The organism is Streptomyces sp. NPDC029014 (assembly GCF_055564695.1).
On the sequence record NZ_JBVHVT010000075.1, the window covers coordinates 1 to 44,173 of the forward strand.

The window sequence follows — 44,173 nt, forward strand, 5'->3', positions numbered from 1 at the left end:
CGCTCCCTCAGCCCCGCAAGATCAACCCGCTCAACGCCCACGGTCCTCGCAACTCCCACAGATCGCGGGTGTTGCGAGGACCGTTAGAACCCAAGCCCGGCACCCGCCGGAGGGGGCCGTACGCATGAGGCGGGCGGGCGGGCCCGAGCCCGGGCGGGGCCGGGGTCGGGCGGGGCGCGGCTCAGCGGCGGCGGGCGGTGACCGTCATCTCCACGGCGAAGAGCTCCGCCTCCACCTGGTCCAGCGCCAGCCGCAGCGCCCCGGTGGCCACCGCCGCCTCGCCGAGCAGGGACTGGGCCACCCGTGGGGGACGCAGGCAGTAGCGCTCCAGCTCCCGGCGCAGCGGGTCCAGGACCCCGTCCAGGCCGGCCGCCCAGCCGCCGACCACCACCAGTTCCGGGTCCATCGCCAGGACCAGGGCCGCCACGTCGTGCACCAGGCGCTGGATGAACCGTTCCACTGCGGCCACGGCCTGCTCGTCGCCCCGCCCGGCCATCGCGAAGACCTCCGCCACGGCCTGCTCGTCCAGCGGGTGCAACGGTTCGCCCGTGGTGGACAGCAGCCGCTCGGGCGTGGCCTCGCGGCCCAGCAGGTGGAGCGCACCGATCTCGCCGGCGGCCCCGCCGAAGCCGCGGTGCAGCCGGCCGCCGATCAGCGAGCCGGCCCCCGGGCTGAGGCCGGCCATCACGAACACCATGTCGTCGGCGTCCTGCGCGGCCCCCTTCCAGTGCTCGGCGAGGGCCGCCGCGTTGGCGTCGTTCTCCACCTGGACCGGGCAGCGGAAGGAGCGCCGCAGCCGGTCCCCGAGCGGCAGTCCGGTCCAGCCGGGCAGGGCCGTGCCCAGGCGGACCGTGCCGTCCGCCTCGACGATGCCGGGGCTGCCGACCCCGACGGCCCGCAGGGAGTCCCGGGGTACGCCGGCCCGGCGCAGCAGATCGGCCACCGCCGCCCGGACGCGCTCCAGCCGCTCGTCGGCGGACGCCGTCTCGGCGACGTCCTTGGTCCCGGCACCGATCACCCGCCCGTCCAGCCCGGACAGCAGCACCGCGATCCGGTGGGAGCCGATCTCGATGCCGAGCAGGTGCCCGGCCTCGGCCCGGAACCTGAAGCGGCGGGCCGGCCGCCCCTGGCGACGGGCACCCCCGTCCGCGTCGGCCTCGACGACCAGTCCGGTACCGATCAGACCCTCCACGACGCCCTCGACGGTCGGCCGGGACAGCCCGGTCACCCGAGTGAGGTCGGTGAGGGTCGGCGACTGGGCGGCGCGCAGTGCGCGCAGCACCACGGCCGAATTGATCCGCCGGAGCAGAGAGGGGTCTCCGCCGGTCAGCTGCCCCAACGTCTGTCCTCCCAGCTGGCGAGCCTGTCAGCCGGATCGTACTGCGCACCCGCCGCGGCAGCGAGATGCGCCCCCGCCGGTCCGGGGCGCTCCGGGGCGGTGCGGGGTGGTCCTTGGCGGCCCTTGGCGTCGGCGGTGGTCGGCGGTGGTCGGTCAGGTCGGGACGACGAAGCCCGACTCGTACGCCGCGATCACCGCCTGGGTCCGGTCCCGCGCGCCGAGCTTCGACAGCACCGCGCTCACATGGGACTTCACGGTCTCGGTCCCCACGAACATCTCGGCCGCGATCTCCGCGTTGGTCAGCCCCCGCGCCATCAGCCGCAGCACCGCCTCCTCCCGCTCGGTCAGCGCGGCCCGCTCCAGCCGGGCCCGCGCCCCGGTGCTCCCGTACTCCGCGGCCAGCGACCGCACCGCGGTCGGGAAGAGCAGCGTCTCCCCCTCCGCGATCAGCCGCACCGCGTGCACGATCTCCGACGGGCGGGCCCGCTTCAGCAGGAAGCCGTCCGCGCCCGCCCGCAGCGCCCGGTACACGTACTCGTCGTTCTCGAAGGTGGTGACCACCAGGATCTTCGGCGGCTCGTCGACGCTCTTCAGCACCGCCTTGGTCGCCTCGATCCCGTCCAGCAGCGGCATCCGCACGTCCATGGCCACCACGTCCGGCCGCAGTTGGCGGACCAGCGGGACCACGGCCGCCCCGTCGGCGGCCTCGCCGACCACCTCGATGTCGGGCTGGGCATCGAGAACGGCGCGCAGACCCGCGCGCACCAGGGGTTCGTCGTCGACGAGCAGTACGGTAACCGGCATCCGTTCAGCTTATGTGCTGAGAGGAAGCCGGGCGCGCACCCGCCATCTCCCCTCGTACGGACCGGACTCGGCCGCGCCGCCGAGCAGCGCGGCCCGCTCCTGCATGCCGCGCAGACCGCTGCCGCTGCCTCCGCCGGGGGAACCCTGCCCCTCGGGCAACGGATTCGACACCTCCAATTCCAGCTTTCCTCCGGTCACTTCCACCCGCACCTCGACCGGGACCGGACCGCAGTGCCGCAACACGTTCGTGAGCGCCTCCTGCAGGATCCGGTACGCCTCCCGGGTGACGGGCCCGGGCAACGACTCCAGCGGACCACTCAGCCGGGCGTCCACCTCGGCCCCGGAGGCCCGGGTCGAATCCAGCAGCCGGTCCGCGTCCGCGAGCGTCGGCCGCTGCGAGGGCCGCGGGCCGGAGTCCCGAAGTACCGCCAGGACCCGGTCCAGGTCCTCGAGAGCCGTCCGGCCGGTCTCCTCGATCGCGGTCAACGCCCGCTCGGTGAAAGCCGGATCGCCGGCCGCCCGCGCCGCCCCGGCCTGGACCACGGCCACGGTCAGCGCGTGCCCGATCGTGTCGTGCAGCTCGCGCGCGATCCGGGTCCGCTCCAGCAGCCGCTCGGTCCGCTCCTCCAGCACGGACAGCCGCTCTGCAGACGAAGGCCCCAACAGCCGGGTCGCGATGGCCGTGATCAGCTCGCCCATCAGGAACACGGTCACGAACAGCACGACCAGCGGCAGCGGAGTGAGCACGGCGGCCAGCCACGGCGGCGGCACCACCGGCAGCATGATGTCCCCGCGTATCGGATAGCCGAACGCAGTGGTGAGCAACTCGACGGTGAACGCCGGCAACCACACCGTGGCGAACATGGCCACGAACCCCAGCGCCAGCCGTATCTCCAGCCACAACACGGTCCGCCAGCGGTCGCCCCAGCGCTTCGAGGCAACCGTGGATATGGCGCTCTCCTCGGACCCGCGGTCGTACGGGGTGAGCAGGAACTGCGCCTGGAGTCCCTCCGCCGTCCGCATCCAGGGGACGAGACCGAACGGGGCGATGATCAGAGCGGGAGCCCACGGGATCTGGTCCTCTATGAACATCCACACCGCCACCAGCAGCACGGGCACGCACAGGTGCAGCCAACGCTTGTACGTCAGTGGTCGCAGGGGCGCTGTGATCAATCGGTGCATGCCCCCATCGTGACAGCAGGACGATCACGACCGTCTCCCCCGCACGGGGGAGACGATCCCCCCGCGCGGGGGAAGAGAGGGAGCGGGGCCGACGGCGAACCTTGAGCCATGAACCGCATCGAGATCCGTCAACTGACCAAGGAATACGGCAGGACCAGGGCCGTGGACCACCTCACCTTCGACGTCCTGCCCGGCCGGGTCACCGGCTTCCTGGGCCCCAACGGTGCCGGCAAGTCCACCACGTTGCGGCTCCTGCTCGGACTGGACCGGGCCACCTCCGGAACCGCCACCATCGGCGGCCGCCGCTTCACCGACCTCCAGCAGCCACTGCTCCACGTCGGCGCACTGCTGGACGCCCAAGCCGCCCACGGCGGCCGCACCGCCCGGGACCACCTGCTCTCCCTGGCCGTGAGCAACGGCATCCCGGTGCGCCGGGTGGACGAGGTCATGGAGCAGGCCGGCATCGCGTCCGCCGCGAAGCGGCGGATCAAGACCTACTCCCTGGGGATGCGGCAGCGCCTGGGCATAGCCGCCGCCCTGCTCGGCGACCCCGGCGTCCTGCTGCTGGACGAGCCCACCAACGGCCTGGACCCCGAGGGCATCATCTGGATCCGCGAGCTGATGCGCGGCCTCGCCCGCGAAGGGCGGACGGTCCTGGTGTCCAGCCACCTGATGTCGGAGACCGCCTCCTTCGTCGACCACCTGGTCGTCCTGGGCCGCGGCAGGCTCCTCGCCGACACGTCGATGGAGGATTTCATCGACGCGCGGAGCACCCCCCGGGTGCGGCTGCGCACCTCCGACCCGATCCGTCTGCGCGCCACCCTCGCCCGGGACGGCTTCCAGCTGACCGAGGCCGCCGACGGCCGCTGGACCGTCGACGGGATGCAGGCCGAGCGGCTCGGCGCCCTCGCCGCCCGCGAGGGCATCCCGATGCTCGAACTCTCCGACGAGCGGGCCTCGCTGGAGCAGGCCTACCTCGACCTCACCGCCGACCACGGCGAGTTCGCCGCCACCCACTGACCACGACCGGAGGAATACGCGCCATGTCCACCACCGCCCTGCCCACCCGAGCCGCCCTGCACGCCGAATGGATCAAGATACGTTCGCTGCGCAGCACCTTCGGGCCGCTCGTCGCGACCTTCGTGGCCGTCACCGGCGTCCAGATGCTGACCGCTGCCGCCATCGGGACCGCCGAGGAAGGCAGCATGGGATCCGACCCGATGTTCGCCGCCTTCTACGGCCTCCTCTTCGGACAGACGGCGGCCATCGCGTTCGGCGCGAACGCCTTCTCGAGCGAGTTCCACAACAACGCCCTGCGGATCACCCTGACCTCGGTGCCGAACCGCGCCCGCTTCTACCTCACGAAGCTGCTCACGGTGGGCGGGCTCTCCTTCCTGGTCGGTGAGGCGACTGCTTTCGCGACCTTCCTCGGCGGCCAGGCCTTCATGGGCCAGTACGCCATCGGCCTGGGGGACGAGGGCGCGCTCCGCGCCGTCATCGGCTGCGGGCTCTACCTGACCCTGATGTCCCTGTTCGCCGCCGGCCTCACGGCCGTGTTCCGCAGCGCTGCCGCGACCCTCAGCGTGCTCATACCCTTCATCCTGGTCATCTCCTTCGTCGTGGGCGACGTCGCGGGCGGGGCCGCCCAGTACCTGCCGGACCGCGCGGGTCAGATGGTGATGCGCGTCGAGCCGTGGGGCGAGCTGGGCCCGTGGACCGGCCTGGGCGTGATGGCGCTGTGGACGGGCGCTGCCCTGACCGGCGGCTGGCTGGCGGTTCGGCGACGCGACGCCTGACGTTCGTGACGGAAGGCCAGTTGTCAGTGGTCGCCGGAATACTGACGACATGACCACGGCACAGCATCTCGAGACGATCGACCGGCTGCGGGCCAGGGATTTCCCCGCCGAGCGCGGCCGGTCGGACGTGGGGACGAGCGGACCGGGGTACCACCTCGCCGAGCTGGGCGGGAGCCGGTGGTACGGGGACGAGGACGCGGCCGACCGCGCGGCGCACGAGGACCAGGTGGTCGCCGAGTACGAGGCCCTGACCCAGCGGCTGGAGGAGCGGTGGGGGAGACCCGACACCTTCAGCCTTGCCGGACTGGTCCTGCGCGACGGGCACGAGGAGGTGCCGGAGCCCTGGCAGGAGATCGGGCACACCAGCGACCACCTGCACCTGTGGCGGGCCGGGGACCGCTGGGTCGCCCTGTACACGGCCCGGTGGGGGGCCGACCACTCGCCGCAGCTGATGGCCGCGGTCACCGTGATCGACCCGCCCTAGACGTCCGGCTCGGACTCGGCGGCCTCGCGGAGGCGGGCGTACTCCCGGGCCATGGTCCCCGCGGTCCAGTGGGCGTTGAGACCGCTGGGGTTGGGGAGGGCCCAGATGCGGGTGTCGCCGATGGTCCGGTCCTGCGGGCCTATGGCGGCCCGCTTCTCCCCGAAGGCTGTCCGGTAGGCGGTCACGCCTGCTACGGCCAGCCAGCGGGGGCGCAGGCGCTCCACCTTGGCCCGGAGGATGCGGCCGCCCTCGATCAGCTCCTCGGTGCTCAGCTCGTCGGCGCGGGCCGAGGCGCGGGCGACGACGTTGGTGATGCCGAGGCGGTAGGTCAGCAGCTCCTCCTGCTCGGCCGGGGCCAGACGGCGCGGGGTGAAACCGGCCAGGTGCAGGACGGGCCAGAAGCGGTTGCCGGGACGGGCGAAGTGGTGCCCGGTCGCGGCGGAGAGGAGGCTCGGGTTGATCCCGCAGAACAACACGCGCAGACCGCCCGCGACCACGTCGGGGACGAGGCGGTCGCGGGCGGCTTCGAGATCGGCGCGGGTCAGAGGATCGACCCCGGCGCGTACCCGGCGGCCTCCGGGTACTGCTTGGCGATGGCCTCGATGCGGGAGACCACCGTCGAGACCTGGCTGCCGGCTGCGCCCGTGAAGGACAGCTTGTCGGCCATCAGGGCGTCCAGCTGGGCCCGGTCCAGCGGCATCCGCTCGTCGGCGGCCAGCTTGTCCAGCAGCTCGTTGCGCTCGGCACCCTGCTCGCGCATCGCGAGCGCGGAGGCCACCGCGTGCTCCTTGATGATCTCGTGGGCGACCTCGCGGCCCACGCCGGCCCGCACCGCGCCCATCAGGACCTTGGTGGTGGCCAGGAACGGCAGGTAGCGGTCGAGCTCGCGGGCCACGACGGCCGGGAAGGCGCCGAACTCGTCGAGGACCGTCAGGAAGGTCTCCAGCAGGCCGTCGAAGGCGAAGAACGCGTCCGGCAGCGCCACCCGGCGGACCACGGAGCAGGAGACGTCGCCCTCGTTCCACTGGTCGCCGGCCAGCTCGCCCGTCATCGAGGCGTAGCCGCGGAGGATGACCATGAGGCCGTTCACGCGCTCGCAGGAGCGGGTGTTCATCTTGTGCGGCATCGCGGAAGAGCCGACCTGGCCCGGCTTGAAGCCCTCGGTGACGAGCTCGTGGCCGGCCATCAGGCGGATCGTCTTCGCGATGGACGACGGGGCGGCGGCCAGCTGCACGAGGGCGGTGACCACGTCGTAGTCGAGCGAGCGCGGGTAGACCTGGCCGACGGAGGTGAAGGCCTGGGCGAAGCCGAGGTGGTCGGCGATCCGCTGCTCCAGGTCGGCGAGCTTGGCAGCGTCGCCGCCGAGCAGGTCGAGCATGTCCTGGGCGGTGCCGACCGGGCCCTTGATCCCGCGCAGCGGGTAGCGGCCGATCAGGTCCTCCAGCCGGTCGAAGGCGACCAGCAGCTCGTCGGCCGCGGTGGCGAACCGCTTGCCGAGGGTGGTCGCCTGCGCGGCCACGTTGTGGGAGCGGCCGGCCATGACCAGCTCGGCGTGCTCGCCCGCCAGCTTGCCGAGGCGGGCGAGAACGGCGACCGCGCGGTCGCGGGCCAGCTCCAGGGAGAGCCGGATCTGCAGCTGCTCGACGTTCTCGGTGAGGTCGCGGGAGGTCATGCCCTTGTGGACGTGCTCGTGGCCGGCGAGGGCGTTGAACTCCTCGATGCGGGCCTTCACGTCGTGCCGGGTGACCTTCTCGCGCTCGGCGATCGAGGCGAGGTCGACGGTCTCCAGGACGCGCTCGTAGTCGGCGAGGGCGGCGTCGGGAACCTCGATGCCGAGGTCCTTCTGGGCGCGCAGCACGGCGAGCCACAGCCGCCGCTCCAGCGTCACCTTGTACTCGGGGGACCACAGGACGGCGAGCTCCGGGGAAGCGTAGCGGCCGGCCAGGACATTGGGGATGCGGGGCTTGGCTGTCACGTGTAGGGATTCTACTGGGGTCGCTGCTGTGCGATTGCGCAGGTCGGACCCCCGCCCCGGATTGTGCCTTGCTACGAGAGCCGCTCTCCCGCGCAGGCCCCGTACGGCAGCAGCTCCGGGCGCTTGGCCGGGCGGCCGTCCCCGGAGGAGCGGCCCGTCAGCCGGCGCCCGATCCACGGCAGCAGGTGCTGCCGGGCGAAGCTCAGGTCCTGGGAGCGGCGCTCGCCCCAGCCCGGCCGCTCGGCGGGAGGCAGGGCGGCGCGCCAGTCCTCCTCCGGCGGCAGTCCCAGAGTCTGCCAGACCGCCTCGGCCACCCGCCGGTGGCCCTCGGGCGTCAGGTGCAGCCGGTCCACGTCCCACAGCCGCGGGTCGCCGAGCACCGGGGCCCCGTACAGGTCGACCACGAGGGCGCCGTGCCGGGAGGCGAGCTCCTCGACGAAGCCGAAGAGCTCTTCCATCCGGGGCCGGAAGCGTTCCATCACCGGGCCGTTCCGCCCGGGCGAGCGCATCAGCACCAGCGTCGTGCAGGAGGGTGCCAGCAGGCCGACGGCCTCCTCCAGGTGCCCGCGGACCCGGCCCATGTCGACCTTGGGCCGCAGGGCGTCGTTCAGCCCGCCCACCAGGGTCACCACGTCGGCGCGCATCGCAGCCGCCAGGGGGGCCTGGTCCGTGGCGATCTGCCCGATCAGCTTCCCGCGGACCGCGAGGTTGGCGTAGCGGAAGCCCGGCTCGCGCGCGGCGAGCCGGGCCGCCAGCAGGTCGGCCCAGCCCCGGTAGGAGCCGTCCGGCTGCAGGTCGGACATGCCCTCGGTGAAGGAGTCGCCGACCGCGACAAAACTGGTGTAAGACGCATTGATCCCCATGGCGCAGCGATGCTACCGCGCGGTACGGATCAGGTGGAGGCCGGGCGCCCGAACAGCTCGCGCAGCACGTCCTCCATCGTCACCAGCCCCGCCATCGTCCCGTCCGGTCCGAGGACCGCCGCCAGGTGCGTCCGGCTGCGCCGCATCGCGGTGAGCACGTCGTCCAGCGGGGTCTCCGCCCGGATCTGTGCGATCGGCCGCAGCGCCGAGACCGGGAAGGGCTCCTCCCGCTCCGGCCCGTCCGCGTCCAGGGCGTCCTTGACGTGCAGGTACCCCAGGATCTTCGACTGCTCGTCGAGCACCGGGAAGCGGGAGTAGCCGGACGAGGCCGAGAGCCGCTCCAGCCCGGCCGGCGTGAGGCCCGTCCGGGCCGCGACGACCCGCTCGGAGGGAAGCACCACGTCGGTGACGGGCCGCCGGCCCAGCTCCAGGGCGTCGTGCAGCCGCTCGCTGGCCCGGTCGTCGATGAGCCCCGCCTCGCTGGAGTCCTTCACGATCCGCGCGAGCTCGTCGTCGGAGAACGTCGCGGAGATCTCGTTCTTCGCGTCGACCCGCAGCAGCTTCAGCAGCGTGTTGGCGAAGGCGTTCACCGCGAAGATCACCGGGCGCAGTGCCCGGGTGGCCGCGACCAGCGGCGGGCCCAGCAGCAGCGCGGTGCGCACCGGCTCGGACAGGGCCACGTTCTTCGGCACCATCTCGCCGAAGAGCATGTGCAGGTACGTCGCGAGCGTCAGCGCCACCGTGAACGAGATGACGTGCGTCAGCCCGTGCGGTACGCCCACGAGGTCGAACAGCGGGGTCAGCAGGTGGGCGATGGCCGGCTCGGCCACCACGCCCAGCACCAGGGTGCACAGGGTGATGCCCAGCTGCGCCGCCGCCATCAGGGCGGAGACGTGCTCCAGGCCCCACAGCACGGAGCGGGCCCGCCGGTCGCCCTGCTCGGCGTACGGTTCGATCTGGCTGCGCCGGACCGAGATCAGCGCGAACTCCGCGCCGACGAAGAAGGCGTTGACGACCAGGGTCGCCAGGCCGATCAGCAGTTGCAGCGCCGTCATCGGTGGGCCTCCCCGCCCTGGTCCTGCCGGGGTCCGGCCGGAGCGTGCAGCAGCACGCGGGCGGCCCGGCGACCGCTGGCGTCGACCACGTCGAGCTGCCAGCCCTCCAGGTCCACCCGGTCGCCGACGACCGGGATCCGGCCGAGCGCGGTCGCCATCAGCCCGGCCAGGGTCTCGTACGGGCCGTCCGGGACGCGCAGCCCGATCTGCCGGAGCTGGTCGGTGCGCGCGGCACCGTCGGCGGAGTAGAGCGCCCGCCCGGAGGTGTCGGTGCCGGCCGGGGCCAGGTCGGGGGTCTCGAGCGGGTCGTGCTCGTCGTGCACCTCGCCGACGACCTCCTCCATGATGTCCTCCAGCGTGGCCACGCCGGCGGTGCCGCCGTACTCGTCTATGACGACGGCCATGGTCTGCTTGCCGGACAGCCGGTCGAGCAGCCGGTCCACGGTCAGCGACTCCGGTACGAACAGCGGCGGGCGCAGCAGCTGTGCCACCGGGTGGCGGTGGCGTGCCTCGGCCGGCAGGGCCAGGACGTCCTTGATGTGGACGGTGCCGACGACGGTGTCGAGGCTGCCGCGGTAGACCGGGAAGCGCGACAGGCCGGTCGCCATGGTCGCGTTGGCCACGTCCTCCGCGGTGGTCTGCACGTCGAGCGCGGTGACCTGGACGCGGGGGGTCATGACGTTCTCCGCGGTCAGGTCCGCGAGGTTCAGGGTCCGTACGAAGCGTTCGGCGGTGTCCCGCTCCAGGGCGCCGGCCTTGGCGGAGTGCCGGGCCAGGGCCACCAGTTCCTGCGGGGAGCGCGCGGAGGCGAGCTCCTCGGCCGGCTCCAGGCCGAGCCGGCGGACCAGGTGGTTCGCGGTGCTGTTGAGATGGCTGATGAACGGGCGGAACGCCCGGCTGAAGACCCGCTGCATGGTCGCGACCCGCTTGGCGATGGCCAGGGGGGAGGAGATCGCCCAGTTCTTGGGCACCAGCTCGCCGACGACCATCAGGACCACCGTCGACAGGACGGTGCCGAGGACCAGAGCGGTCGAGGAGGCGGCGGAGGCCGACAGGCCCATGGCCTCGAACGGGCCCTGGAGCAAGGCGGCGATCGACGGCTTGGCGATCATGCCGATGATCAGGCCGGTCACGGTGATGCCGAGCTGGGCGCCGGAGAGCTGGAAGGTCAGGCTGCGGACGGCGGCCAGGGCGCTCTCCGCGCCCCGCTCGCCGCGCTCGACGGCCCGTTCCAGCTCGCTGCGCTCGACGGTGGTCAGGGAGAACTCGGCCGCGACGAACACCCCGCAGGCAAGGCAGAGCAGCAGCGCCACGACGAGCAGGAGCACTTCGGTCATCGGTCCGTCACCTCCGTCCCAGGATCGGCCAGGAGGAGGGGCAGCGCGCGGTGTCGGGTACGGCGGTGTCGGTCACTGGGGGGCTCGTCCATCGGTGGACGCTCACACCTTTCGCGGGGTCTCGTCGGGAGTTCGGCCGGATGCCCACCATGGTAAAGGAAAGGCAAAGTGAGGGCGTCATCCTTTTGGTGGAGTGACCGCCGGTGATGGGATCCCGAACATGAGTGATCTTCATATCGGCCCGGCCTCGACCGTCGACCTCGCGGCCGTGCTCGACTTCTGGAAGACCGCCGCCGAGGGGACCAGCATCAGCGACGACCTCGCCGGCATCGGCCGGCTCCACGCCCGCGACCCGCACGCGCTGCTCCTCGCCCGCCGCGACGGGGAGCTGGTCGGCACCGTGGTCGCCGGGTTCGACGGTTGGCGCTGCCACCTCTACCGGCTCGCCGTGCACCCGGACCACCGCCGCCGGGGCATCGCCTCGGCCCTGCTGGCGGCCGCCGAGGAGCGGTTCGCGGCGCTCGGGGGACGACGTGCCGACGCGATGGTGCTCGACCGCAACGAGCGGGCGCACGCGGCGTGGGACGCGGCCGGGTACCACCCCCAGGACCCCTGGACCCGCTGGGTCAAGCCGCTCGCCGGCTGAAACGCGGAGCGCCCCGTCCGGGGAACCCGGGGACGGGGCGCTCGGAGCCGCGGTGCGCGGCGCGACGGGAACCGCGGGCGGGGACCGGGGACCGGTCCTACCCGGCCGGCCAGGCCGCCAGGAAGGACTCCGCCGACCACGTGCCCGACAGCGACGGGTGCAGCCAGGCCGGGGCCGCGGCCCGGAACTCCTCCGGGGCCAGCGCTCCGGAGCCCTCCGGGACCGCGCCGAGCAGCGGCAGTCCGGACGAGGCCGGCAGGTCCGCCAGGTTGCAGCGGCAGGCCAGGTCGGGGGCGGCGGGCCAGCTGCCGATGACCACGCCGGGCGAGGCCAGCCCGCGGGCCCGCAGCGCCTCGGCGGTCAGGGTCGTGGAGTTCAGCGTCCCGAGGGCCGGTGGAGCGACCACCAGCACCGGGGCGTCGAGCAGCCGCGCCGCGTCGGCGAGGGTGTGCCCCGCCTCGTCGAAGCGGACCAGGAGGCCGCCCGCTCCCTCGACCAGGACCAAGTCGTGGGAGGCGGCGAGCCCGTCCGCGGCCTCCGCGATCTCGGCCGGGGAGAGCGTCGGCAGACCCGCCCGGCGCGCCGCCGTGTCCGGGGCCAACGGCTCCGGATAGCGGGCCAGTTCCACGGCGGTGACGGACGGCCCGGCCAGCCGGACCGCATCGGCCGCGTCGCCCGGCACCCCGGGCGGCAGGCCGGTCTGCGCGGGCTTGAGCACCGCCACCGACCGGCCGGCGGCCGCAGCGGCCGCGGCGATCGCCGAGGTGACGACGGTCTTGCCGATCTCGGTGCCCGTTCCGGACACCATGATCACGGACATCTCAGCCCACCTCCGCGGCCGCGCACACCGCGCGGCAGATCCGGGCCATGTCGGCGTCGTCCGTCACGAACGGCGGCATCGTGTAGACCAGGTCGCGGAACGGGCGCAGCCACACGCCCTCGCGGACCGCGGCCGCCGTCGCCGCCGCCATGTCCACCTCGTGGTCCAGCTGGACCACGCCGATCGCGCCCAGCACGCGCACGTCCCGGACACCGGGCAGCTCCCGCGCCGGCGCGAGGCCCTCCAGCAGCCCCGCCTCGATGCGCTTGACCTCGCGCGGCCAGTCCTGGCCGAGCAGCAGCTCGACCGAGGCCAGTGCCACGGCGGTGGCGAGCGGGTTCCCCATGAACGTCGGCCCGTGGGCCAGCACCGGCACCTCGCCCCGCGAGATGCCGGCCGCCACCCGTTGCGTGCACAGCGTGGCCGCCAGCGTCAGGTACCCGCCGGTCAGGGCCTTGCCGAGGCACATCACGTCCGGGGTGATCCCGGCGTGGTCGGCCGCGAACAGGGCGCCGGTGCGGCCGAAGCCCGTCGCGATCTCGTCCAGGACGAGAAGGACGTCGTACTCGTCGCACAGCTCGCGCAGGACCCGCAGGTAGCCCGGGTTGTGGAAGCGCATGCCGCCCGCGCCCTGGACCACCGGCTCCACGATCACCGCGGCCAGCTCGTCGGCGTGCGCGGCGATCAGGGAGCGCAGGTGGTCGACGTACGCGGGGTCCACCGGTGCGGTGAAGCCGCCGGGCGGGACGTCCGCGAAGACCTGGCTCGGCAGGACGCCCGACCACAGCTCGTGCATGCCGCCTTCGGGGTCGCAGACGGCCATCGGCGTCCAGGTGTCCCCGTGGTAGCCGCCCCGCCAGGTCATCAGCCGGGTCTTGGACCGCCGGCCGGTGGAGCGCCAGTACTGCAGGCACATCTTCGCCGCGACCTCGACCGAGACGGAGCCCGAGTCGGCGAGGAAGACGTGCTCCAGGCCGGCCGGGGTGATCTCGACCAGCTTCGCCGCCAGCCGGACGGCGGGCTCGTGGGTGAGCCCGCCGAACATCACGTGGGACATGCGGCCGAGCTGGTCGGCCGCGGCCCCGTTGAGCGCCGGGTGGTTGTAGCCGTGGATCGCCGACCACCAGGAGGACATGCCGTCGACCAGCTCGTCCCGTCCCTGTGCGGGTTCGGCGAGCCGCAGCCGCACCCCCGAGGCGGAGGAGACGACCAGCGGCTCCTGCCGCCCGGGCATCGGGCCGTACGGGTGCCAGACGTGCTGCCGGTCCAGCGCGAGGAGTTCGGCGGCCGGCAGCGGAACGTACGGGTCAGGCATTGGGGGCGAGGTCCGTCCCCGCGCCGCGGCGGCGCACCGCCACCAGGTCGGAGCGCACCTCGCCGGCCGGCGCCTGGGCCAGGACCGGATCGGCCCCGCCCTCGACGGAGGCCTCGACGACGCTCTCGGCTTCGGCTTCGGCCTCGGCCGCGGGCTCCTGCGCGTGGCCGGAGCAGCCGCCGCACGCCGAGCCGCAGCCGGCCTCCGCGGCCACGGAACCGCACGGCCCGTGGGCGGCGGCCGCCGCGGCGGCGTCCGCGCGGTGCGCGGGGAGGGTCTGCGTACCGGCGCCCTCCACCTCGAAGCCGGCGTCGGCGATCATGTCGAGGTCGGCCTGGCCGGCCTGGCCCTCACTGGTGAGGTAGTCGCCGAGGAAGATCGAGTTCGCCAGGTTCAGCGCCAGCGGCTGCATGGCCCGCAGGTGCACCTCGCGCCCGCCCGCGATCCGGACCTCGATGTCGGGGCAGACGAACCGCACCATCGCGAGGATGCGCAGGCAGCGCTGCGGGGTGAGGTTCCACTCCTTGGCCAGCGGGGTGCCCTCGAACGGGATCAGGAAGTTGACCGGCACCGAGTCCGGGTCCAGCTCGCGCAGCGAGTAGACGACGTCGACCAGGTCCTCGTCCGTCTCGCCCATGCCCGCGATCAGGCCGGAGCAGGCGGACAGGCCGGCGGCGTGCGCCTTCTGCACGGTGTCGACGCGGTCCGCGTAGGTGTGGGTCTTGGTGATCTGCCCGTACGTCGACTCGGACGTGTTGAGGTTGTGGTTGTAGGCGTCGGCACCCGCCGCCTTCAGGCGCTCGGCCTGTCCGTCCGACAGCAGGCCCAGGCAGGCGCAGACCTCGACGCCCTCGTTCTGCTCCTTGATGGCCTCGATGGTCTTGCCGACGCGCTCCACGTCCCGGTCCGTCGGGCCGCGGCCGCTCGCCACCAGGCACACGCGCTTGGCGCCGCCCGCGACACCGGCGGCGGCGGCGTTAGAGGCCTCGTCCGGCTTCAGCCAGGTGTACTTGAGGATGTCCGCCTTCGATCCCAGGCGCTGGGAGCAGTACGAGCAGTCCTCCGGGCAGAGCCCGGACTTCAGGTTGACCAGGTAGTTCAGCTTGACCCGACGCCCGAACCACCGGCGGCGCACCTTGCCGGCCGCGGCCACCACGTCGAGCAGGTCGTCGTCGGAGGTCGCCAGTACGGCGAGCGCCTCCTCGCGGGTCGGCAGCTCGCGCCGCAGTCCCTTGTCCACCAGGGTGTTCAGCAGATCCATGAGGGCGATCCTGGACCACGCGACCACTCCCGGCCAAGGAGAGATCGCACAACATGGCCGGAACGGAGTGTGTGTATCGCCACACAAGACACTCGGGTATCGGCCGTTAGGGTCGGGCGACGCCTGTGGACTGCCGACAAATCGCGAGGACCAGATGCCCCAGCACAACCGCGAGCACGACGACGTGTTCGCGTGGATCGACTCCGCGGAGCGGGTCCGCGAGCAGGCCGGACTCGTGCGGACCCTGCGCCCGCGCCCCGCCGACTCGCCGCTGCTCGACCTCGCGAGCAACGACTACCTGGGCCTGTCGCGGCACCCGGAGACGGTCGCCGGAGCCTGTGCGGCGGCGACCCGGTGGGGCGCCGGGGCCACCGGATCGCGCCTGGTCACCGGCACGACGGAGCTGCACGGGGAGCTCGAACGGGAGCTCGCGGAGTTCTGCGGTTTCGAGGCCGCGCTCGTGCTGTCCTCCGGCTACGCGGCCAACCTCGCGGCCGTCACCGCGCTCAGCGACCGCGGCACCCTCGTCGTCTCCGACGCCGGGAACCACGCCTCCATCGTCGACGGGTGCCGGCTCTCCCGCGCCGCGACCGCGGTCGTCCCGCACGCGGACCCGGAGGCCGCGCTCAAGACGCTCGCCGCCCACGAGGGCCGGGCACTGCTGGTCAGCGACTCGGTGTTCTCCGTCGACGGGGACGCGGCGCCGCTCGCCGGCTATGCCGCCGCCTGCCGCGAGGAGGGCGCGGCGCTGGTCGTGGACGACGCCCACGGCCTGGGCGTGCTGGGCGAGGGCGGCCGCGGCGCGCTGCACGCCGCCGGGCTCGCGGGCGCGCCCGATGTGGTCGCCACGCTGACGCTCTCGAAGTCCCTGGGCAGCCAGGGCGGCGCCGTACTCGGCCCCGCCAAGGTGATCCGGCACCTGGTCAACACGGCCCGGACCTTCATCTTCGACACCGGTCTGGCCCCGGCGGCCGCGGGCGCGGCGCTGGCGAGCCTGCGGCTGCTGCGGCGCGAACCGGAGCGCGCCGGGCAGGCCCGCGAGGTGGCCCGCCTGCTGCACGGGCGGCTCACCGCGTCCGGCCTGACCGCGGCCCGGCCGGACGCGGCCGTGGTGTCGGTGCGGGCCCCGTCGGCCGCGGCGGCACTGCGCTGGGCCGCCGACTGCCGCGAGGCGGGTCTGTCCGTGGGCTGCTTCCGGCCGCCGTCGGTGCCGGACGGCATCTCCCGACTGCGGCTGACCGCCCGGGCCGATCTCACGGGGGACGAGATCGATCGGGCCGTCGAGACGATCCTGCGGACCGCCCCGGCCGGGGCCACGGACGCGCCCTAGGAGCGTCCTGAAGATCTTGAAATCGCGCCCGACTTGCGCCGCTTTAGGACGATCGACATTTGCTGGCAATCCAGGGTGAGCCGGGCGGTCAGAGCAAGATCTTCAGCGGACTCCTAGGCCGTCATGCGGGCACGTCCGGCCGTACCGAGGCGAGGAATTCCGCCCAGGCCGGCCCGGTGAAGAGCACGGCCGGGCCGGCCGCCCGCTTGGAGTCGCGGACGGCCAGCAGGCCGCCGGCCAGGGCGGCCGTTTCCACGCAGTTGTTCATTCCGGTGCTGCGGCTGCTGCGCCGCCACCGCGCTCTGTTCAGAAGTCCGCCGGGGGAGAGGGGGGTTGCGGACACGGGATGCCTCCTTGCGCGTCGTCAGCCAGGGAGCTGATGAGATCCGACGAGTCCTGGGGCGGGAGGGCGTGCGCCTGGATGGTGCGGAACGCGGCGCTGTACGCCTCGAGGTCTTCCTTCCGCTCCAGATAGAGGCTACTCGTCAAATGGTCGAGTACCACCACATCCAGATCGGCAATGTTCGGAAATGAGAAGATGACGAACGGTCCGGTCAGGCCGAGATGACCCCCCACGCTGAACGGCAGCACCTGCAGTCGCACTTGGGGCAACCGCGCCACCTCCACCAGGTGTCGCAGCTGCGCCGCCATCACCCCGGGCCCCCCGATCTGCCGCCGCAGCACCGCCTCGTCCAGTACGGCGCTCAGCTCCAGCGGGGGCTCGGCCCGCAGCACCGCCTGCCGGGCCAGCCGTACGTCGACCAGCGCGTCCACCTTCGGCTCCGGTAGCCCGCCCAGCGCGGCGCGGGTGACGGCCCGCGCGTACTCGGCGGTCTGCAGCAGGCCGGGCACCACGGAGAGCTCCACGGTGCGGGCCGCCCGGGCCCCCGCCTCCAGGCTGATGAAGTCCCGGTACTCCTGCGGGAGCAGGCCCCGGTAGTCGTGCCACCACTGGCGGCCGCGGCCGTTGCCGCCGCCGGGCCCGGGGCCGGCCGCCGAGACCGCCAGGGCCTCCAGCAGGGCCCGCTGCTCGGGGCTGACGACCTCTCCGTAGGCGTCGAGGAGGCGGCCGATGTCCTCCGGTTTCACGCCGCTCCGGCCGGTTTCGATGCGGCTGATTTTCGACTGGTGCCAGCCCATGGCGCGCGCCGCGTCGCCACTGGTGAGTCCGGTACGGTCGCGCAGGGCGCGTAACTCCTCGCCGAGCTTGCGCCGACGCACCGCGGGGCCGTGCTGCATACCCGCCTCCTTCCACCGGCACAGCTCGCACCAGTCTGCCGTCCAAATACGCTCTTCCGTAGCAGAGTTCACTGTATTGAGCGACAGATATATGCATATCTTGGGTGAACGGCCGCACCGACGGGACGATGGGTGGCACTCTGGCGTCCAGCACAGATCCGGGGCGGTTCCGTCCCGGTGGGAAAGGGACCGTCGCCATGGCAGACCACCAGGAAGCATCCGTCACTCTGCCGAGCGATCCCGCCTCGGTCGCCGCGGCCCGCCGCTACGTCGCGGACGTCCTCCTCGAATGGGGACTGCCGGACGGGGCGGACACCGCCGACAGTGTCCGGCTGATCGTTTCGGAGCTGGCCACCAACGCCGTGCAGCACACTTTCGGGCAGTCGCCGACCTTCACCGTCGACGTCCGGCTGGAGCGTGGGGAGTGGCTCCGCGTCGGGGTCACCGACAGCCATCCTCGCTGGCCGCGGCGGCTCCCGGCCGCCGTCCAGCAGGACAACGGCCGCGGCATGGTCATCATCCGCTGGCTGACCGCCGAAGCCGGCGGCCGGCTCTCGGTGAGCCCCACCGAGGACGGCGGCAAGACCGTGTGGATCGCCCTGCCCTGGCCCGCCGGAGCCCCGGCCCGCACCGCCGGCACGTGCTGACGGCGGCTGGCGCCCGCCGCCCGGCCGGCGCGTCAGCCGCGCTCGGAGGTGCTCCGCTCGATGCACAGCTCGTTGCCCTCGGGGTCGGCGAGCACCACCCAACCCGTGCCGTCCTCCCGGCGCCGGTCGTCGACGAGCCTCGCCCCGAGCCCGATGAGCCGCTCGACCTCCTCGTCGCGGGTGCCGTCCTGCGGTTGGATGTCCAAGTGGACCCGGTTCTTCCCGGACTTGGCCTCCGGTACCCGGACGAACAGCAGGCCCGGCACCCCCGGCCGGCCCGGGTCCAGCAGGACCTCGTCGTCGCCCTCGGCGTCGTCGGGGTGGATCGGGAAGCCCGTCACGGCGGACCAGAACGAAGCGGTTGCGTAAGGCTCCAGGGCGTCGAAGGTGATGTGGCGTACCGGATTGCGGAACATGCGACTCCTCCGGGGCGGCTCCCGGGTGTCCGTATACGGAACCGGACGGAGCCGGTCCGCACGTCGAAGCGGGTGCCTGCCCGAAACGTGGGTTAACGCGACGGAAAAGCGCGCCGCCTAGCGTGGGCGGCCGCGGCCTTCCGTAAATGATCACCCATCGGCCGGCAAAGCGCCGGTGCTCGGGACGGAAAGCCTTCCTCAGCATTGGGCAAGACCCGCTTGGCTTGGAAATGCGCAGGTCAACAAAGAGTTGACGGCCACTAGGGTCGGCTCGCCCCTCGCTCGACCTGTCCTGGAAGCTGGTGATACGCGTGCACCTGACACCGCACGAGCAGGAAAGACTGCTCATCCACGTGGCCGCGGACGTGGCCGCGCGGCGCAAGGCGCGCGGGGTCCTCCTCAACCACCCCGAAGCGGTGGCCCTGATCACGTCCCACATCCTCGAAGGGGCCCGCGACGGACGGTCCGTGGCCGAGCTCATGGCCTCCGGCCGCACCGTCCTCGCCCGGGCCGACGTGATGGAGGGGATCCCCGAGATGATCCACGACGTCCAGGTCGAGGCGACCTTCCCGGACGGCACCAAGCTCGTCACCGTCCACGACCCGATCGTCTGAAGGGCAGCAGCCGCATGATCCCCGGCGAGATCGTCCACGGGGACGGTCCGGTGCGCCTGAACGAAGGCCGCCCCGTCACCCGCATGACCGTGCTCAACTCCGCCGACCGGCCCGTCCAGGTAGGCTCGCACTACCACTTCGCCGAGGCCAACCCCGGCCTCGACTTCGACCGCCCGGCCGCCCGCGGGCTCCGGCTCAACATCGCCGCCGGCACCGCCGTCCGCTTCGAGCCGGGCATCCCGGTCGAGGTGGAGCTCGTACCGCTCGGCGGACTGCGCGCCGTGTGGGGACTGCGCGGGGAGACCGGGGGGCCGCTCGATGGCTGAGCTGGAACGGAGGGCGTACGCCGACCTCTTCGGGCCGACGACCGGCGACCGGATCCGGCTGGCCGACACCGACCTCTTCGTCGAGATCGAGGAGGACCTCTGCGGCGGCCCCGGGCGCTCGGGCGACGAGGCCGTGTTCGGCGGCGGCAAGGTCATCCGCGAGTCCATGGGGCAGGCCCGCACCACCCGCGCCGAGGGCGCCCCCGACACGGTGATCACCGGAGCCGTGGTCCTCGACCACTGGGGCATCGTCAAGGCCGACATCGGCATCCGCGACGGCCGGATCTGCGGCATCGGCAAGGCCGGCAACCCGGACACCATGGACGGCATCGACCCCGCCCTCGTCATCGGCCCCGAGACCGAGGTCATCGCAGGCAACGGGAAGATCGTCACGGCCGGTGCCATCGACGCCCACGTCCACTTCATCTCCCCGACCGTCGTCGAGGAGGCCCTCGCCTCCGGCATCACCACCCTGGTCGGCGGCGGCACCGGACCCGCCGAGGGCACGAAGGCCACCACCATCACCCCCGGCTCCTGGCACCTCGCCCGCATGTTCGCGGCCCTGGAGGCCTACCCGGTCAACATCGGCCTGCTCGGCAAGGGCAACACCACCTCCCGCGAGGCCATGCACGCCCAACTCCGCGGCGGCGCCCTCGGCTTCAAGATCCACGAGGACTGGGGGGCCACCCCCGCCGCGATCGACGCCTGCCTCGGCGTCTGCGAGGAGACCGGCGCCCAGGTCGCCATCCACACCGACACCCTCAACGAGGCCGGGTTCGTCGGCGACACCCTCGCCGCGATCGCCGGCCGGACCATCCACGCGTACCACACCGAGGGCGCGGGCGGCGGCCACGCCCCCGACATCATCACCGTGGTCTCCGAGCCGAACGTGCTGCCCAGCTCCACCAACCCGACCCGGCCGCACACCGTCAACACCATCGAGGAGCACCTCGACATGCTGATGGTCTGCCACCACCTCAACCCCGCCGTCCCCGAGGACCTCGCCTTCGCCGAGTCCCGGATCCGGCCCTCCACCATCGCCGCGGAGGACGTCCTGCACGACCTCGGCGCGATCTCCATCATCTCCTCGGACTCCCAGGCCATGGGCCGCGTCGGCGAGGTCGTCCTGCGCACCTGGCAGACGGCCCACGTGATGAAGCGCCGCCGCGGATTCCTGCCCGGCGACGGGCCCGCCGACAACCACCGGGCCCGCCGCTACGTCGCCAAGTACACGATCAACCCGGCCGTCGCCCAGGGCCTCGCCCGCGAGATCGGCTCGGTGGAGACCGGCAAGCTCGCCGACCTCGTGCTGTGGAACCCGGCCTTCTTCGGCGTCCGGCCCGAGACCGTCATCAAGGGCGGCCAGATCGCGCACGCGCAGATGGGCGACGGCAACGCCTCCATCCCCACCCCGCAGCCGGTACTGCCCCGCCCGATGTTCGGCGGCCGCGGCCTGGCCCCCGCAGCGAACTCCGTCAACTTCACCGCCCAGGCCGCACTCGACGACGCCCTGCCCGAACGGCTCGCGCTCGGCAAGGATTTCGTCGCCATCGAGAGCACCAGGAAGGTGACCAAGGCGGACATGCGCAACAACGACGCCATGCCGAGGGTCGAGGTCGACGCCGACACCTTTACCGTCACCATCGACGGCGAGGTGGTGGAGCCCGCGCCCGCCGCGGAACTCCCCATGGCCCAGCGGTACTTCCTCTTCTGATGAGCCGCGCCGCCCTGCTCGTCCTCGCCGACGGCCGCTTCCCCGCCGGAGGGCACGCCCACTCCGGCGGGGCGGAGGCCGCCTGCAAGGCGGGCCGCATCCACGACGCCGCCTCCCTCCAGGAGTTCTGCCGCGGCCGCCTCCACACGGCCGGGCTCACCGCCGCCGCCCTCGCCGCGGCCGCCGCCCTCGGGCTCGACCCGGCCGTCCTGGACGCCGCCGCCGACGCCCGCACCCCCTCGCCCGCGCTGCGCACCGCCGCCCGTAGGCTCGGTCGGCAGCTGCTCCGGGCCGCCCGCGCCACCTGGCCCGCCGCCGAACTCGACGCCCTCGCCGCGGCGTTCCCGCGCGGGGCGCACCAGCCCGTGGTGCTCGGCCTCACCGCCCGGGCGGCCGGGCTAGGGCCGTCCGACGCCGCGCACGTGGCGGCGTACGAGAGCATCGGCGGTCCGGCCACCGCCACCGTCCGGCTGCTCGGCCTCGACCCCTTCGAAGCCACCGGCGTCCTCGCCCGCCTCGCCCCCGAGCTCGACGACACGGCCGAGCGGGCCGTACGGGCCGCGCACCGGGCCCGGCTCGACGGCCCGGACGCCCTGCCCGCGGCCTCCTCGCCGCTGCTGGAGATCGCCGCCGAGATCCACGCCGGCTGGCCGGTACGGCTGTTCGCCTCCTGACCACCTCCACCACCCCGGGAGACCCACCCCATGCACCTCGACCACGGCACGGCCTACCCCGAACGCCACACCCACAGCGCCGAGCCCCGCCGGGCCGACGGCTCTCGCCGCGCCCTGCGCATCGGGCTCGGCGGACCCGTCGGCTCCGGCAAGACGGCCACCGTCGCCGCGCTCTGCCGGGCCCTGCGCACCGAACTGTCCATGGCCGTCGTCACCAACGACATCTACACCCGCGAGGACGCCGAGTTCCTGCTCCGGGAGGCCGTGCTGCCGCCGGAGCGGATCACCGCCGTGGAGACCGGCGCCTGCCCGCACACCGCCATCCGCGACGACATCTCCGCCAACCTGGAGGCGGTGGAGGAGCTGGAGGAAGCCCACCGGGAGACCGCCCCGCTCGACCTGATCCTCGTCGAGTCCGGCGGGGACAACCTGACCGCCACCTTCTCCCGCGGACTCGTCGACGCCCAGATCTTCGTCATCGACGTCGCGGGCGGCGACGACATCCCGCGCAAGGGCGGCCCCGGCGTCACCACGGCCGACCTGCTCGTCGTCAACAAGACCGACCTCGCCCCGCACGTCGGCTCCGACCTGGACCGGATGGCCCGCGACGCCGCCGAGCAGCGTGGCGCGCTCCCCGTCACCTTCCAGTCCCTGCGCGGTGCGGAGGGGGTCGCCCCGGTGGCCGCCTGGGTGCGCGAGCGGCTCGCCGCCTGGGCCGTACGGTGACGGCCGCGCCCCCGGCCGCGCCACCGGCCCTCGCCATCCCGTCGGCCCCTGCCGTCCCGCCCGTCGCACCCCCCGCCCCGCCCGCGGCCGGGGTGCGGGCCACCGCCCGGATCCGCGCCGTCGCCGACGGCCGCGGCGGAACCGCCCTGCCCCTGCTCACCGGCGAGGGGCCGCTCGCGCTGCGCCGCACCCGGGGCAGCGGCGCCGAGGCCGGCGTCATGCTGGTCGGCGCCATGAGCGCCCCGCTGGGCGGCGACCACCTCGCGGTGGAGGCCACCGCCGGACCCAGGGCGTGCCTCGCCCTCGCCTCGGCCGCCGCGACCCTGGCGCTGCCCGGCCGCGGCGGCGGGCCCGCGCGGTACGACGTGCGTATCACCGCGGCCGAGGGCGCGACGGTGCGCTGGCTGCCCGAGCCGCTCGTCTCCGTGCGCGGCAGCGACCTGCGGGTGCGGACCCGCGCCGAACTCGCCCCCGGCGCCCGACTGCTGCTGCGCGAGGAGCAGGTGCTGGGCCGTGCGGGCGAGGAGTCGGGCCTGCTGCGCAGCCGGCTCACCGTGGTCCGGGACGGCCGACCACTGCTGGACCAGGAGCTCGCCTGCGGCCCCGGCGCGCCCGGCGGCTGGGACGGCCCGGCGGGGCTCGCGGGCCACCGGGCGGTCGGCCAGCTCCTGGTCGTGGACCCGCGGTTCGCCCGGGAGGCGCCGGCCGCCGCCGTGCTGGGGGAGTTCGCCGTGGTCACCCCGTTGGCCGGACCGGCCGTGCTGGTCACGGCACTTGCGCCGGACGCGCTGCGGCTGCGCGGGCTCCTCGACGCGGCGTGTCGCACGTACGGCTGGTGACCGCTGGGCGAAGCTGGGACGAACCAGACACCGCTGAGCGGTACATGCCGTGCCGGTTATCGGGTTGGCAAAGAACATCACCTTGACCTGTTGTCAGGTGTAGGTCAGGCGAAAAGATCCCCTGTGCACGTACACCACCGTCGCACGACCAACCCGACGTGACCCGGCCGCTCCCGGCCGGGCCTGATCCAGGGGGAACGACCACGTGATACACAAAGCAGCGCTGGGGAGCGCTGCCACTCTGATCACCGGAGCACTCGCCGCCGGCCTGCTGCTGGCCCCGCCGGCCGCCGCGGCGACCACGGGCAACAGCCCGGTCCCGGAGGCGCTCGGCGCCCAGCTCGCCGCCGCCCGCGCCGCCCGCGCCGGAATCCAGTGGAAGGACTGTCCCGCCGACTGGGGGTTCGCCGCCCCCATCCAGTGCGGCTGGGTCAAGGTTCCGCTCGACTACGCGAAGCCGTTCGGCAAGACCATCGACATCGCGGTCGACCGTGCCGTGAGCACCGGCACCAAGGACGAGCGCCAGGGCGCGCTCCTCTACAACCCCGGCGGCCCCGGCGGTTCCGGCATGCGCTTCCCGCGCCGGTCCACCACCAACTCGCCGCTGTGGGTCAACACCGCCAAGGCGTACGACTTCGTGGGCTTCGACCCCCGTGGCGTGGGCCACTCGACGCCCATCTCGTGCGTCGACCCGCAGGAGGCCGTCAAGGTTCCGAAGGCCGACCCGGTCCCGGACACCGAGGCGGACAAGACCGCCCAGCGCAAGCTCGCCGCGGAGTACGCGGACGGCTGCAAGGAGCGCAGCGGCGAGATGCTGCCGCACATGACCACGCCGAACACGGCGCGCGACATGGACGTCATCCGCGCCGCCCTCGGCGAGAAGAAGCTGAACTACCTCGGCGTCTCGTACGGCACCTACCTCGGCGGGGTCTACGCGACCCTGTTCCCGACCCACGTGCGCCGCATGATCGTCGACAGTGTGGTCAACCCGTCGACGGACAACATCTGGTACGAGGCCAACCTCGACCAGGACGTCGCCTTCCAGATGCGCTGGAACGACTGGCAGGACTGGGTCGCGAAGAACGACGCCTCCTTCCACCTCGGCGACACCCGCGCCAAGGTGGAGGCCAAGTGGCAGCAGCTGCGCGCCCAGGCCAAGGCCAAGCCGCTGGGCGGCGTCGCCGGCCCGGCCGAGCTGATCAACTTCTTCCAGAGCGCCCCGTACTACGACTCCTCGTGGGTCCCGGTCGCGCAGGCGTTCAGCGCCTGGGCCGCCGGTGACGAGAAGCCGCTGGTCGAGGCGATCACCCCGGACATGTCCGACGTCCAGGGCAACATCGCCACGGAGAACGGCAACGCGGTCTACACCGCGGTCGAGTGCGCCGACGCCAAGTGGCCCACCAGCTGGGCCAAGTGGGACGCGGACAACACCGCCCTGCACGCCAAGTACCCGTTCATGACCTGGGCCAACGCCTGGATGAACCTGCCCTGCGCGACCTGGAAGTCCAAGCAGCACAAGGCGCTGGAGGTCGGTGCCAAGCGCGGCCTGGCCCCGGTCCTGATCGTCCAGTCGGAGCGCGACGCGGCCACCCCGTACGAGGGTGCGGTCGAGCTGCACCGCCGCCTCGCCGGCTCGCGCCTGATCACCGAGCAGGGTGCCGGTTCGCACGGTGTCACCAGCCTGGTGAACCCCTGCATCAACACGCGCGTGGACGACTACCTGCTCAAGGGCAAGGTCGACGCCAAGGACGTGCTGTGCGGGTCGCACGCCGCCCCGGTCGCCCCGGCCCCGGCCGCCGCGAAGGCGCGCTCGGCCGCCCCGGCGTCGGACTTCCCGGCGCGCGAGGAGCTGCCGTCCGTCCGCTGACCCGGTGACGGAACCGCGGGAGAAGGCTCAGCGCGTCCTGCGCCGGGCCTTCTTCCGTGCTTCCTCCTCCTCGGCCTTGACCTCGCCGGCGTACCGGTCGACGTACTCCTGGCCGGACAGGTCGAGGATGGCGTACATGATCTCGTCGGTGACCGCCCGCAGCACCGCCCGCTCGCCCTCCAGCCCGGCGTACCGCGAGAAGTCCATCGGCCGGCCGAAGCGGATGGTGACCCGCCGGATCTTCGGGATCCTCCTCCCGGGCGGCTGGATCTCGAAGGTGCCCAGCATGGCGCACGGGACCACCGGCACGCCGGCGCCCAGCGCCATCGCCGCCACCCCCACCTTGCCCTTGTACAGCCGCCCGTCGTGCGAGCGGGTGCCCTCCGGGTAGATGCCCAGCAGCTCGCCCCGGGCCAGCACCCCCAGCCCCTCGCGGAGCGCGGCCTGCCCGGCGTCCCGGCCCGAGCGGTCCACCGGGATCTGTCCGGCGCTGCGGAAGAAGAACGCGGTCGACCGGCCCTTCAGCCCCGGTCCGGTGAAGTACTCCGCCTTGGCGAGGAAGGTGATCCGCCGTTTCAGGATCGCGGGCATCAGGAAGTGGTCCGAGAAGGACAGGTGGTTGCCGGCGACGATCGCGGCCCCCTCGGCCGGGACGTTCTCCAGCCCCTCGATCCGCGGCCGGAACAGCAGCCGCAGCAGCGGGCCGAGGAACACGTACTTGAGCAAGTGGTAGAACACCAGGCCGCTCCCGTCGCCGTCCGGCTGTCACCGCCATCGTACGGACAGTGGTCCCCGGACCGGAGGGGTCGCGCACGCCGCGCGGGCCACGGACGTCACGGGAGGCTCCGCCACGCCGGTCAGTTGTTGCCGGCGGCGGCCATTCCGGCCGTGAGCACGCCCAGCACCACCCAGCCGAACCACAGCCAGCCATTGCTGCCGAGGGCCACGGAGTACGTCGCGACGGCCACCAGGGCGACGAAGGTCATGACGGCCATCGCCTTAACGGAACCGGTCATGCCCCATGGTGGCCCCGAAAGCGGGTCGGGCGCTACTGGCCACGCGCGCGCAGCGAGGCGAGATAGGCGTTGTACGCCTCCAGCTCCTGGTCGCCGTTGCGGTCCGCGGCCCGGTCGGCGCGCTTCGCCGCCCGCTGCTCGGAGTGGTACCACTGGTACATCAGGGCGATCAGCACCAGCACCGAGGGGATCTCGCTGAAGGCCCACGCGATGCCGCCGCCCCACTGCTGGTCGAGCAGCGGGTCGATGCCCAGGGAGGCCGGCGGGTTCCGGTACGTCCCGATCATCGGCTCGCTCGCCATCATCAGCGCGATGCCGAAGAACGCGTGGAACGGCATTCCGGCGAACAGCTCCAGCATCCGCATCACGTAGCCGGGCCGGTGCGGGCCCGGGTCCACGCCCATGATCGGCCAGAAGAAGACCAGGCCGACGGCGAGGAAGTGCACCATCATCCCGATGTGCCCGGGCTTGCTCTCCATCAGGAAGTCGAAGAGCGGGGTGAAGTACAGGGCGTAGAGGCTGGCGATGAACATGGGAATGGTGAACGCCGGGTGGGTGACCACCCGCATGTAGCGGCTGTGCAGCAGCATCAGCAGCAGCTCACGGGGCCCCTTGCGGCCGCGCCCGGCGGGCGGCAGGGCGCGCAGCGCGAGCGTCACCGGAGCGCCCAACAGCAGCAGGATGGGGGAGAGCATGCTGATCACCATGTGCTGGATCATGTGCACGCTGAACATGACCATGCCGTAGTCGTTCAGCTTGGTGCACATCATCAGGGCCACGCTCAGCACACCGATGGTGAAGGCCACGATCCGGCCCATCGGCCAGGCGTCCCCGCGCTGCCGCAGCCGCACCACGCCCCACAGGTACAGGCCGAGACCGACCAGCGAGCCGATCAGGAAGAACGCGTCGAAGGAGAACTCCAGACCGCGCCCGAGGGTGAACGGCGGCAGGTCCATGTCGTGCATGTCCATGCCGTGACCGCTGTGATCCATCTGTCCACTCCTCTTGACCTGTGGTGCCCCACCACAGTAGTGCCGCCCCCGGACGCGGCTGCGTCCGGGGCCGGTTCCACAAGAGGGGAAAAGGTCACAGAACGGTCTGCGCCTCGTCGTACCGCTGCGCGGGCACGGTCTTGAGGGCGGCCGTGGCCTCGGCGAGCGGCACCATCACGATGTCGGTGCCGCGCAGCGCGGTCAGCATCCCGAACTCGCCGCGGTGCGCGGCCTCCACCGCGTGCCAGCCGAAGCGGGTGGCGAGGACCCGGTCGTACGCGGTCGGGGTGCCGCCGCGCTGCACGTGGCCCAGGATGACCGGACGGGCCTCCTTGCCCAGGCGCCGCTCCAGCTCGACGGCGAGCAGGTTGCCGATGCCGGCGAAGCGCTCGTGGCCGTACTGGTCCGTGCCGCCCTCGGTGAACGCCATGCTGCCGGGGCGCGGCTTGGCACCCTCGGCGACCACGACGATCGCGAACCGCTTGCCGGCGGAGAACCGCTCGCCGACGATCCCGGTCAGCTCCTCGATGTCGAAGGGGCGCTCCGGCACGACGATCGCGTGGGCGCCGGCCGCCATGCCCGAGTGCAGGGCGATCCAACCGGTGTGGCGGCCCATGACCTCCACGACCATCACGCGCTGGTGGGACTCGGCGGTGGTCTTCAGCCGGTCCAGGGCCTCGGTGGCGACGCCGACGGCCGTGTCGAAGCCGAACGTGACGTCGGTGGAGGCGATGTCGTTGTCGATGGTCTTCGGGACGCCGACGATCGGCAGCCCGGCCTGCGACAGCAGGTTCGCCGCCTTCAGGGTGCCCTCGCCGCCGATCGGGATGATCGCGTCGAGGCCCAGGTCGGCCACGTGGCCGCGGGCCCGCTCCACGCCGTCGCGCAGGTGGGCGGGCTGGACGCGGGAGGAGCCGAGGACGGTGCCGCCACGGGCCAGGATGCCGGCGACCGAGTCGAGGTCGAGCTTGCGGTAGTCGCCCTCCAGCAGGCCCTTCCAGCCGTCGTGGAAGCCGATCACCTCGTCGCCGTGGTCGACGACGGCGCGGTGCACGACGGAACGGATGACGGCATTGAGGCCGGGGCAGTCGCCGCCGGAGGTGAGCACGCCAATGCGCATGGCAAGAAACCTTTGCAACGTGGGCCGACGACCGGACCACGTCGTCCGGTTGGAACTACCCGTCACCCTACTAGCGGATCGGTACCCCGCTGAACCAGCCTCCACATGCTGGTCATGTTCCTCGTACGAACACACATCGGCCCGGACCCCCGAGGGGAATCCGGGCCGAACGCAGCCTTGCGCGCAGGTGGCGCGGGTGCCGCAGCGGCTACGCGGGCTGCGTGGCCGACGCGATGCGCTCCGCGCGCAGCGCGTCGTACCACCGGTCGTCGACCGGCGGCAGCGCGTTGACGTCGAGGGCCAGCTTCAGCAGCAGGTCCGCGATCAGCGGGTTGCGGGCCATGACGGGGCCGTGCATGTACGTGCCGAACACGGTGTCGTTGTACGCGCCCTCGGTGCCGTCCCCGGTGCCGTTGCCGCGGCCCAGCCGGGTGCGGGCGAACGGCTTGGCCGTCGGGCCGAGGTGCGTGACGCCCTGGTGGTTCTCGAACCCGGTCAGCTGGGGCAGGCCCAGCCGCGGGTCGATGTCGGCGAGCACGTCGCCGACGCACCGCTCGCCCTCGCCGCGCACGGTGACGACGTCCAGCAGGCCGAGGCCCTGCTGGCGCTCGCCCATGTCGTTGACGAACTCGTTGCCCAGGATCTGGTACCCGGCGCAGACGGAGAAGACGATCGCCCCGTTCGAGACGGCCCGCTCCAGACCGCCGTCGCGCACCAGGCGCTCCGCGGCCAGGCGCTGCGGGCGGTCCTCGCCGCCGCCGATCAGGTAGATGTCCCCGGACGTCGGGATGGGCTGGTCGCTGCGCACGTCCACACGCTGCACGTCCAGGCCGCGCTGGCGGGCCCGGCGCTCCACGACGAGAACGTTGCCCTGGTCTCCGTACGTGCTGAGCAGGTCGGGGTAGACCCACACCAGACGCAGGCTGTTGTCGCTCATGCTCATGTCCTCTGGGTTCCGATCCCGGTGCTAGTTGCCGACCCGGCGGCGGACGTCCTGGAAGGCGGTGTAGTTGGCGATCAGCTCGATCTGCCCGGGCGGCGCCAGCTGCACGGCCTCGTCGAGGGTGTCGCAGACCCGGAAGTCCAGGCCCGCGACCTCCAGGCGGACCGCCAGGTCCAGCCTGCGGTCGCCGATCACGAAGATCGGGTGGCCGGCGAGGCGCGGGTAGTCCACGTCCCACAGCCACGAGGTGTCGGTGCCGTCGGCGCCGCGCGCGTTCACCGAAAGGATCACCGGAGCCGGGGGCTGGTCGATCAGCGAAAACGTTTCGAGCCAGCCCGCCGGGTTCTTCGCGAGCAGCAGCCGCAGCTCACGGCCCTGGAAGCCGACCACGTCGTAGCGGCCGGCGACGGCCTGCACCTGGTACATCCGCTCCAGCGCGACCTGCGGCGGCACGCCGAAGACGGCGGCCACGGCGGCCGAGGTGGCCGCGTTCGCCTTGTTGGCGCGGCCCGGCAGCTGGAGGTGGATCGGCCACGCCGAGCCGTGCGGGTCCAGCACGTGGTCGCCGGAGAGCACCCAGGTCGGGGTGGGGCGGCGGAAGCCGCACTCACCGCAGAACCAGTCGTCGCCCGGGCGCTGCATCACGCCGCCGCAGGAGGGGCACGACCAGGCGTCGTCCTTCCACTCCTGGCCGGCGGCGACCCACACCACGTTCTGCGAGGACGAGGCCGCCCACACGATCAGCGGATCGTCGCAGTTCGCGACGACGACCGCCTTGGAGCCCGTGAGGCCCTCGCGCCACTTCTCCGCGAGCATGCGGGTCTCGGCGGCGCGGTCCAGCTGGTCGCGGGAGAGGTTCAGCAGGGCGATCACCTTCGGGGTGACGTCCCGGGCCACTCCGGCCAGGTACTTCTCGTCGACCTCGATGACGCCGTACTTGGCGTCCGATCCGCCCGCCAGGGCGGAGGTGATGCCCGCCGGCATGTTCGCGCCGAGGGCGTTCGAGACCACCGGGCCGCTGGCCCGCAGGGCCTCCGCGATCAGGCGGGTCGTCGTGGTCTTGCCGTTGGTGGCGGAGACGAGGACGACGTCGAGATGCTGCGCGAGCGCTCCGAGGAGGTCGGGGTCGAGTTTGAGTGCGACCTTGCCACCGATCACCGATCCGCTGCCACGTCCCGCGGCCCGCGACACCGCCGCCGCGGCCTTGCCCGCCGTCACGGCCAGTTTGGCCCGCGGCGAAAGCGGCTCTGTGTTGCCTGCCATCGTCCCTTGTCCTCCTTGCGTCGACCGGCCCCAGCCTATCCAGTACCGGCCGGGGCCCTGACCGCGGCGCCCCAGGTCGCCGCGGATCTCCTCATATATTCGCCCGTCGTACCCTTACGGCCATGCGACAGCGCGTCATTCCCGGCACCACCGGCACCGTCCGCACCATGAGCCTGCTGGGCGACCCGGTGCTCCACTCGGCCTGCGCGGAGGTCACCGCGTTCGGCCCGGCCCTCGACCGGCTGATCGAGGACATGTTCGCCACGATGTACGCGGCCCAGGGCGTCGGCCTCGCCGCGAACCAGGTCGGGGTCGGGCAGCGGGTCTTCGTCTACGACTGCCCCGACGACGAGGACGTCCGGCACGTCGGCCACATCGTCAACCCGCGCCTGGTCGAGGCCGACGGGGACGAGTTCCTCGGTCCGGAGGGCTGCCTGTCGCTGCCCGGCCTGGAGGCCGGCACGGCCCGCTTCGACCGCGCGGTCGTCGAGGGCGTCACCTCGGACGGCGCACCGGTGCGGATCACCGGCACCGGGTTCTTCGCCCGCTGCCTGCAGCACGAGTGCGACCACCTCGACGGCACGGTCTACGCGCAACGGGTCACCGGGCTGCGGGCCCGGCGGCTGCGCCGCGCGATCCGCCGGACGCCGTGGGGTGCGCGGGGCGCGCACGTCCTGGCCGACTGAACCGTTCCGCCGGCCGCAGCCGGCGGCAGCACTAGAAGCCGGGGCCGTCGGCCCGGTCGCCCGCCGTGGACAGCCGGCCCCACAGCAGGTCGGTGAGTCCGGACACCAACTCGGCGCGCCCGCAGGGGCGTTCGCTGAGCCACCAGTCCCCGGCCGCGTGCATCATGCCGACGATCCCGTGCCCCCAGACGCGGGCCAGCCGGTCCCCGTCCGGACCGAGGTCCACGCGCTCGCTGATCACCTCGGCCAGCTCCTCGCCGAGCCGGCGCAGCAGTGGCGCCGAGTGCCGGCCCACGTCGAAGCCGTGCTCGGCGCTGTGCGAGTCCTCGGTGGGGTGCATGAGGAACCGGTAGACCTGCGGCCGGGCCTCGATGGCCGCGAGGTAGGTGTCGAGCGTGGACTCGACCCTGTTGCGGCGCTCGGCGGGCGCGTCGAGCGCGGCCCGCAGCGAGGCGAGCAGGGCGTCGGTGTGCCGTACGGCCAGGGCCTGGTAGAGCCCCGCCTTGTCGCCGAAGTGGCGGTAGAGGATCGGCTTGGTGATGCCGGCCTCGGCCGCGATGGCATTCATGGATGCCTTGGGGCCGTCCCTGAGGACGACCCGGTCGGCCGCTTCGAGCAGCTCCCGCCGGCGGCGCTCGGCCGTTGCCGGCCCCCCGGCCTGCTGCGTGGTCTCCATGACGTGTTCTCTCCCCGCCCTTGCGATGGTGCGTGACGCCCACGCAACGTAACACCCCGCACACCCCGGCCGCCGAATCGGCCGCGCCGCGGACCACCTCGCTTGACAGTCGCTACTCGCCGGTAACAGACTGTGGCCACCGTCGAGGTTACCGCCAGTAACGCACTGGTGGATGCACAGTTGGAGGGGACATGGCGGAGTTCACCATGGAGCTCAACGACGACCAGAAGCAGGTCCGGGACTGGATCCACGGCTTCGCCGCCGACGTCATCCGGCCCGCGGCCGCGGAGTGGGACGAGCGTGAGGAGACCCCGTGGCCCGTCATCCAGGAGGCGGCCAAGGTCGGCATCTACTCCCTCGACTTCTACGCCCAGCAGTACTTCGACCCGACCGGCCTCGGTGTCCCCATGGCGATGGAGGAGCTGTTCTGGGGTGACGCGGGCATCGCCCTGTCGATCGTCGGCACCGGGCTCGCCGCCATCGGCGTCCTCGCCAACGGCACCGAGGAGCAGATCGGCACCTGGATCCCGCAGATGTACGGCACCCCGGACGACGTGAAGGTCGCCGCCTTCTGCTCCTCCGAGCCGGACGCGGGCTCCGACGTCGGCGCGATGCGCACCCGCGCCGTCTACGACCAGGCGAAGGACGAGTGGGTCCTGGGCGGCACGAAGACCTGGGCGACCAACGGCGGCATCGCCAACGTCCACATCGTCGTCGCCGTCGTCGACCCGGATCTGGGCACCAAGGGCCACGCCTCCTTCATCGTGCCGCCGAACACCCCCGGCCTGTCCCAGGGACAGAAGTTCAAGAAGCACGGCATCCGCGCCTCGCACACCGCCGAGGTGGTGCTGGAGGACGTACGGATCCCCGGCTCCTGCCTGCTCGGCGGCAAGGAGAAGCTGGACGAGCGCCTCGCCCGGGCCCGAGAGAAGGCGAAGGCGGGAGGCGGCGAGCGCGTGAAGAACGCGGCCATGGCCACCTTCGAGGCCTCCCGGCCGGCGGTCGGCGCGATGGCCGTGGGCACGGCCCGCGCCGCGTACGAGGTGGCCCTCGACTACGCGCGGACCCGGACCCAGTTCGGCCGCCCGATCATCGACAACCAGGGCGTGGCCTTCCAGCTCGCCGACATGCGCACCCAGATCGACGCGGCCCGGCTGCTGGTGTGGCGGGCCTCCTGGATGGCCGTCGCGGGCAGGCCCTTCACCTCGGCCGAGGGCTCGATGTCCAAGCTGTACGCGAGCGAGGTGGCCAAGAAGGTCACCGCCCAGGCCGTGCAGATCCTCGGCGGCAACGGCTTCACCCGCGAGTACCCGGTGGAGCGCATGCACCGCGACAGCGCGATCTACACGATCTTCGAGGGGACGAGCGAGATCCAGCGGTTGGTGATCGCCCGCACCCTCTCCGGAATGCCGATCCGCTAGCGCGGCGCGGAGCCGGAGCGCCCCCGGACGGTAGGCGTCCGGGGGCGCCGGCGTCCGGGCGCCGGTCGGCTAGCGCAGGGGCGTCAGGCAGTGGAGCTTGGTGCCCTCGGCGCTGTACTCGGGCATGGCGAGGAAGTCCCGGGGACCGCACCAGTCCTGCTCCGTCGGCTGCTTGCTGACGCGGTACTCGGCATTGGGCGAGCCGCAGTCCGTGACCAGCAGCTTCTGGTGGCTCAGGTCCCCTCCTTCGTTGCGGACGCAGCTCCCGACGATGAGCGGCGCCGGCTTGTCGTCCCCGTCCCCGGCCAGGATGCCCAGCACCACCAGGGTCGGGAGCGCGAAGGAGAGCAGTACCGCCGCGGCGATCAGGAGCAGGGCCGGCGGCCGCCGCCACAGCGGCCGGCCCGGGTCGAGCGGCCGCAGGATGGCCCCCGCCGGGGGAGCCAGCCGGTAGTACGCAGCCCGGGGGCCGAGGTTCATCAGCAGCGTGACGGGGGTGGCGAACAGCGACAGCGGCCCCCACCAGCCCTGCCAGAGGGTGTCGGACTGCATCCGCCGGTAGGTGGCGAGCCCGCAGTCGCGGCAGAGCGGGCCCTGCGTCCGCAGGAACCGCATCAGGACGAGCATCCCCTGGTGCCCGCGCACGGTCCCGGGCGCGGCGGGCACCGACCCGCAGATCCGGCAGTCGAGGACCATGGGCTGCCCCGGGCCGAAAAACGGGGTCGCCTGCGGCTGCGGAACGCCGTACGGGCCCTGCTGCCGGGGCACCGCGGGCGGGCCGAACGGGGAGCCCTGCTGCGGGCCGTACGGGGGGTACGGGCCCGCGCCGTGCTGCGGCGGTGTACTGGCCACGGGGTTCTCCTCGCTCTCGCGGCGGCACCGGGTCGGTGATCACGGAACCCTAGCCCGGAATGTCAGGTACGCAGCAAACCCTCCACCACCCGACCGAACAGCAGCCTGCTCGCCGCCGCGACCAGCGGATCGAACGCCCGGCCCAGTCCCCGCACCCGCAGCTCCTCCCGCCAGCAGACCTCGGCCCCTCCGCCGACCAGCGGACGGACCTCGATCTCCGCCCAGCCCCGAACCGCGCGCCCGCGCTTGACCAGCCGGACCCGTCCCGCACCCGTCCCGGACGGCGGCTGCCAGACCACGACCTCCATCGGGTCGTCGAACGTGATCCTGCCCACTCCCGTCCGGGCCGTGAAGCGGGTTCCGACGCGCGTGGGCGGCGCCGTCTCCATGATCGTCCGGGTGAGCGGGACCCGGGCGCCGTGCCGTTCCCAGGCCGTGAGCCGCAGCCATGCCTCGGCCGCCGGCAGACACGTACGGTGAACGATCCGGATACCGGGCATGAGCGCATGGTAGCCGGGCATACACACCCTGAACTGGACCGCCGATATGGGTTCCGTCCGAGGGTGGCGATCAGTAATACTCACGGCCACCGTGGATCGCGGAATCGACCGGGTGACCACCGGCCCTCCCGCGCCACACAGCGAGGAGGTGCGCCATGTGCTCCCACCAGCCCCCCTGCCCGTCCGCCGAGAGTCCGGACCACGACGCCGCACGCAGTGTGGCCTCCCATCCCGAACAGGGGTGGAGCCTGCTCTGCAACGGCCTGCTGGTCTTCGACGACACCGGCGAACTGCTCCCCGACGGCCGCGTGGTGGAACCCCGCCGCCCGGTCCTGGTCTGAGCGAGGAGGCCGCATGCGCCAACAGCTGATCCGCAAGCCCGTCCCCAAGCCCGCACCCCGAGACCTGGATCTGCGCACACCGTCGGGCAGAACCCTCCCGTACTGACGGGAGCCCACGACAGCAGCACAGGACGTCCGCGGCCCACCGGCTGCCGGTCAGCCGGTGGGAGCCGCCGCCCCGCCCCGGAAGGCGCTCTCGAAGGCCGCGTCGCCGATCGCCGCGCGGGCCTGCCGCTCGCCCTGCGCCCGCAGGGCCGTCAGCGAGGGTGAGCCCATCTGGGGCTGCCCCACCGTGCGCCACCAGGCGTGCCCCGTGCCCAGCAGCCGGGCCGCCAGCTCCCCGTCGCCGAGCGCCGCGACCGCCGCCGCGAGCAGGTCCAGGCCCAGCGCGATGCCGATGCGGTCGCCGAGCAGCCGCTTCCCCGACAACATGGCCCGCACGTGCCGGGACGCCTCCTCGTGGTGGCCCAACCCCAGGGCGGCGACGGCCAGCACGTAGTCCGCGTACGCGCGCAGCCACCGCTCGTCCAGGTCGGCGCAGGCCTCGCGCAGCCCCCGCGCCTCCTCGGCTGCCTCCTCGTACCGCTGCAGGTCGCACAGGGCGTAGCAGGTCACGAGCCGGCACATCAGCAGGCCGGCGCTGTCCTCCCGCCCCCGGATCCCGGCCCGCGCCCGCGGACCCGCCAGCTCCAGGGCCCGCGCCGGGTCCCCCGGCAGCAGCAGGGACACCGAGAGCAGGTGCGCGGCCCGCAGCCGCGCCTCCGGGTCCGCGAGACGGTCCGCGAGCCGGGTGCACTCCTCGCCGAGCTCCCGGGCGGTGTCCATGTCCCCCTGGAGGACGGCGGTCAGCCCGAGCGCCCACACTCCCTGGGCGTACCCGGCGGCCTGTTGCGGGGCGGCCCGCAGGGCCCGTTCCAGGAAGCCGCGGCCCTCGTGCACGTGCCCGCAGGAGAACCAGAAGAACCACAGGGCCCCCGCCGTCTCCAGCGCGGCCGCCGGGTCGGTGCCGAGCAGGTGCTCCAGCGCCGTCCGCAGCTGCGGGTGCTCGGTGGTCATCCTGCGGTACCAGTCCACCTGGCGCGGGCCCATCCAGCCGCGGTCCGCGGCCCGGCTGAGTGCCGCGTACCAGTGGGCGTGCCGGTCGGCGACGGTGCGTACCTCGCCGAGTTCGGCCAGCCAGTCGTGGCCGTACTCGCGGATCGTGTCCAGCATCCGGTAGCGGGCGCCCGCGCCCCGCTCCTGCGTCCGCCGGACCACGGACTTGGCCACCAGCCCGGCCAGCACCCGCTCCACACGGGCCGCCGACAGCGGGCCGCCCGAGCACACCGTCCGGGCCGCGGCCACGTCGAAGTCGCCGGTGAAGACGGACAGCCGGGCCCACAGCAAGCGCTCCACCGGCTCGCACAGCTCGTGGCTCCAGCCGATCGCGGTGCGCATCGTGCGGTGCCGGGGCATCAGCGTGGACGTCCGGTCGTCCGACAGGACGTCGAACCGCGCGCCCAGGCGCCGGGCCATCTGTTCCAGCGTCCACATCCGCAACCGCGCCCCGGCCAGTTCCAGGGCGAGCGGGATCCCGTCGAGGCGTCGGCACACCTGCGCGGCCAGGGCGGCCCGCCCGGGACCGTCGAAGGCGGCCGCGGCTTCCGGGGCCGCGGCCAGGGCGGCCGCGCGGAACAGGGCGAGGGCGTCGCTGTCGGGGCCGTCGCAGGGCAGCGGGCAGAGGTCCACGATCTGCTCGCAGGGGCTGCCGAGGGGTTCCCGGGAGGTGACCAGGACCGTCAGGCCCGGTGCGGACTGCAGGAGTTCGCCGACGAGGTGGCGGCACTCGGCCACCATGTGCTCGCACGTGTCGAGGACGAGGAGGAGCTCCCGGTCGGCCATCCAGGCGCACAGCTCCTCGTCGAGCGGGCGCGCCGAATGGTCGGCCAGCCCGACGGCGTGGGCGACGGTCATGGTGAGCAGGGAGGGGTCGCGCAGCGGCGAGAGGTCCACCCACCACACCCCGTCGGGCCGGGCCTGTTCGGCGTCGGCGACGGCGCGCAGGGCGAGCCGCGACTTGCCGACGCCGCCCACCCCGGTGAGGGTGATCAGCCTGTGCCTGCGCAACAGGCAGTGGAGTCCGGCGAGTTCGTCCTCCCGGCCGATGAAGACGGCCGGTTCCGGCGGAAGTCTTCCCGGTGCCTGGTCTTCCGCCGGATCGGGATCGCCGCCAGCGGAATCCGCCCGTCTGTTGTTGAACGAGTACTCTCCGAACACGGATGTATTGTGCGTGATCTTCCTTACCCGACGCGCCGTTCCGTCCGTATCGCTGTCACGTCACCGGTACGGGTGCTTCCGTTCTCACCCGGCCAGCACGATGCGCCGCTGCGCGGAAAATGCCCCCCACGTGCCGTCGGGCAGGCGGGCCCGCAGCTTCAGCTCCCAGACCGTGCCGGGCGGTTCGGTCACGATGAGCCGGTGTTCGGCGCGGCTGCCGGTCAAGGCCCCGGCACCGAATTGGATGACGGTGACGGGCCTTCCGTTGACGTGGAGTTCGTACTCCGTCGTCGAGCGGCCCGTATCGGGGGCGGTCCACGTGAGGGTGACGGCGCCGGGAGAGGCGCTGACGGTGAGGTCCGACGGAGCGGTGCCGGGACCCCGGCCGGGCGCGGGTGCCGTGGTGGCCTCGGCCGCCGGGCCGTCGGAGGAGGAGTTGTCGGCGCCGTCGCGGGCCCGGACGGTGAAGGTGTAGGCGGTCTCCGGCTGGAGGCCGGTGAGGGTGGTGGAGGTCTCGGCCGGGCCGGCGGTGTGGATCCGGACGCCGCCCTGGTAGACGTCGTACGCCGTCACACCCGTGTCGTCGGAGGCGGCGGACCAGGACACCACCGCCGAACGGGGACCGTCGGCGCGGGCCGTGGTGCGGGCCGGGGCCGTGGGGGGCGTACGGTCCTCGGCCCGGGCGGCCGGGGTGGTGGCCGCGGCCTCGGCGCTGGGGGCGGAGGTGTTCCCGGCGGCGTCGCGGGCCCGGACCGTGAAGGCGTACGCGGTCTGCGGGGCCAGACCGGTGACGTCCACCATGGTCCGGTCCGCCGGGAGTTCGCGCACCAGCCGGCCGGCCGCGAACACCTGGTAGTTGGTGACCCCCTCGGCTGCGGGGGCCGGCCGCCACATCACGTGCACGGAGGTGGCGCTGCCGGCCTGCGCGGTGATCCCGGCGGGGGCGGCCGGGGGAGTGGTGTCGGCGGAGGAGCAGGCGGTGAGCCCGGCGGCGGCGCAGGCGGCGGCCAGGCCGAGGGCGGGCAGGGGGGCGGGGCGTCGCACGGGGCCTTCCTCGGATCGGCTTCCTCGTGGTCCTTGCGGGCCTTGGGGCCTTGGGGCGTTGGTCCTCGCGGTCCCCGTAAAGGTCTAGACATATATGGCATGCAGGTCGGCGGCCGGGCAAGACCCGTGCGGCAGGCGGTCCGCCGGGCGTCCGTCCTGCCCGGTTCGTCGCCCTCTGATCACCTCTGGCATGATTGCGCTCGCCTTGCAATAGCGGCTGATCTTGAGCTGCTCACATAGGGCAACACCGAAAACGGCAACACCAGGGATGTGTACGGCTGCTCCAGCCCGCCCTGGCCCGGTCCCTCCCGGAGGTCTCCGCCGACGGGCTCACCTACACGTACCGGCTGCGCCCCGGCGTGCGTTCAGCAACGGCGCGCCCTTCACCGCCGAGGACGTCGTCTTCACCTACCGCACGATCCTCGACCCGAAGACGAACAACGCCTCCCGGACCGAGCTCGACGCGATCGCCGACGTCGCGCAGCAGGGCGACGACACGGTCGCCTTCACGCTGAAGTACCCCTATGCCCCGTTCGCCGAGCGCACCGTGCTGCCCATCGCCCCCGAGCACCTCGCGGGCCGCCAGGACGTCAACGGCGGCGGGTTCGGCACCCGCCCGGTCGGCACCGGACCGTACCTGCTCACCGGCCCGAGCTGGCCGCCCTGGTCGGCGTCGTCGAGGAGTACCGGGCCGAGACCGGCGCAGGGCTCCTCGCCGTCGGCCGCGCCCCCGTCCTACTCGATCGCTGGTGCGACCGCACGACCCGCTGGGAAGAGGTCGTCAAGCACTGACCGATCGTCACGGACGGTCAACACCCGTACGGCGGACACGGGTTTCGCCCGGGAGCACCCCCTCCTGCGCCACCATGGCGCCCGCACAAGGAGGTATCAATGGTGATCTCGCTCTCCGTGGCCGTCCTGCTCTTCGTCCTGGCATGGATCTTCATGCGCAACGGCGGACTCAAGTTCTCGCACGCCCTCGTCTGCGTCCTGCTCGGCTTCCAGCTCGCGGGCAGCGGCATGGCCGAGACCATCCACGAGGGGGTGGCGGCCACCGCCCAGGTGGTCTCCGGCATCGACCCGTGACCCCCTGCGCGGCGCGGTGCCGCGGCCGACTGTTGCACCCTCGTGAATCATCCGGCAGCTCCATGGACTCCTCGGGCGCGGCGCTCCGTCGGCGCAGACCCCAGGCGCGCGCGGCCCGCACGATGTGGAACCTGCTGCACGCCCGGTGGCGGATGATGCCGAAGGAGAAGCGGACTCTCGCCGACGCGGACGCCGCGATCCGGCAGGCCCGCAAGGACATCGACTATCTCGCCGTGCTGCCCGCGCAGGCCGCGCAAGCGGTCCTCAAGACCTTCTTCCAGGCGTGGAAGAACTGCTGGGACGGCCGCGCCGACGCCCCGAACGTCAAGAGCCGGCTGCGCACGGTGATGTCCGTGGACGTCCCGCAGGGCCGGGACCTGAACATCACCCGCGTGCACCGCCGCTGGGGGCAGGCCAACAACCCCAAGGTGGGCCGGGTCCGCTTCCGGTGGACCAAGGACCTGCCCGTGGGACCGGTAAGGAGAAGGCCAAGTTCCTGCGCTTGGAGCAGCGCGCCGCACGGCGCAAGGCACACCGCAAGGCCGGAGAGCGCACCAGCGGCCGGCTGCACCGCACCTACGACAAGATCGCAGGACTGCGCGCGAAAGCCAAGCGCCGGGCCCTGGACTGGCAGCACCGGACGACCAACGCCATCGCCCGCACGTACGGCACGGTCGTGGTCGAAGCACTCACCATCACGAACATGGTCAAGTCCGCCAGGGGAACCATCGAGGAGCCGGGAAACAACGTCGCCCAGAAGTCTGGGCCGAACCGCTCCATCAGTGGGGAGGCGTGGGGCCGCACGGTCACCATGCTGGCGTACAAGACCGCCCGGCACGGCGGCACCCTGGTCAAGGTCCCCGCCCCTGACACCTCCCGGCGCTGCTCGGCGTGCGGCCGCACCACGCCCGGCAGCCGGGAGTCCCGGGCCGTGTCCGTGTGCAAGAACCCGGACTGCGGCTGGTCGGGCAACGCCGACCACAACGCGGCCCGGAACGTCTTGCACCTGTACCGGATGGGCCACGCGCTCGTCCCGGCTGCCGGAAGGGCAGTCGTCAGGCGCGCCGAACGCGTCGAACCCGCTGCCGCAAGGCAAGCAGGAGTCTCCCGGCTTCAGCCGGGAGAGCACTTCAAGACAACAACTGGGCCCCGATCACCCTCGACCCCGACGGCACCGCGTACGGCGGGGTCTTCAACGGCATCGTCGCCGTCCGCGACGGGGACTGACCGCGGGGCGCGCACGGGCAACCGGCGGGTGGTTCACTGGCAGGCATGCCCTTCGAGAACTACGGCGTGCTGTCGGGAACCCTGCACCGCCACTTCCGCGACCGGCCCGACGGCCAGGGCCGCTGGTTCCACGTGCACATGGAGGTCGACGCCCCGGCCGGGCGCTACGAGGTCGCCGTCGACGTCGACAGCAAGAAGTCCGCGGTCGGCGTCGAGTGGAAGGTGCTCACCCTGCACCCCTCGGTGCTGGAGCCCGTCGACGCGCCGGAACCCGGCTACCACGACCTCGCCCGCGCCAGCGGGTCCGGCGCCGTCGACCACCTGCGCCACCCGGCCCTCGCGGACCACCCGGGCTTCCTCTTCCTGCCCCGCCCGCCGGCCTGGATCCAGCGGCTCCGGGAACGGATCAGCCCGGCCCGGCCGTGGACCGCGGGCAGCTATCTGGAGGCCTCGGCGGCGCTGGAGCCGATCCTGGTGCCCGGCCGGCAGGTCCTCGTCTTCGGCGAGCCCTTCGACTCCGGGCTCGGCATGCACAACGTCCACCAGAACCAGGGCGACCCGTACGGCAGCGAGTGGTGGGAGGAGAACGGCACCTGGCAGGACGGCGCCACGATGACCCGCCGCGACGACGGCCTCTACGACGTCTTCCTGTCCCGCTTCTCCACCCAGGCCGGCGCCACCGACGACGACGGCCACCCCCTCCCGGCCGAGGGCCCGCACTGAGGCGGTGGCAGGAAGACGTCCGCCCCGGGCGGCGGCCCGCGGCGTGGTGCCGCAGAGCCGCCGCCCGGGGCGGGACACAGGGTGGCCGGCCGTCGGCCGGCCGCGGATCAGGCGCCCGGCGGGACGTGCGTCGGACGGCCCCGGCCACGGGTGAGGGAGTAGCCGAAGACGCCCGCCAGGGCGGCGAGCACACCGCCGGCCGCGGTCCAGATCCAGCGGTCGGACCAGCGGCCGCTCGACCAGCCCCCGTCCGGCTCGCCGATGGCGGCCGGCGGCTGCTTCCCCTCCTTCTTCGCGGCCTCGACGGCCGCGGCACGGGCCGTGATGCCGGGGACGAGCGGCTCGGCCACGGCGCCGTCCGAGGCGAACGCACCCCCGGTGTCGCTCACGTCGGCCCGCATCTCCGCCCGCACCTTCCGGCCCAGGTCCTCCTGGGCCAGGTTCACCGCGGTCAGGCGCACGTAGTAGCTGCCCGGCAGCGGGTCGTTGGCCCACGGCTCGGCGCCCGGGCGGACCGTGCGCAGCGTGCAGGACAGCTCGACCGTCGCGGCCTCCTTGGCCGCCGACGCCGCCTGCGCGGCGTAGGTGCACGGCTGCCGGCGGCGCAGGCCGTCGTACACGTCCAGCCGCCAGGTCGACGCCGCGTGGCGGGACGCCGCGTCGGGCAGCTTCACCGTGGCCCGGACCGTGGCCCGCTGTCCGGAGTCCAGCGGGAGCACCCAGTACAGGTAGTCACCGGTGGAGGCCTCGGCCGTGGCGACCTGGCCCGGCTTGACCGGCGTGGCCGTGCCGAAGGCCGTGCCGGCCTCCGTCGGGCCGGACGCGGCCCCGCTCGGGCTCGCACTCGGCGAGGGGGTGTCGGCCGCGGCCGCTCCGGCCGTGGCCAGGGCGGCGCCGGCGGCCAGCAGTGCGGCGGTCACCATCCTTACGGTACGCATCAGTTGGTCCTCCAGACCGAGACACGCCAGCGGGAGAGCCAGCCCCACACCAGGCCCGCGAGGAGACCTGCGAGCACCAGGACGCCCAGCAGCCACCAGCCGCGACCGAGGCCGAAGGAGGCCACGTCGGCGGAGTCGTCGGGGCCGTCCACCAGGTCTACGGTCAGCTCCACCGGCATGCCCGGCGTCGTCTTGACGTTGGCGGGCGCCGAGAAGGAGTTGCTGACCTGCAGGCAGACGGTCTCCACGGCCGGCTTGCCGTCCCCGGCCTTGTCCCCGTCCTCGTCCCCGTCGGACTCGGCCTTCGGGTAGCGCAGCCCCGTCGAGACCACGTCGGTGCGGCCGTCGCCCGCCTCCGAGCCGCGCACGATCTCGCGGCCGGGGACGGTCGTGGCCCGCAGCAGCACGCCGTAGTCGTTGTTGACGGCGCGGTCGACGCCGATGCTCACCGAGGCGCGCAGCTCCTGGCCGGGCTTGACGTCCACCTGGTACCAGCGGTGCTCGCCGAAGGCCTCGCGATCGGTGTACAGGCCCGCGCCCAGCTTCGGGGCGCCCTGGCACTGCTTGGCGCCCTGCGTCGCCACCGGGGTGACGACGGGGGCCGCCGCCCGGTCCACGAGCTGCTTGACGCGGCCGGAGAGTTCCGCGGTGTGCTGCACCGAGGTGTAGGTGCCGCCGGTGGCCTCGGCGATGCAGACCAGCTGGTCGCGGGTCTTGGCGTCGGGCACCAGACCGAGCGTGTCGATGACCAGGTGGATGCCCTGGGCGGCGATGTCACGCGCCACCTCGCACGGGTCGAGCGGGGCGCAGGTGTCCTCGCCGTCCGTGATCAGCACGATCCGCCGGGTGGCGTTGCCGCCCTTGAGGTCCTCGGCCGCGCCGAGCAGGGCCGGGCCGATGGGGGTCCAGCCCGTGGGGGCGAGGGTCGCCACGGCGGTCTTGGCCTCGGTCCGGTTCAGTTTGCCCACCGGGTAGAGCTGCTTGGTGTCCTTGCAGCCGAGCTGCCGGTCCTCGCCCGGGTAGGTCGCCCCGAGCGTCCGTATCCCCAGCTGCACCTCCTCCGGCGTGGCGTCCAGGACCTCGTTGAAGGCCTGCTTGGCCGCCGCCATGCGGGACGTGCCGTCGATGTCCGTCGCCCGCATCGAGCCGCTGACGTCCAGCACCAGCTCGACCTTGGGCGAATCCTTCCCCGCCGGTTCGCCGGCCGCCGCGCTCGCCGGGAACAGCCCGACCGCGAGCGTGGCGAGCAGGCCGCATGCCCCGGCCGCCACCCATTTTCTTGTGATCATCGCCGGATCGTATTGAGGATCGTGCGGCAATCCAAACCGTCCGCTGCGGGCCGCTCCGCCCGCGACTACCCTGGATCAGGGGGTGGTGTGCCCGGCCCGGAGGCGACCCCATGAGACGACGCCATCACTTCCACATCGACCATGCCGGGCATTCCGTCAGCACGACCATCGAGACGGGGCACCGGGTGGAGGTGGAGGTCCTCGTCGACGGCAAGGAGACCGGCCACGCCACCACGCACGGTGACCGGCCCGTCCTCGTCCACGTGGAGCTGCCGACCGTACCGCCGACACCGGTGACCGTCCGCGCCACACCAGGCCCGGGCGTGCCCCGCTGCGTCCTGGAGGCACCCGACGCCGCCCAGCCGCTGGTGATGTCGCCCCGACCGTACTGAGCGGGACGGGGGAGGGGGAGGGGGGGGGGGGGGGGGGGGGGGTTGGTTGGGTGGGGGGGGGGGGGGGGGGGGGGGGGGGGTAGTGTACCGGGAGGGGGGAGCGTCTCCCAAAAAAAAAAAGCGCCAGAGAAAACCCTCC

The 44,173-nt window shown here is 73.0% G+C and carries 46 protein-coding genes and 3 pseudogenes; 22 read left to right on the forward strand and 27 right to left on the reverse strand.

Features of this window, described 5'->3' with window-relative positions; translation table 11 throughout:
* Positions 1–181: 181 nt before the first annotated feature.
* The 3 genes from ACZ4VL_RS31255 to ACZ4VL_RS31265 all read right to left on the reverse strand — a co-directional run bounded on the left by ACZ4VL_RS31255 (position 182) and on the right by ACZ4VL_RS31265 (position 3,325).
* Positions 182–1,339: an ROK family transcriptional regulator gene (locus ACZ4VL_RS31255; RefSeq protein WP_468206638.1), complete on the reverse strand. Its 1,158-nt coding sequence runs from the start codon at positions 1,337–1,339 to the stop codon at positions 182–184.
* A 153-nt stretch (positions 1,340–1,492) separates the two neighbouring features.
* Positions 1,493–2,143 (reverse strand): response regulator transcription factor, encoded by a 651-nt coding sequence (locus ACZ4VL_RS31260; protein WP_385845336.1) that lies wholly within the window; start codon positions 2,141–2,143, stop codon positions 1,493–1,495.
* A gap of 9 nt (positions 2,144–2,152) precedes the next feature.
* On the reverse strand, positions 2,153–3,325 hold the full coding sequence (locus tag ACZ4VL_RS31265) for a sensor histidine kinase (RefSeq protein WP_468206641.1): 1,173 nt from the start codon (positions 3,323–3,325) through the stop codon (positions 2,153–2,155).
* A 108-nt stretch (positions 3,326–3,433) separates the two neighbouring features.
* Between ACZ4VL_RS31265 and ACZ4VL_RS31270 the strand changes: the two genes are divergently transcribed.
* From ACZ4VL_RS31270 to ACZ4VL_RS31280, 3 genes are read left to right on the forward strand one after another with little or no spacing between them, the layout of a single operon-like run.
* The gene (locus ACZ4VL_RS31270; protein ID WP_468206644.1) at positions 3,434–4,345 is read left to right on the forward strand and encodes an ABC transporter ATP-binding protein; all 912 of its coding nucleotides are present in this window, start codon (positions 3,434–3,436) and stop codon (positions 4,343–4,345) included.
* A 23-nt stretch (positions 4,346–4,368) separates the two neighbouring features.
* Positions 4,369–5,121: an ABC transporter permease gene (locus tag ACZ4VL_RS31275; protein ID WP_468206647.1), complete on the forward strand. Its 753-nt coding sequence runs from the start codon at positions 4,369–4,371 to the stop codon at positions 5,119–5,121.
* Between the two features lie 49 nt (positions 5,122–5,170).
* On the forward strand, positions 5,171–5,605 hold the full coding sequence (locus tag ACZ4VL_RS31280) for a hypothetical protein (RefSeq protein WP_468206649.1): 435 nt from the start codon (positions 5,171–5,173) through the stop codon (positions 5,603–5,605).
* Here the strand turns inward: ACZ4VL_RS31280 and mug are convergent.
* The 5 genes from mug to ACZ4VL_RS31305 form a co-directional block, all read right to left on the reverse strand.
* Positions 5,602–6,150 (reverse strand): G/U mismatch-specific DNA glycosylase, encoded by a 549-nt coding sequence (gene mug / locus ACZ4VL_RS31285; protein WP_468206727.1) that lies wholly within the window; start codon positions 6,148–6,150, stop codon positions 5,602–5,604. The two genes, ACZ4VL_RS31280 and mug, sit on opposite strands and share 4 nt — an antisense overlap.
* Positions 6,147–7,580, reverse strand: a complete 1,434-nt coding sequence (purB, locus tag ACZ4VL_RS31290) for an adenylosuccinate lyase (protein WP_385845353.1) — start codon at positions 7,578–7,580, stop codon at positions 6,147–6,149. Before purB ends, mug begins: the two co-directional genes overlap by 4 nt.
* Before the next feature lie 71 nt (positions 7,581–7,651).
* Positions 7,652–8,443: an SGNH/GDSL hydrolase family protein gene (locus tag ACZ4VL_RS31295; RefSeq protein ID WP_468206652.1), complete on the reverse strand. Its 792-nt coding sequence runs from the start codon at positions 8,441–8,443 to the stop codon at positions 7,652–7,654.
* Positions 8,444–8,472: 29 nt separating this feature from the next.
* The gene (locus ACZ4VL_RS31300; RefSeq protein ID WP_468206655.1) at positions 8,473–9,498 is read right to left on the reverse strand and encodes a hemolysin family protein; all 1,026 of its coding nucleotides are present in this window, start codon (positions 9,496–9,498) and stop codon (positions 8,473–8,475) included.
* Positions 9,495–10,835: a hemolysin family protein gene (locus ACZ4VL_RS31305; RefSeq protein WP_468206658.1), complete on the reverse strand. Its 1,341-nt coding sequence runs from the start codon at positions 10,833–10,835 to the stop codon at positions 9,495–9,497. The genes ACZ4VL_RS31300 and ACZ4VL_RS31305 overlap by 4 nt, the downstream gene beginning before the upstream one ends.
* A gap of 220 nt (positions 10,836–11,055) precedes the next feature.
* On the opposite strand from ACZ4VL_RS31305, the gene ACZ4VL_RS31310 reads away from it, so the two are divergent.
* On the forward strand, positions 11,056–11,481 hold the full coding sequence (locus ACZ4VL_RS31310; RefSeq protein WP_468206659.1) for a GNAT family N-acetyltransferase: 426 nt from the start codon (positions 11,056–11,058) through the stop codon (positions 11,479–11,481).
* A gap of 97 nt (positions 11,482–11,578) precedes the next feature.
* Here the strand turns inward: ACZ4VL_RS31310 and bioD are convergent, their stop codons facing one another.
* Genes bioD through bioB form a run of 3 tightly spaced genes read right to left on the reverse strand, consistent with a single transcriptional unit; the run spans position 11,579 to position 14,877 of the window.
* Positions 11,579–12,301, reverse strand: a complete 723-nt coding sequence (bioD, locus tag ACZ4VL_RS31315; RefSeq protein ID WP_468206662.1) for a dethiobiotin synthase — start codon at positions 12,299–12,301, stop codon at positions 11,579–11,581.
* 1 nt (position 12,302) lies between these two features.
* Entirely contained in the window at positions 12,303–13,616 is a 1,314-nt protein-coding gene (locus ACZ4VL_RS31320) for an adenosylmethionine--8-amino-7-oxononanoate transaminase (protein ID WP_468206665.1), read from the reverse strand.
* The gene (bioB, locus tag ACZ4VL_RS31325) at positions 13,609–14,877 is read right to left on the reverse strand and encodes a biotin synthase BioB (protein WP_468206667.1); all 1,269 of its coding nucleotides are present in this window, start codon (positions 14,875–14,877) and stop codon (positions 13,609–13,611) included. The genes ACZ4VL_RS31320 and bioB overlap by 8 nt, the downstream gene beginning before the upstream one ends.
* Before the next feature lie 154 nt (positions 14,878–15,031).
* Between bioB and ACZ4VL_RS31330 the strand changes: the two genes are divergently transcribed.
* Positions 15,032–16,207: an 8-amino-7-oxononanoate synthase gene (locus tag ACZ4VL_RS31330; protein ID WP_468206670.1), complete on the forward strand. Its 1,176-nt coding sequence runs from the start codon at positions 15,032–15,034 to the stop codon at positions 16,205–16,207.
* Between the two features lie 121 nt (positions 16,208–16,328).
* Here ACZ4VL_RS31330 and ACZ4VL_RS31335 read toward each other — a convergent pair whose 3' ends face one another.
* Positions 16,329–16,550 (reverse strand): DUF397 domain-containing protein, encoded by a 222-nt coding sequence (locus ACZ4VL_RS31335; RefSeq protein ID WP_468206672.1) that lies wholly within the window; start codon positions 16,548–16,550, stop codon positions 16,329–16,331.
* Entirely contained in the window at positions 16,514–17,446 is a 933-nt protein-coding gene (locus tag ACZ4VL_RS31340) for a helix-turn-helix domain-containing protein (protein ID WP_361097630.1), read from the reverse strand. Before ACZ4VL_RS31340 ends, ACZ4VL_RS31335 begins: the two co-directional genes overlap by 37 nt.
* Before the next feature lie 197 nt (positions 17,447–17,643).
* On the opposite strand from ACZ4VL_RS31340, the gene ACZ4VL_RS31345 reads away from it, so the two are divergent.
* A complete protein-coding gene (locus ACZ4VL_RS31345) occupies positions 17,644–18,093 on the forward strand; it encodes an ATP-binding protein (protein ID WP_468206675.1) in 450 nt (149 codons plus the stop codon).
* Positions 18,094–18,125: 32 nt separating this feature from the next.
* On the opposite strand, the gene ACZ4VL_RS31350 is transcribed toward ACZ4VL_RS31345, so the two are convergent.
* The gene (locus ACZ4VL_RS31350) at positions 18,126–18,509 is read right to left on the reverse strand and encodes a VOC family protein (RefSeq protein ID WP_468206678.1); all 384 of its coding nucleotides are present in this window, start codon (positions 18,507–18,509) and stop codon (positions 18,126–18,128) included.
* A 311-nt stretch (positions 18,510–18,820) separates the two neighbouring features.
* Here ACZ4VL_RS31350 and ACZ4VL_RS31355 point away from each other — a divergent pair, with 311 nt between their 5' ends.
* The 7 genes from ACZ4VL_RS31355 (at position 18,821) to ACZ4VL_RS31385 (ending at position 25,269) form a co-directional block, all read left to right on the forward strand.
* Positions 18,821–19,123: an urease subunit gamma gene (locus ACZ4VL_RS31355; protein ID WP_385845390.1), complete on the forward strand. Its 303-nt coding sequence runs from the start codon at positions 18,821–18,823 to the stop codon at positions 19,121–19,123.
* Positions 19,124–19,137: 14 nt separating this feature from the next.
* Positions 19,138–19,449 carry an urease subunit beta gene (locus ACZ4VL_RS31360; RefSeq protein WP_179177811.1) on the forward strand — a complete coding sequence of 104 codons (312 nt, stop codon included), beginning with the start codon at positions 19,138–19,140 and terminating at the stop codon, positions 19,447–19,449.
* The gene (locus ACZ4VL_RS31365) at positions 19,442–21,163 is read left to right on the forward strand and encodes an urease subunit alpha (RefSeq protein WP_468206682.1); all 1,722 of its coding nucleotides are present in this window, start codon (positions 19,442–19,444) and stop codon (positions 21,161–21,163) included. The genes ACZ4VL_RS31360 and ACZ4VL_RS31365 overlap by 8 nt, the downstream gene beginning before the upstream one ends.
* Positions 21,163–21,837: an urease accessory protein UreF gene (locus ACZ4VL_RS31370; RefSeq protein ID WP_468206684.1), complete on the forward strand. Its 675-nt coding sequence runs from the start codon at positions 21,163–21,165 to the stop codon at positions 21,835–21,837. Before ACZ4VL_RS31365 ends, ACZ4VL_RS31370 begins: the two co-directional genes overlap by 1 nt.
* A 30-nt stretch (positions 21,838–21,867) precedes the next feature.
* Positions 21,868–22,563, forward strand: coding sequence for an urease accessory protein UreG (gene ureG / locus ACZ4VL_RS31375; protein WP_361097611.1), 696 nt, complete (start codon positions 21,868–21,870; stop codon positions 22,561–22,563).
* 35 nt (positions 22,564–22,598) lie between these two features.
* A complete protein-coding gene (locus ACZ4VL_RS31380; protein WP_468206730.1) occupies positions 22,599–23,402 on the forward strand; it encodes an urease accessory protein UreD in 804 nt (267 codons plus the stop codon).
* A 205-nt stretch (positions 23,403–23,607) separates the two neighbouring features.
* Positions 23,608–25,269, forward strand: a complete 1,662-nt coding sequence (locus ACZ4VL_RS31385) for an alpha/beta hydrolase (protein ID WP_468206687.1) — start codon at positions 23,608–23,610, stop codon at positions 25,267–25,269.
* Between the two features lie 27 nt (positions 25,270–25,296).
* Here ACZ4VL_RS31385 and ACZ4VL_RS31390 read toward each other — a convergent pair whose 3' ends face one another.
* From ACZ4VL_RS31390 to ACZ4VL_RS31415, 6 genes are all read right to left on the reverse strand, one after another.
* The gene (locus ACZ4VL_RS31390) at positions 25,297–26,007 is read right to left on the reverse strand and encodes a lysophospholipid acyltransferase family protein (protein WP_468206689.1); all 711 of its coding nucleotides are present in this window, start codon (positions 26,005–26,007) and stop codon (positions 25,297–25,299) included.
* Between the two features lie 119 nt (positions 26,008–26,126).
* A complete protein-coding gene (locus ACZ4VL_RS31395) occupies positions 26,127–26,285 on the reverse strand; it encodes a hypothetical protein (RefSeq protein ID WP_361097602.1) in 159 nt (52 codons plus the stop codon).
* 32 nt (positions 26,286–26,317) lie between these two features.
* Positions 26,318–27,277 (reverse strand): cytochrome c oxidase assembly protein, encoded by a 960-nt coding sequence (locus ACZ4VL_RS31400; protein ID WP_468206692.1) that lies wholly within the window; start codon positions 27,275–27,277, stop codon positions 26,318–26,320.
* Positions 27,278–27,371: 94 nt separating this feature from the next.
* Positions 27,372–28,397 carry a 6-phosphofructokinase gene (locus ACZ4VL_RS31405; protein WP_468206695.1) on the reverse strand — a complete coding sequence of 342 codons (1,026 nt, stop codon included), beginning with the start codon at positions 28,395–28,397 and terminating at the stop codon, positions 27,372–27,374.
* Between the two features lie 208 nt (positions 28,398–28,605).
* Positions 28,606–29,334 carry a type 1 glutamine amidotransferase gene (locus tag ACZ4VL_RS31410; RefSeq protein WP_361097593.1) on the reverse strand — a complete coding sequence of 243 codons (729 nt, stop codon included), beginning with the start codon at positions 29,332–29,334 and terminating at the stop codon, positions 28,606–28,608.
* Between the two features lie 30 nt (positions 29,335–29,364).
* Positions 29,365–30,603 (reverse strand): MurT ligase domain-containing protein, encoded by a 1,239-nt coding sequence (locus ACZ4VL_RS31415; RefSeq protein ID WP_468206697.1) that lies wholly within the window; start codon positions 30,601–30,603, stop codon positions 29,365–29,367.
* Positions 30,604–30,725: 122 nt separating this feature from the next.
* Between ACZ4VL_RS31415 and def the strand changes: the two genes are divergently transcribed.
* On the forward strand, positions 30,726–31,289 hold the full coding sequence (def, locus tag ACZ4VL_RS31420; RefSeq protein ID WP_468206699.1) for a peptide deformylase: 564 nt from the start codon (positions 30,726–30,728) through the stop codon (positions 31,287–31,289).
* Positions 31,290–31,320: 31 nt separating this feature from the next.
* On the opposite strand, the gene ACZ4VL_RS31425 is transcribed toward def, so the two are convergent.
* Complete coding sequence (locus ACZ4VL_RS31425) at positions 31,321–31,965, reverse strand: TetR/AcrR family transcriptional regulator (RefSeq protein WP_468206701.1); 645 nt, start codon at positions 31,963–31,965, stop codon at positions 31,321–31,323.
* Between the two features lie 191 nt (positions 31,966–32,156).
* Between ACZ4VL_RS31425 and ACZ4VL_RS31430 the strand changes: the two genes are divergently transcribed.
* Complete coding sequence (locus ACZ4VL_RS31430; protein WP_468206704.1) at positions 32,157–33,386, forward strand: acyl-CoA dehydrogenase family protein; 1,230 nt, start codon at positions 32,157–32,159, stop codon at positions 33,384–33,386.
* Between the two features lie 69 nt (positions 33,387–33,455).
* On the opposite strand, the gene ACZ4VL_RS31435 is transcribed toward ACZ4VL_RS31430, so the two are convergent.
* Both ACZ4VL_RS31435 and ACZ4VL_RS31440 read right to left on the reverse strand, forming a co-directional pair.
* Entirely contained in the window at positions 33,456–34,238 is a 783-nt protein-coding gene (locus ACZ4VL_RS31435; RefSeq protein WP_468206706.1) for an LppU/SCO3897 family protein, read from the reverse strand.
* 62 nt (positions 34,239–34,300) lie between these two features.
* A complete protein-coding gene (locus tag ACZ4VL_RS31440) occupies positions 34,301–34,738 on the reverse strand; it encodes an SRPBCC family protein (protein ID WP_468206709.1) in 438 nt (145 codons plus the stop codon).
* Between the two features lie 155 nt (positions 34,739–34,893).
* Here ACZ4VL_RS31440 and ACZ4VL_RS31445 point away from each other — a divergent pair, with 155 nt between their 5' ends.
* Positions 34,894–35,079: a DUF5999 family protein gene (locus ACZ4VL_RS31445; protein WP_361101491.1), complete on the forward strand. Its 186-nt coding sequence runs from the start codon at positions 34,894–34,896 to the stop codon at positions 35,077–35,079.
* A gap of 156 nt (positions 35,080–35,235) precedes the next feature.
* Here the strand turns inward: ACZ4VL_RS31445 and ACZ4VL_RS31450 are convergent, their stop codons facing one another.
* Both ACZ4VL_RS31450 and ACZ4VL_RS31455 read right to left on the reverse strand, forming a co-directional pair.
* Entirely contained in the window at positions 35,236–37,335 is a 2,100-nt protein-coding gene (locus ACZ4VL_RS31450) for an ATP-binding protein (protein WP_468206712.1), read from the reverse strand.
* Positions 37,336–37,419: 84 nt separating this feature from the next.
* Complete coding sequence (locus ACZ4VL_RS31455; protein ID WP_468206715.1) at positions 37,420–38,379, reverse strand: fibronectin type III domain-containing protein; 960 nt, start codon at positions 38,377–38,379, stop codon at positions 37,420–37,422.
* 281 nt (positions 38,380–38,660) lie between these two features.
* On the opposite strand from ACZ4VL_RS31455, the pseudogene ACZ4VL_RS31460 reads away from it, so the two are divergent.
* The 5 genes and pseudogenes from ACZ4VL_RS31460 to ACZ4VL_RS31480 form a co-directional block, all read left to right on the forward strand.
* A pseudogene (locus ACZ4VL_RS31460) lies at positions 38,661–39,035 on the forward strand (ABC transporter substrate-binding protein); the annotation flags it as partial.
* A gap of 1 nt (position 39,036) precedes the next feature.
* Positions 39,037–39,171, forward strand: a pseudogene (locus ACZ4VL_RS31465) (ABC transporter ATP-binding protein); the annotation flags it as partial.
* A 99-nt stretch (positions 39,172–39,270) separates the two neighbouring features.
* On the forward strand, positions 39,271–39,465 hold the full coding sequence (locus tag ACZ4VL_RS31470) for a hypothetical protein (protein WP_404233340.1): 195 nt from the start codon (positions 39,271–39,273) through the stop codon (positions 39,463–39,465).
* Positions 39,466–39,527: 62 nt separating this feature from the next.
* Positions 39,528–40,558 (forward strand): annotated as a pseudogene (locus tag ACZ4VL_RS31475) (RNA-guided endonuclease InsQ/TnpB family protein); the annotation flags it as partial.
* Between the two features lie 179 nt (positions 40,559–40,737).
* Complete coding sequence (locus tag ACZ4VL_RS31480; protein WP_468206718.1) at positions 40,738–41,415, forward strand: DUF2278 family protein; 678 nt, start codon at positions 40,738–40,740, stop codon at positions 41,413–41,415.
* Between the two features lie 107 nt (positions 41,416–41,522).
* Here ACZ4VL_RS31480 and ACZ4VL_RS31485 read toward each other — a convergent pair whose 3' ends face one another.
* Together ACZ4VL_RS31485 and ACZ4VL_RS31490 are read right to left on the reverse strand one after the other, a co-directional pair.
* The gene (locus tag ACZ4VL_RS31485) at positions 41,523–42,353 is read right to left on the reverse strand and encodes a hypothetical protein (protein ID WP_468206721.1); all 831 of its coding nucleotides are present in this window, start codon (positions 42,351–42,353) and stop codon (positions 41,523–41,525) included.
* A complete protein-coding gene (locus ACZ4VL_RS31490; protein WP_468206724.1) occupies positions 42,353–43,642 on the reverse strand; it encodes a VWA domain-containing protein in 1,290 nt (429 codons plus the stop codon). Before ACZ4VL_RS31490 ends, ACZ4VL_RS31485 begins: the two co-directional genes overlap by 1 nt.
* Before the next feature lie 110 nt (positions 43,643–43,752).
* On the opposite strand from ACZ4VL_RS31490, the gene ACZ4VL_RS31495 reads away from it, so the two are divergent.
* The gene (locus tag ACZ4VL_RS31495) at positions 43,753–44,034 is read left to right on the forward strand and encodes a hypothetical protein (protein WP_438316282.1); all 282 of its coding nucleotides are present in this window, start codon (positions 43,753–43,755) and stop codon (positions 44,032–44,034) included.
* Positions 44,035–44,173 lie beyond the last annotated feature (139 nt).

Bases quoted from the DNA above. Each gene is read 5' to 3' on its own strand.
- ACZ4VL_RS31260 (WP_385845336.1), bottom strand. From the start codon at position 2,143: ATGCCGGTTACCGTACTGCTCGTCGACGACGAACCCCTGGTGCGCGCG.
- ACZ4VL_RS31265 (WP_468206641.1), bottom strand. From the start codon at position 3,325: ATGCACCGATTGATCACAGCGCCCCTGCGACCACTGACGTACAAGCGT.
- ACZ4VL_RS31270 (WP_468206644.1), top strand. From the start codon at position 3,434: ATGAACCGCATCGAGATCCGTCAACTGACCAAGGAATACGGCAGGACC.
- ACZ4VL_RS31275 (WP_468206647.1), top strand. From the start codon at position 4,369: ATGTCCACCACCGCCCTGCCCACCCGAGCCGCCCTGCACGCCGAATGG.
- ACZ4VL_RS31280 (WP_468206649.1), top strand. From the start codon at position 5,171: ATGACCACGGCACAGCATCTCGAGACGATCGACCGGCTGCGGGCCAGG.
- ACZ4VL_RS31295 (WP_468206652.1), bottom strand. From the start codon at position 8,443: ATGGGGATCAATGCGTCTTACACCAGTTTTGTCGCGGTCGGCGACTCC.
- ACZ4VL_RS31300 (WP_468206655.1), bottom strand. From the start codon at position 9,498: ATGACGGCGCTGCAACTGCTGATCGGCCTGGCGACCCTGGTCGTCAAC.
- ACZ4VL_RS31305 (WP_468206658.1), bottom strand. From the start codon at position 10,835: ATGACCGAAGTGCTCCTGCTCGTCGTGGCGCTGCTGCTCTGCCTTGCC.
- ACZ4VL_RS31310 (WP_468206659.1), top strand. From the start codon at position 11,056: ATGAGTGATCTTCATATCGGCCCGGCCTCGACCGTCGACCTCGCGGCC.
- bioD (WP_468206662.1), bottom strand. From the start codon at position 12,301: ATGTCCGTGATCATGGTGTCCGGAACGGGCACCGAGATCGGCAAGACC.
- ACZ4VL_RS31320 (WP_468206665.1), bottom strand. From the start codon at position 13,616: ATGCCTGACCCGTACGTTCCGCTGCCGGCCGCCGAACTCCTCGCGCTG.
- bioB (WP_468206667.1), bottom strand. From the start codon at position 14,877: ATGGATCTGCTGAACACCCTGGTGGACAAGGGACTGCGGCGCGAGCTG.
- ACZ4VL_RS31330 (WP_468206670.1), top strand. From the start codon at position 15,032: ATGCCCCAGCACAACCGCGAGCACGACGACGTGTTCGCGTGGATCGAC.
- ACZ4VL_RS31340 (WP_361097630.1), bottom strand. From the start codon at position 17,446: ATGCAGCACGGCCCCGCGGTGCGTCGGCGCAAGCTCGGCGAGGAGTTA.
- ACZ4VL_RS31345 (WP_468206675.1), top strand. From the start codon at position 17,644: ATGGCAGACCACCAGGAAGCATCCGTCACTCTGCCGAGCGATCCCGCC.
- ACZ4VL_RS31350 (WP_468206678.1), bottom strand. From the start codon at position 18,509: ATGTTCCGCAATCCGGTACGCCACATCACCTTCGACGCCCTGGAGCCT.
- ACZ4VL_RS31360 (WP_179177811.1), top strand. From the start codon at position 19,138: ATGATCCCCGGCGAGATCGTCCACGGGGACGGTCCGGTGCGCCTGAAC.
- ACZ4VL_RS31365 (WP_468206682.1), top strand. From the start codon at position 19,442: ATGGCTGAGCTGGAACGGAGGGCGTACGCCGACCTCTTCGGGCCGACG.
- ACZ4VL_RS31370 (WP_468206684.1), top strand. From the start codon at position 21,163: ATGAGCCGCGCCGCCCTGCTCGTCCTCGCCGACGGCCGCTTCCCCGCC.
- ureG (WP_361097611.1), top strand. From the start codon at position 21,868: ATGCACCTCGACCACGGCACGGCCTACCCCGAACGCCACACCCACAGC.
- ACZ4VL_RS31395 (WP_361097602.1), bottom strand. From the start codon at position 26,285: ATGACCGGTTCCGTTAAGGCGATGGCCGTCATGACCTTCGTCGCCCTG.
- ACZ4VL_RS31400 (WP_468206692.1), bottom strand. From the start codon at position 27,277: ATGGATCACAGCGGTCACGGCATGGACATGCACGACATGGACCTGCCG.
- ACZ4VL_RS31405 (WP_468206695.1), bottom strand. From the start codon at position 28,397: ATGCGCATTGGCGTGCTCACCTCCGGCGGCGACTGCCCCGGCCTCAAT.
- ACZ4VL_RS31410 (WP_361097593.1), bottom strand. From the start codon at position 29,334: ATGAGCGACAACAGCCTGCGTCTGGTGTGGGTCTACCCCGACCTGCTC.
- ACZ4VL_RS31415 (WP_468206697.1), bottom strand. From the start codon at position 30,603: ATGGCAGGCAACACAGAGCCGCTTTCGCCGCGGGCCAAACTGGCCGTG.
- def (WP_468206699.1), top strand. From the start codon at position 30,726: ATGCGACAGCGCGTCATTCCCGGCACCACCGGCACCGTCCGCACCATG.
- ACZ4VL_RS31425 (WP_468206701.1), bottom strand. From the start codon at position 31,965: ATGGAGACCACGCAGCAGGCCGGGGGGCCGGCAACGGCCGAGCGCCGC.
- ACZ4VL_RS31430 (WP_468206704.1), top strand. From the start codon at position 32,157: ATGGCGGAGTTCACCATGGAGCTCAACGACGACCAGAAGCAGGTCCGG.
- ACZ4VL_RS31440 (WP_468206709.1), bottom strand. From the start codon at position 34,738: ATGCCCGGTATCCGGATCGTTCACCGTACGTGTCTGCCGGCGGCCGAG.
- ACZ4VL_RS31445 (WP_361101491.1), top strand. From the start codon at position 34,894: ATGTGCTCCCACCAGCCCCCCTGCCCGTCCGCCGAGAGTCCGGACCAC.
- ACZ4VL_RS31470 (WP_404233340.1), top strand. From the start codon at position 39,271: ATGGTGATCTCGCTCTCCGTGGCCGTCCTGCTCTTCGTCCTGGCATGG.
- ACZ4VL_RS31480 (WP_468206718.1), top strand. From the start codon at position 40,738: ATGCCCTTCGAGAACTACGGCGTGCTGTCGGGAACCCTGCACCGCCAC.
- ACZ4VL_RS31485 (WP_468206721.1), bottom strand. From the start codon at position 42,353: ATGCGTACCGTAAGGATGGTGACCGCCGCACTGCTGGCCGCCGGCGCC.
- ACZ4VL_RS31490 (WP_468206724.1), bottom strand. From the start codon at position 43,642: ATGATCACAAGAAAATGGGTGGCGGCCGGGGCATGCGGCCTGCTCGCC.
- ACZ4VL_RS31495 (WP_438316282.1), top strand. From the start codon at position 43,753: ATGAGACGACGCCATCACTTCCACATCGACCATGCCGGGCATTCCGTC.